The sequence below is a fragment of the Polynucleobacter aenigmaticus genome (assembly GCF_002206635.1).
In the GTDB taxonomy this organism is placed as follows: Bacteria; Pseudomonadota; Gammaproteobacteria; order Burkholderiales; family Burkholderiaceae; genus Polynucleobacter; species Polynucleobacter aenigmaticus.
On record NZ_NGUO01000002.1, the window covers coordinates 287,185 to 343,068 of the forward strand.

Sequence of the window (55,884 nt, forward strand, 5' to 3'; positions counted from 1 at the left end):
CTGGTAGCGATGCCAAGATCAAGAAATACGCTAAGCGCTTAAAAGTGCTCGAGGCGTTCCAGACTTCAGGTATTAAGCCTGACTGGATGATCATGGAAGTGTTGCCAGTATTGCCACCAGAGTTGCGCCCATTGGTGCCCTTGGATGGCGGGCGCTTTGCAACCTCCGATTTGAACGATCTCTATCGTCGTGTGATCAACCGTAACAACCGTTTGAAGCGTTTGTTAGAGTTGCGCGCACCAGAGATCATCGTTCGCAACGAAAAACGGATGTTGCAAGAAGCGGTTGACTCATTACTCGATAACGGTCGTCGCGGTAAGGCTATGACTGGCGCTAATAAGCGTCCCCTCAAGTCCTTAGCTGAGATGATTAAAGGTAAGAGCGGTCGTTTCCGTCAAAACTTGCTCGGTAAACGCGTTGACTACTCTGGTCGTTCAGTCATCGTGGTTGGTCCAACATTGAAATTGCATCAGTGCGGCTTGCCAAAATTGATGGCTTTGGAATTGTTCAAGCCATTTATTTTCAACAAGCTCGAAACTTTGGGAATTGCAACCACTATTAAGGCTGCGAAGAAAGAAGTTGAAAGTCAGACTCCAATCGTTTGGGATATTCTCGAAGAAGTGATTCGTGAACATCCAATCATGTTGAACCGTGCGCCTACATTGCACCGTCTTGGTATTCAGGCTTTCGAGCCAATGCTGATTGAAGGCAAGGCGATCCAATTGCACCCATTAGTCTGCGCGGCATTTAACGCCGACTTTGACGGTGACCAAATGGCGGTTCACGTTCCTTTGTCGCTCGAAGCGCAAATGGAAGCACGTACATTGATGTTGGCTTCGAACAACGTATTGTTCCCAGCTAACGGCGAGCCATCCATCGTGCCTTCACAGGACGTTGTGTTGGGTCTGTACTACGCTACTCGTGACAAGATCAACGGTAAAGGCGAGGGCATGGTCTTCGCAAATATCACTGAAGTAATTCGTGCACATGAGGCTGGCCAGGTTGAATTGGCTTCCCGCGTTGCTGTGCGGATCACTGAGCATGAAATCATCGACAAGAAAGCAGAGGGCGATGCCCGTTTTGCTGAAAGAACCGTGATTTATCAAACTTCAGTTGGTCGTGCAATCTTGTCAGAAATCTTACCTAAAGGTATGACTTTTGAGGAAATCAACAAGCCGCTGAAGAAAAAAGAAATCTCACGTTTGATCAATACTTCATTCCGTAAGTGTGGTCTTCGTGAAACCGTCATTTTTGCTGACCGCCTCTTGCAGTCTGGTTTCCGCTTGGCGACCAATGCTGGTATCTCGGTTGCGATCGACGATATGCTGATCCCAAGCTCTAAAGAGCGCATCATCACTGAGGCTTCTAACAAGGTTAAGGAGTATGACAAGCAATTCATGTCAGGCCTGGTAACCAATCAAGAGCGTTATAACAACGTGGTTGATATTTGGGGTGCCGCTGGTGACCAAGTTGGTAAGGCGATGATGGATGAGTTGTCACACGTTGACGTACTCGACCGTAACGGTAAAACTGTACGCCAAGAATCCTTTAACTCCATCTACATGATGGCGGATTCTGGTGCGCGTGGATCTGCAGCGCAGATTCGTCAGTTAGCTGGTATGCGTGGTTTGATGGCGAAGCCAGATGGCTCGATTATCGAAACTCCAATTACTGCGAACTTCCGTGAAGGTTTGAACGTGTTGCAGTACTTCATCTCAACTCACGGTGCTCGTAAAGGCCTAGCTGATACGGCGTTGAAGACAGCAAACTCAGGTTACTTGACACGTCGTTTGTGCGACGTTACTCAAGACCTCGTGGTGATCGAAGATGATTGCGGAGCAACTTCTGGCGTAACAATGAAGGCGCTTGTTGAGGGCGGCGAAATTATCGAAGCCTTGCGTGATCGTATTTTGGGTCGCGTATGTATCGGTGACGTCGTTCATCCAGACACACAAGAAATCATTGTTACTAACGACACATTGCTAGACGAAGATCATGTTGATGAAATCGTTTCTTTGGGCATTGATGAAGTTAAAGTTCGCACAGTGTTGTCTTGCTTAACTCGCTTCGGCTTGTGCGCTAAGTGCTACGGACGTGATTTGGGTCGCGGTGGTTTGGTCAACGTTGGTGAGGCAGTTGGTGTGATCGCTGCTCAGTCCATCGGTGAGCCAGGCACACAGTTGACTATGCGTACCTTCCACATCGGTGGTGCCGCGTCACGTGCATTGGTTGCAAGTAATATTGAAGCCAAGTCCAATGGTGCTTTGAAGTTCTCTGCAACGATGCGTGTTGTGAAGAATGCTAAGGGTGAGCAGATCGTGATTTCACGTTCAGGCGAAGCCTTGATCGTTGACGACAATGGTCGTGAGCGTGAGCGTCATAAGGTGCCTTACGGTGCAACCCTCTCGTTAAAAGAAGGTGCAGTAGTTAAGGCCGGCGCAAGTTTGGCGGCATGGGATCCACTAACACGTCCAATCATTTCTGAGTATGCTGGTATCGCTCGCTTCGACAACGTTGAAGAGGGTGTTACTGTTGCTAAGCAGGTTGACGAGGTAACTGGCCTTTCCACTTTGGTGGTGATTGACGGTAAGCGTCGTAGTGCTGCTAGCAAAGGCGTTCGTCCGATGATCAACTTAGTTGATGACAAGGGCGGAGAAGTAATGATTGCTGGTACAGATCATCCAGTAAACATTGGACTCCAAGTGGGTGCCTTGATTACCGTTAAGGATGGTCAAAAAGTTGAAGTTGGTGAAGTATTGGCGCGTATTCCAATCGAATCACAGAAGACTCGCGACATTACTGGTGGTCTGCCACGCGTTGCTGAATTGTTCGAAGCACGTTCACCAAAAGATGCTGCTGTATTGGCCAAAGTAACTGGAACAGTTTCCTTCGGCAAAGAAACCAAAGGTAAGCAACGTTTGGTTATTACCGATATGGACGGCGAAGCTAATGAATTCTTGATTCCTAAAGAGAAGCAAGTTCTCGTTCATGACGGTCAAGTTGTGAACAAGGGCGAGATGATTGTGGAAGGCCCTGCCGATCCACACGATATCTTGACACTCAGAGGTATTGAAGAGTTGGCGATCTACATCGTTGATGAAGTGCAAGACGTTTACCGTTTGCAGGGCGTTAAGATTAACGACAAGCACATTGAAGTAATCGTGCGTCAAATGTTGCGTCGTGTGCAAATTACTGATGGAGGCGATACTGCCTACATCACTGGTGAGCAAGTTGAGCGTTCGAAACTGTATGACGCTAACGATTTAGTGATTGCGGCAGGTAAGCGCCCAGCTCAGTTCGAGAACGTGTTGCTAGGTATTACTAAAGCATCCTTGTCGACAGACAGCTTCATTTCAGCGGCTTCTTTTCAAGAAACCACCCGTGTATTGACCGAAGCCGCGATTATGGGCAAGACCGATACACTCCGTGGCCTCAAGGAAAACGTCATTATTGGTCGATTGATCCCTGCGGGTACTGGCTTGGCTTATCGCCGTGCACGCAAGGTCAGAGAGCAATTTGATCGTGATCGCGCTCAAATGATTGCCGCCGAAGAAGAAGCAATGGCCGATATGCCTATAGAAATAGAGGCTGAAGTGATTGCTCCTGCTGCGGAGGCAGATCCAAGCTAATTTGGTATTTCTGGCCAGAAATGGCCAGTTTTTTCCCTTGAGGTTGACGGAAAGGGCTGGCCAGGCTAGAATGCTGAGTTCTACTGATTCAGAAGAGGGTCTTTTTGACCTAGGAATTATCTAAGTCATTGATTTTCTTGAAGAAAGCAACAAAGAAGTACTAACCGAGCTATTTTATGCCAACAATTAATCAATTATTACGCAAGCCAAGAAGTCGGCTGATCGTTAAAAGCAAGAGCCCTGCGCTGCAAAACAGCCCGCAGCGCCGTGGTGTATGTACACGTGTGTACACAACCACTCCTAAGAAGCCTAACTCTGCGCTGCGTAAAGTAGCTAAGGTTCGCTTAACCAATGGTTTTGAAGTGATTTCATACATTGGTGGTGAAGGCCATAACCTCCAGGAACACTCAGTAGTGTTAATCCGTGGTGGTCGTGTAAAGGATTTGCCAGGCGTTCGTTACCACATTGTTCGTGGCTCACTTGACTTGCAAGGTGTTAAAGACCGTAAGCAGTCACGTTCCAAGTACGGTGCAAAGCGCGCTAAGAAAGCTGCTTAATAGCAACTTAAAGTATTTGTAGTAAGTCTTCGTTTGTCAGACTTAAAAGACAAGTAAGTGGCCGTTCCGTCTAGCAATTGATGTATTTCGATCGCTAGATAGTAGGACGGCCGGAGCGGGTGAGCCATGTGGGCCGCCCCTAACTGAACTGAAGGAGTAGTTATGCCACGTCGTCGTGAAGTTCCCAAACGGGAAATCTTGCCTGATCCAAAATTCGGCAATGTAGAAGTAGCTAAATTCATGAACGTCCTGATGTTGGACGGAAAGAAATCGGTTGCAGAGCGTATCGTTTACGGTGCCTTTGATCACATCGAGAAAAAAGCAAACAAAGAGCCACTCGAAGTTTTCTCAACAGCTATGGGCAACGTTAAGCCAATGGTTGAAGTGAAAAGCCGTCGTGTTGGCGGCGCTAACTACCAGGTTCCTGTTGAAGTTCGCCCGTCACGCCGTTCTGCTTTGGCAATGCGCTGGGTGCGCGAAGCCGCTAAAAAGCGCGGTGAGAAATCGATGGCACAGCGTTTGGCCAATGAATTATTAGAAGCTGCAGAAGGTCGCGGCGGAGCAATGAAGAAGCGTGAAGAAGTTCACCGTATGGCAGAAGCTAACAAAGCTTTCTCACATTTCCGCTTCTAATCGCACAGCAAAGAAAAGGTACCAACAGTGGCACGTAAAACCCCTATCGACAGATACCGTAATATCGGCATCTCTGCGCATATTGACGCAGGTAAGACAACAACAACAGAACGCGTTTTGTTCTACACCGGTGTTAATCACAAAATTGGTGAAGTGCATGATGGCGCTGCAACCATGGACTGGATGGAGCAAGAGCAAGAGCGTGGTATCACGATTACTTCTGCTGCTACTACTACGTTCTGGAAGGGTATGGCTGGTAATTTTCAAGAGCACCGCATCAACATCATTGACACACCAGGCCACGTAGACTTTACTATTGAAGTTGAGCGTTCAATGCGCGTTCTCGATGGTGCTTGCATGGTTTACTGTGCTGTAGGTGGTGTGCAGCCACAATCTGAAACCGTTTGGCGTCAAGCGAATAAGTATCGAGTTCCCCGTTTAGCATTTGTAAACAAGATGGACCGTACAGGTGCAAACTTCTTCAAGGTCTACGACCAGATGAAGTTGCGTTTGAAGGCCAACCCCATCTTGATTCAAATTCCTATTGGCGCTGAAGAAAACTTTAAAGGCGTTGTGGATTTGGTAAAGATGAAGGCCATCTATTGGGATGAGGCTTCACAAGGTACTAAATTTACTTACGAAGATATTCCTGCAGAATTACAAGCCTCCGCTGAAGAGTGGCGTGAGAAGATGCTTGAAGCTGCTGCTGAAAGCTCAGAAGAGTTGATGGAAAAGTATCTCGGCGGCGAAGCGCTCACCGAAGAAGAAATTAAAGCAGCATTGCGTCAGCGCACTATCGCTAATGAAATCATTCCAATGATGTGCGGAACGGCTTTCAAAAACAAAGGTGTTCAGGCGATGTTGGATGCAGTAGTTGAACTGTTGCCTTCACCATTGGATGTTCCACCAGTTCCTTGTGAGCTGGAAGATGGAACCCCTACAACGCGTAAAGCATCCGATGATGAGAAGTTCTCTGCATTAGCATTTAAGATCATGACTGACCCATTTGTTGGCCAGCTCATTTTCTTCCGCGTTTACTCTGGAATGATGAAGTCTGGTGACACCATCTATAACCCAATTAAGGGCAAGAAAGAACGTGTTGGTCGTTTATTGCAAATGCATGCGAACCAACGTGAAGAAATTAAAGAAGTTTACGCAGGCGATATCGCTGCAGCGGTTGGCTTGAAAGATGCAACTACTGGTGAAACATTGTGTGATCCAGATAGCATCGTAATTTTGGAGCGCATGGTATTTCCAGAGCCAGTGATTTCTCAAGCAGTTGAGCCAAAAACAAAACCAGACCAAGAAAAAATGGGTCTTGCTTTGAATCGCTTGGCACAAGAAGATCCATCATTCCGCGTTAAAACAGACGAAGAGTCTGGCCAAACAATTATTTCTGGAATGGGCGAGCTCCATTTGGAAATTTTGGTTGACCGTATGCGTCGTGAGTTCGGTGTTGAAGCAACTGTTGGTAAGCCACAAGTGGCCTATCGCGAAACGATTCGCAAAGTTTGCGAAGAAGTTGAAGGTAAGTTTGTTAAGCAGTCCGGCGGTCGTGGTCAGTATGGTCACGTTGTATTAAAGCTGGAGCCACAAACTCCAGGTAAAGGTTTTGAATTCGTTGACGCTATTAAGGGCGGTGTAGTTCCTCGTGAATACATCCCTGCAGTAGAAAAAGGAATTCGTGAAACATTGAACTCGGGTATTTTGGCTGGTTATCCAGTTGTAGATATCAAGGCAACCTTGTTCTTCGGGTCATACCATGATGTCGATTCCAATGAAAACGCATTTAAGATGGCGGGCTCAATGGCATTCAAAGATGGTATGCGTAAAGCATCTCCTGTCTTGCTTGAACCAATGATGGCTGTTGAAGTAGAAACACCAGAAGATTTCATGGGTAACGTCATGGGCGACCTCTCATCACGTCGCGGTATTTTGCAAGGTATGGATGACATTCCAGGCGGCGGAAAAATTGTTCGCGCTGAAGTGCCGTTGGCAGAGATGTTTGGTTACTCAACTAGCTTGCGCTCGTTGACCCAAGGTCGCGCTACCTACACTATGGAGTTTAAGCATTACACCGAAGCACCTAAGAACGTTGCTGAAGCAGTCATGGCTGCTAAAGCGAAGTAATTTATCCACATTATTTTGATTATTGACTAGCTAAAGAAGGCAGACAAAAAATGGCAAAAGAAAAGTTTCAGCGGACAAAACCGCACGTAAACGTTGGCACCATTGGTCACGTTGACCACGGTAAAACCACATTGACAGCAGCAATCGCAACCGTGCTTTCAAAAGCATTTGGTGGCGAAGCTAAAGCATACGATCAGATCGATGCTGCTCCAGAAGAAAAAGCACGCGGTATTACGATTAATACTGCACACGTTGAGTATGAGACAGCGAATCGTCACTACGCACACGTGGATTGCCCAGGACATGCTGACTACGTTAAGAACATGATTACTGGTGCTGCCCAAATGGACGGCGCTATTTTGGTTTGCTCTGCAGCTGACGGCCCAATGCCACAAACTCGTGAGCACATCCTCTTGGCACGCCAAGTAGGTGTTCCATACATCATCGTATTTTTGAACAAATGCGATATGGTGGATGATGCTGAGTTGTTAGAACTCGTAGAAATGGAAGTTCGTGAGCTTCTTTCTAAGTACGACTTCCCAGGCGATGACACACCAATCATTCATGGTTCTGCTAAGTTAGCACTTGAAGGCGATGAAGGCCCAATGGGCTCACAGGCCATCATGAAATTGGCTGATGCTTTAGATACTTATATCCCAACTCCAGAGCGTGCTATTGACGGTGCGTTCTTGATGCCAGTAGAAGATGTGTTCTCTATCTCCGGTCGCGGTACTGTTGTAACAGGCCGTATCGAGCGCGGTATCGTTAAAGTAGGCGAAGAGATCGAAGTAATCGGTATCAAGCCAACAATCAAGACTACTTGTACTGGTGTTGAAATGTTCCGCAAATTGCTCGACCAAGGTCAAGCAGGCGATAACGTGGGCATCTTGTTACGCGGTACAAAACGTGAAGAAGTTGAGCGCGGCCAAGTATTGGCTAAGCCAGGTTCAATCACTCCACATACTCACTTTACTGCCGAGGTTTACATCTTGGGTAAAGACGAAGGTGGCCGTCATACTCCATTCTTTAACAACTATCGCCCACAGTTCTACTTCCGCACAACGGACGTGACTGGTTCAATCGAGTTGCCAAAAGACAAAGAAATGGTGATGCCTGGTGATAACGTCACAATTACCGTAAAACTCATCGCACCAATCGCGATGGAAGAAGGTTTACGTTTTGCGATCCGTGAAGGTGGCCGTACTGTTGGCGCCGGCGTGGTTGCAAAGATTTTGGCTTAAGTTTTAAGTATTAATTAGTAAAAAAATTTAGCGGTTTGCTAACCGGTGACGTCTGTGCTGCAGATGTCACCGTGCTCTTTAGAAACATAACGCGGCAGCACCGCAACGCTCTTTGGAATTAATATGCAAAACCAAAAAATTCGTATTCGTCTTAAAGCATTTGATTACCGTTTGATCGACCAGTCTGCAGCTGAAATCGTTGATACAGCTAAGCGTACTGGTGCAGTTGTTAAGGGTCCAGTACCTTTGCCAACGCGTATTGAGCGTTTTGACATCTTGCGTTCACCACACGTGAACAAGACATCACGCGATCAGTTAGAGATTCGTACTCATCTACGTTTGATGGACATCATTGATCCTACAGAGAAAACAGTAGATGCTTTGATGAAATTAGACCTTCCAGCAGGTGTGGACGTCGAAATTAAGTTGCAATAATTTGGTATTTCTAGTCTTAGCGCTTGCCAAGATTAGAGTTTCGGGATAGAATCTAAGGCTTCGCTCAATTATTTGGGTGAATACTCAGGTTTTATCAGCAATTAAAATGTTGTAAGTTATTGATTTAGAAGTACTTTTACTTGTAAATCACTTAAATTAATTTTGCCGACCAATCGAAGTCGGCGTGGAGCATGAATATGAGCTTAGGCTTAATCGGTCGCAAGATCGGCATGACCCGTCTTTTTACGGACGAAGGGGAAGCAATTCCTGTCACCGTAATTGACGTGAGCGACAACAGAATCGCTCAAATCAAGACCCAGGCAACTGATGGCTATGATGCTATCCAGTTAGCGCATGGCACACGTAGAGCTACACGCGTTACCAAAGCAATGGCTGGACACTTTGCCAAAGCAGGTGTGATGGCTGGTAACGGACTCAACGAATTCCAATTAGATGCTGCAAAAATCGCAGAAATGACAACAGGCCAAGTAATTCCTGCTGACACTGCATTTGCAGCGGGCCAAAAAGTGGATGTGCAAGGCGTAACGATTGGTAAGGGCTATGCCGGTACCATTAAACGTCACCACTTTAAATCTGGTCGCGCATCACACGGTAACTCACGTTCACATAACGTGCCAGGTTCTATCGGTATGGCGCAAGATCCAGGTCGTGTTTTCCCAGGTAAGCGCATGACAGGCCACCTTGGTGATGAGACACGCACTGTACAAAATTTAGTCATCGCACGCATTGATGCAGAACGTAATCTCATCATGGTTAAAGGCGCTATTCCAGGTGCCCCAGGCGGTAAAGTTATTGTTACTCCAGCGGTGAAGACACCGTTGAAGAAGAAATAAGGAGAGCGAATATGGAACTTAAGCTTCTCCAAGACAACGGAACTTTGGGCGCAGGCATTCAAGCCTCACCAGAAGTATTCGAACGTGAATATAACGAAGCATTGGTACACCAAGTTGTTGTGGCTTACCAAGCAAATGCACGTAGTGGTAACCGTGCACAAAAAGACCGTGAGCAAGTTAAGCACACAACCAAAAAACCTTGGCGTCAAAAAGGTACTGGTCGTGCACGTGCTGGTATGAGCTCTTCCCCGCTATGGCGTGGAGGTGGTCGTATATTCCCGAATTCACCTGAAGAAAATTTCAGCCAAAAAGTAAACAAGAAAATGTACCGCGCTGGTATGAGATCTATTTTGTCTCAGTTAGCTCGCGAAGGTCGTTTGAATGTTGTTGACCAATTTACTCTTGATGCTCCAAAGACTAAAGTTTTAGCTGACAAGGTTAAAGCAATGGGATTGGATTCAGTCTTGATCATTGTTGATCAGGTTAGTGAGAACTTGTACTTGGCATCACGTAACTTGCATAAGGTTGCTGTATGTGAGCCACAGCACGCTGATCCATTAGCTTTAGTTCAATACAAAAAAGTATTGGTAAGCAAAGCAGCGATCGCAAAAATTGAGGAGTTGCTGAAATGAGCCAAGTCCGTAAAAACGATCACAGCTTGATGAAGGTTCTGCTTGGACCAGTTATCTCTGAAAAAGCCACTATGGTTGCAGAGAAGAATGAACAAGTAGTATTTCAAGTGATACGCGACGCTAATAAAAGCGATGTGAAACAAGCAGTTGAATTGCTCTTCAAAGTGCAAGTTGACTCTGTTCAAATCGTGAATCAAAAAGGTAAGCCAAAGCGCTATGGCCGTTTTGAAGGTCGTCGTGACCACACTAAGAAGGCCTACGTAAGCTTGAAACCAGGCCAAGAAATTAACTTTGAAGCGGAGGCGAATTAATCATGCCTTTGATGAAGACAAAACCGACCTCACCAGGTCGTCGCTCAATGGTCAAGGTGGTAAATCCTGATCTGCATAAAGGTAAACCTTTTGCAGCATTGGTAGAGCCACAGTTCCAAAAAGCAGGTCGTAACAATAATGGTCACATCACTACTCGTCATAAAGGTGGTGGTCATAAGCATCACTATCGTGTTGTTGATTTCAAACGCAATGACAAAGATGGTATTCCAGCAAAAGTTGAACGCTTGGAATACGACCCAAACCGCAGTGCAAATATTGCATTGATCGTGTTTGCTGATGGTGAGCGTCGCTACATTCTTGCTGCAAAAGGTATGACTGTTGGTCAGCCCTTGATGAGCGGCTCAGAAGCCCCCATCAAGTCTGGTAACAACCTGCCAATTCGTAACATTCCAGTTGGTAGCACCATTCACTGTGTAGAAATGTTGCCAGGAAAAGGTGCGCAAATCGCACGTTCTGCTGGTGGCTCCGCAGTATTGTTGGCTCGTGAAGGTGTATACGCTCAGGTGCGCTTGCGCTCTGGTGAGGTACGCCGTATTTTGATCGAATGCCGTGCCACTATTGGTGAAGTTGGTAATGAAGAGCATAGCTTGCGCGTTATCGGCAAAGCTGGTGCAAATCGCTGGCGTGGTATTCGCCCAACCGTTCGCGGTGTGGCAATGAACCCAGTAGATCACCCGCACGGTGGTGGTGAAGGTAAGACTGGCGAAGGCCGCGTACCTGTATCTCCATGGGGCACACCAACTAAAGGTTATCGTACACGTCGTAACAAGCGTACAACATCGATGATCGTTCAACGCCGTCAGAAGCGCTAAACGAGAAAGCGATTAAGGAAAAGATATGACACGTTCAGCTAAAAAAGGCCCATTTTGCGAAGCCAGCTTAGTAAATAAAGTTGAAGTCGCACAAGCCAACAAAGACAAAAAGCCGATTAAAACTTGGTCACGCCGTTCAACAATTCTTCCAGACTTTATTGGTCTGACAATTGCTGTACACAACGGTCGTCAACACGTTCCGGTATATGTATCAGAAAACATGGTGGGTCATAAGTTAGGCGAATTTGCCTTGACCCGTACTTTCAAAGGTCACGCTGCTGACAAGAAAGTAACGAAGAAGTAAGGGGATGATGATGGAAGTTAAAGCTATTCACAAAGGCGCCCGCATTTCTGCGCAAAAGACACGTTTGGTCGCTGACCAGATTCGTGGTTTGCCGATTGCACGTGCCTTGAACATTTTGAATTTCAGCCCCAAGAAAGCTGCCTTCATTGTGAAAAAAGTTGTTGAGTCTGCAATGGCCAACGCTGAACACAATAAGGGTGCTGATATTGATGAACTCAAGGTTTCAACAATTCTTGTTGATAAAGGTACTTCCTTGAAGCGCTTCACAGCACGTGCTAAGGGTCGTGGCAATCAAATCGAAAAACAAACATGTCACATTACCGTGACCTTGAGTAACTAAGGAAAGATATGGGACAAAAGATAAACCCAACCGGATTCCGACTCTCGGTAACGAAGAACTGGACATCAAAGTGGTATGCAAACAATACTGATTTTGCAAAGATGCTCAAAGAGGACGTAGATGTCCGCATCTATCTTAAGAAGAAATTGAAGAATGCATCTGTAAGCAAGGTAATCATCGAGCGTCCTGCAAAGAATGCACGTATTACTATTTATAGCTCACGTCCAGGTGTTGTGATCGGCAAAAAAGGCGAAGATATTGAAGTTCTCCGTCGTGAACTACAGAAGCGTATGGGCGTTCCAGTCCATGTGAATATCGAAGAAATTCGTAAACCTGAAGTTGATGCTCAATTAATTGCTGATTCAATTACTCAGCAGCTTGAGAAGCGCATTATGTTCCGTCGTGCAATGAAGCGTGCAATGCAAAATGCAATGCGCCTTGGTGCACAAGGAATCAAGATCATGTCTTCTGGTCGTTTGAACGGTGCTGAAATTGCACGTCGCGAATGGTACCGTGAAGGTCGTGTTCCACTTCATACATTGAAGGCTGATATTGATTACGCAACTTCAGAAGCGGAAACAACATACGGCATCATCGGTGTAAAAGTTTGGGTATACAAAGGCGATACATTGGGTCGTGGTGCTGATGCTCCAGCAGTAACAGCAGAGCCAGCGGCTGATGAGAAGAAGCCACGTCGCGCACCCGCTAAAACAACCGCACGCAAACCAGCGGCTGACAGCAAGCCATTAGTTGCTGCTAAGCCAACAGTGAAGCGTGCACCGAAAGCTGTTGAAGCCGTTGAAGCCGTAAGTGCTGAAGCGCAGAAGTCAGGAGAGTAAGCATGCTACAACCAAAGCGTCGTAAGTATCGCAAGGAACAAAAGGGACGTAACACTGGCGTGGCAACACGCGGTAGCTCAGTAGCCTTTGGTGACTTTGGACTGAAAGCTATTGGCCGTGGTCGTTTGACTGCACGTCAGATTGAATCTGCACGTCGCGCAATGACCCGTCACATTAAGCGTGGTGGCCGTATCTGGATTCGCATTTTCCCAGACAAGCCAATTTCACAAAAGCCAGCTGAAGTACGTATGGGTAACGGTAAAGGTAATCCAGAGTACTACGTAGCAGAAATTCAACCAGGCAAGATTTTGTACGAGATGGATGGAGTGGATGAAACATTGGCGCGCGAAGCTTTTAAGCTTGCCGCTGCTAAGTTGCCATTGCAAACCACTTTCGTGATTCGCCACTTAGGTTGATCGGGATAGAGATTATGAAAAAGACAGAATTAGCATCCAAAGATCTGGTTGCCCTAAATGCAGAATTAACAGAGCTCTTGAAGACTAGCTTCAAACTCCGTATGCAAAAAGGCACTCAGCAACTCACAAATACCAGCCAATTGGGTAAGACTAAGCGTGAAATTGCTCGCGTAAAGACTTTTATTACCCAAAAAACTGCACAGAAATAAGGAAAAAGGGATATGACAGAATTATCTAAACCCTTGCGCCGCACCCTAGTGGGTCGTGTCGTTAGTGACAAAATGCAAAAAACTGTGACTGTGCTAGTTGAGCGCCAAGTAAAACATGCGCTTTATGGCAAATATGTTGGACAGTCCAAAAAATACCATGCTCATGACGAAGCTGGCCAATACAAGATGGGTGATACCGTTGAAATTGCCGAATCTAGGCCAATTTCTCGCACTAAATCTTGGGTTGTAACCCGTTTAGTTCAGGAATCAAAGGGTATTTAAAGAAATATTAAGAGATTTGGCAAAGTTTCTTGCCAAATCTCTAATTTACGTAGTATGATAGAAGGCTTCTCTGGTTTTATTGTGAGAAGCAGTGTTTTTTCATTAATTCCGGGTTTTAACTTTCGTTAAGGCCCCTAGACGGAACCAAGACTGTTTGCCTTTGGCTAACAAGTTGGGGATTAGAAAATGATTCAGACCGAAAGTAGATTACAGGTCGCCGATAATACAGGCGCCAGTGAAGTTTTGTGCATCAAGGTATTGGGCGGCTCTAAGCGTCGTTACGCCAGTATCGGTGATGTCATCAAAGTGACTGTAAAGTCCGCAGCTCCACGTGGCCGTGTAAAAAAAGGTGATATTTATAACGCCGTAGTAGTGAGAACTGCTAAGGGTGTACGCCGTCCAGATGGTTCATTGATTAAGTTCGATGGCAACGCTGCGGTATTGCTCAACGCGAAGTTAGAGCCAATTGGCACACGTATCTTTGGACCAGTCACACGCGAGTTGCGTACTGAAAAGTTCATGAAGATCGTTTCTCTCGCCCCCGAAGTTATTTAAGAGGCTGATATGAAAAAGATTCGTAAAGGTGATTCAGTAGTTCTGTTGACTGGCCGCGATAAGGGCAAGCAAGGAACAGTTATTGGCGTTCTCGAGAACAAATTAGTGATCGAAGGCGTAAATATTTATAAAAAGAGCGTTAAGCCAAATCCAGCAGCCGGTGTTACTGGCGGCATGATTGACAAGACGATGCCTGTTCACATTTCTAATGTGGCTGTAGTTGACGGTAACGGCAAACCATCACGTGTTGGTATCAAACTCGTAGATGGCAAAAAGCAGCGTTTCCTCAAAACTACTGGCGCAACTTTAAGCGCATAAGGGGCACGGAGAAATTATGAGCACACGTTTACAAGAACACTATCAAGATAAAGTCGTTGCAGATTTGATCGCCAAATTTGGTTACAAGTCAGTAATGCAAGTTCCACGTATCACCAAGGTGACCCTGAATATGGGCCTGGGCGATGCAGTGAACGACAAGAAGATTATCGAAAATGCAGTTGGTGATTTGACTAAAGTAGCAGGTCAGAAACCAGTTGTAACAAAAGCAAAAAAAGCGATTGCTGGTTTTAAAATTCGTCAAGGTTACCCAATCGGTGCCATGGTTACATTGCGCGGTCAGCGCATGTATGAATTTTTAGATCGCTTCGTAACTGTTGCTTTGCCACGCGTACGTGACTTCCGCGGAATTTCCGGTAAGGCATTTGACGGCCGTGGTAACTACAACATCGGCGTTAAAGAGCAAATCATTTTCCCTGAAATCGAATACGACAAAATTGATGCCCTTCGTGGTCTCAATATCAGTATTACGACGACCGCTAAGACTGACGAAGAAGCAAAAGCTTTGTTAGCAGCGTTCAAATTCCCTTTCCGCAATTAAGAGGCTAACGTGGCAAAACTATCCCTAATTGAGCGCGAGAATAAGCGCGCAAAAACTGTAGAGAAGTACGCTGTAAAGCGTGCTGAGCTCAAGGCAATCATTGCTGACCAATCACGCAGCGATGAAGAGCGATATGAAGCTCGCTTGAAGCTACAGGCACTTCCACGTAACGCAAGCCCGATTCGTCAAAGAAATCGTTGTTCATTAACCGGTCGTCCACGTGGCACATTCCGTAAGTTTGGTTTGGCCCGTAGCAAGATTCGTGAAATCGCCTTCCGTGGCGAAATCCCCGGTTTAACCAAGGCCAGCTGGTAAGCGGCGAAAGAATTAGGAGAACTCATGAGTATCAGCGATCCAATCGCCGACATGTTGACAAGGATTCGTAATGCGCAAGCAGTACAGAAGCCTTTAGTCATGATGCCGTCGTCAAAAGTTAAAGTAGCTATTGCAAAAGTCTTGCAGGATGAAGGTTATATCGATAGTTTTGAAATCAAAGGTGAAGCAGCTAAGCCAGTGCTACACATTGAACTCAAATACTATGCAGGCCGTCCTGTTATTGAGCGTATTGACCGTGTTTCAACACCAAGTCTACGTATCTATAAAGGCCGCCACGACATTCCTGAAGTCATGAATGGCTTGGGCATTGCAATTATTTCAACCCCACAAGGCGTAATGACAGACCGCAAAGCCCGTGCAAACGGCGTTGGTGGCGAAGTTATTTGCTACGTCGCGTAAGGAGAGAAATATGTCCCGCGTTGGTAAATCACCTATTCCAGTACCTAAGGGCGCTGAGATCAGCATCAACGGTGCAACTATTACTGTTAAAGGCCCATTAGGTACTTTGACACATAATTTGCACCCTTCTGTTGGTTTGAAACAAGAAGATGGCGTATTGACAGTTGTTTTAAATAACAACTCACCAGAAGCTGGTGCACAGTCAGGTACAGCTCGTGCTTTAGTAAACAATATGGTTGTTGGCGTTACTACAGGCTTTGAGCGCAAGCTCAGCTTGGTAGGCGTTGGTTACCGTGCTGCTGCTCAAGGCGAATCATTGAAGTTGCAGTTAGGTTTCTCGCACGACATTATTTACAACCTGCCAGTGGGTGTAAAGGCTGAGACTCCAACTCAAACTGAAATTATTATTAGAGGCTCCAACAAGCAGCAAGTTGGCCAGGTCGCAGCTGAAGTTCGCGCATACCGTTCACCAGAGCCATATAAAGGCAAAGGCGTTCGATACGTTGACGAAGTTGTGCATCTGAAAGAAACCAAGAAGAAGTAAGCGAGATTAAAAAATGAATAAAGACGAATCCAGACAAAGACGTGCTAGGCAGACTCGTATTCGCATTGCCGAAGCATTGGCAAATCGCTTAACAGTTATCCGTAGCAATTCACATATTTCTGCACAGGTATATAGCCCTTGTGGAACCAAAGTTGTAGCAGCTGCTTCAACAATGGAAAAAGATTTGCGCCAGGCAATCAAAAACGGCGGAAACGCTGATGCTGCTAAACAAATCGGCAAGTTAGTTGCTGAGCGTGCTGTTAAAGCAGGCATTGTTGATGTTGCATTTGATCGCTCCGGTCATCGTTATCACGGCCGTATTAAGGCCTTAGCTGAAGCTGCGCGTGAAGCCGGCCTGAAGTTCTAATAGGGTTTAGGAAAAAACATGGCAAAAATGCAAAACAAGATGCAAAACGAAGAGCGTGATGACGGTCTTCGCGAGAAGATGATTGCTGTTAATCGTGTAACTAAAGTCGTTAAGGGTGGTCGTATTCTCGGCTTCGCTGCACTGACAGTAGTTGGCGATGGCGATGGTCGTATCGGTATGGGCAAGGGCAAATCAAAAGAAGTTCCAGTTGCTGTTCAAAAGGCGATGGACGAAGCACGTCGCAAGATGATCAAAGTTACCTTACGTAAAGGTACTTTGCAACATACTGTTACTGGACAACATGGCGCATCACGCGTTTTGATTTCTCCAGCTAAAGACGGTACAGGCATTATTGCTGGTGGGCCAATGCGCGCAATTTTTGATGTAATGGGCGTAACTAACGTAGTTGCTAAGTCACTTGGTTCTACCAACCCTTACAACTTGGTTCGTGCAACGATTAATGGTTTGAGCAAGATGAGCACTCCTGCTGAGATTGCTGCTAAGCGCGGTAAGTCAGTTGAAGAGATTCTCGGCTAAGACCAAAAGATTAGGAATCTATAAATGACAACAACTAACTCTAAAGTCAAACTGCAATTAGTACGCAGCTTGATCGGCACACGCGAAAGCCACCGTGCAACTGTTCGCGGCCTGGGCCTGCGTCGTATCAATTCTGTATCAGAATTGGAAGATACGCCAGCTGTTCGCGGAATGATTAATAAAGTTTCTTATCTAGTTAAAGTCGTTGGCTAATAACTAGCAAGTAAATAGGCGAAGAATATGCAACTCAATACACTCAAACCCGCAGCGGGCTCCAATAAAAATCGTCGTCGCGTAGGTCGCGGCATCGGTTCCGGTCTTGGAAAAACAGCTGGTCGTGGTCACAAAGGTCAAAAGTCACGTTCAGGCGGATTCCACAAGGTTGGATTCGAGGGCGGTCAGATGCCTATGTATCGTCGTTTGCCAAAACGCGGTTTCGTGTCATTGACACGTCGTCACGTTGGTCAAATTACTTTGAACGATTTAGCAAAAATTAACTTGCCAGAAGTGGACTTGTTAGTTTTGAGAGCTCATGGTTTTGCTGGTGAGCAGATCAATTCAGTAAAAGTTATTAAAACTGGTGAGCTCAGCATTGCTGTAACCCTCAAGGGCATCACAGCTACTGCAGGTGCAAAAGCAGCGATTGAAGCAGCTGGTGGCAAATTGGTTGATTTGGTTTAATCGACTTTAAGTAAAAGATGGCACTCTCACCTAAAAACACAGCAAATATTGCTCAACCAGGAAACAAGTTTGGCGAATTACGCCAACGCTTGATATTCCTGGTATTGGCATTGCTCGTGTTCCGCTTAGGTGCGCATATTCCTGTGCCAGGTATTGACCCAGACCAATTAGCTCAACTGTTTTCAGGTCAAAAAGATGGTATTTTGGGAATGTTTAATTTGTTCTCAGGCGGCGCGTTATCCCGCTTTACCGTTTTTGCTTTAGGAATCATGCCGTACATTTCTGCATCGATCATCATGCAATTAATGACGATTGTTGTCCCTACATTGGAGTCTTTGAAAAAAGAAGGCCAAGCTGGACAGCGCAAGATTACTCAGTACACCCGTTACGGCACTGTTTTATTAGCAACATTCCAGGCATTGGGTATTTCCGTAGCTCTGCAAGCTCAACCAGGCTTGGTGATAAACCCAGGTTTGATGTTTGAATTGAATACTGTGGTAACTCTAGTAACCGGCACAATGTTCTTGATGTGGTTAGGCGAGCAAATTACTGAGCGTGGCCTAGGTAACGGTATCTCGATCATTATTTTCGGCGGCATTGTTTCTGGCCTGCCAACTGCAATCGGTAGTTTGCTCGAATTAGTGCGCACCGGTTCAATGAATATTCTCTCTGCATTGCTAATCGTAGTGATATGTATTGCTGTGACTTATTTTGTAGTGTTTGTAGAGCGTGGCCAACGCCGTATTTTGGTGAACTACGCTAAGCGTCAAGTTGGCAACAAGGTCTATGGCGGTCAATCTTCCTACTTCCCATTGAAGTTGAACATGGCTGGCGTGATTCCTCCAATTTTTGCGTCATCTATTATTTTGTTTCCTGCAACGATTGCTGGCTGGTTTACATCGGGTGAGCCAACAAACATGTTTAGCAGAATTATTAAGGACTTGGCAGCTACATTAGCTCCAGGCCAGCCGGTTTATACAATTTTGTATGCAGCTGCGATTATTTTCTTCTGCTTCTTCTATACAGCGTTAGTTTTCAATAGTCGTGAGACTGCGGATAACTTGAAAAAGAGCGGTGCCTTTGTTCCAGGCATTCGTCCTGGCGATCAGACAGGTCGTTATATCGACAAGATCTTGGTTCGATTGACATTGGCTGGTGCGGTTTATATGGTTTTAGTATGTTTGTTACCTGAATTCTTGGTGTTGAAGTACAACGTGCCATTCTATTTTGGCGGTACTTCCTTGTTGATTATTGTCGTTGTTGCAATGGATTTCATGGCGCAAGTTCAGTCATTCGTAATGCAGCAACAGTATGGTTCTTTGATGAAAAAAGCTAACTTTAAGATGGGCGCTTAACTGAATGTCTAAAGACGATGTAATTCAGATGGCGGGAGAAATTATTGAGAATTTGCCGAACGCAATGTTTCGCGTAAAGCTAGAAAACGGACATGTGGTTCTAGGGCACATTTCTGGAAAGATGAGGATGCATTACATCCGCATATTGCCAGGAGATAAGGTGACGGTGGAGTTGACTCCATACGACCTAACCCGTGCCAGAATCATATTCCGAGCGAAGTAAAGATTAAGTTGTACATATTTTTAAGAGGTGAGTTATGAAAGTTTTAGCATCCGTTAAGTGTATTTGCAGAAATTGCAAGATCATTAAGCGCAAACGTGTTGTTCGCGTGATCTGTTCTTCAGACGCACGTCATAAGCAGCGTCAAGGCTGATCTGGTTAATTAAGAGGAAATCTCATGGCACGTATCGCTGGGGTAAATATCCCAAATCATCAACACACTGTCATTGGTTTGACAGCAATTTTTGGCATTGGCACAACTCGTGCACGCAAAATTTGCCAGACCACAGGTGTTGCTATCGACAAAAAAGTTAAAGATCTTACTGACGGTGACTTGGAAAAGTTACGTGATGAAGTAGGTAAATTCATTACTGAAGGTGACCTTCGTCGTGAAGTAACGATGAGTATCAAGCGTTTGATGGACTTAGGCTGCTACCGCGGCGTACGTCATCGCAAAGGCTTGCCTGTACGTGGTCAACGCACCAAGACTAATGCGCGTACCCGTAAGGGCCCACGTAAGTCTGGCGTGCAACTTAAGAAATAATCAAGAAAGTTTATTGACATGGCAAAACAACAATCCGCTTCCGCAGCTTCACAGCGCGCACGCAAGAAGGTTAAAAAGAACGTTGCTGACGGTATTGCACACGTTCACGCTTCTTTTAATAACACCATTATTACGATCACTGATCGTCAAGGAAATGCGCTTTCATGGGCAACTTCTGGCGGCCAAGGTTTTAAAGGTTCACGTAAATCAACACCTTTTGCTGCTCAGGTAGCTGCAGAAGTAGCCGGTAAAGCTGCTGTTGAATGCGGAATCAAGAACTTGGAAGTTCAGATCAAGGGTCCAGGCCCAGGTCGTGAATCAGCAGTTCGTGCATTGAATTCATTGGGTATCAAGATCACTGAGATTCAAGACGTAACTCCAGTTCCGCATAATGGTTGCCGTCCTCCTAAGCGTCGTCGTATTTAAGCTGGGAAGTTGGTAGTACAAGTTTTAGTAGTTTTTTATTAAAGCCCACTGTTCACCTGATTTAAAAGGTGAACTCACCGTCAGTCGTGAGACTGCGGCAAAGAAAGGAAAGCATCGTGGCACGTTACTTAGGGCCTAAGGCCAAATTAGCCCGTCGGGAAGGTACCGACTTATTTTTAAAGAGCGCACGTCGCGCCCTGTCAGACAAGTGCAAGTTAGATACTAAGCCTGGTCAACATGGCCGTACATCTGGCTCAAGAACATCTGATTACGGTAATCAATTGCGTGAAAAGCAAAAGGTTAAGCGTATGTACGGAATTTTAGAGCGTCAGTTCCGTCGTTACTTCGCAGAAGCTGAGCGTCGTAAGGGCAATACTGGCTCAACATTGCTCCAGTTGTTGGAATCACGCCTTGATAACGTTGTTTATCGTATGGGCTTCGGTTCTACTCGTGCTGAAGCGCGTCAATTGGTTTCCCATTGTGCAATTTTGCTAAATGGTAGCCCAGTAAATATTCCATCTATTCAGGTTAAGCCTGGTGATGTAGTTGCGATTCGTGAAAAAGCGAAGAAGCAAACTCGTATTTCAGAATCACTCAATTTGGTTCAGCAGATGGCAGCAGTTGGCTGGGTATCAGTCGATGCAGCGAAGCTGGAGGGAACATTTAAGCAAGTGCCTGACCGTGAAGACATTAGCGGCGAAATTAATGAAAGTTTGATCGTTGAATTGTATTCACGCTAATTAGGCACTCTCAAGGAAAAAATATGCAAACAAATTTGCTCAAGCCAAAAATTATTTCTGTTGAAGCGCTTACCGCCAACCAAGCTAAGGTTGTTATGGAGCCGTTCGAGCGTGGCTATGGCCACACACTCGGCAACGCATTACGTCGTGTTTTGTTGTCCTCGATGGTTGGTTATGCACCAACTGAAGTTGCAATCGCAGGCGTTGTTCATGAGTACTCCACATTAGATGGCGTTCAAGAGGATGTAGTTAACCTCTTGTTGAACCTCAAAGGTATCGTATTCAAGTTGCAGTCACGTGATGAAGTAACTATCAATTTGCGTAAAGAAGGTCCAGGCGTTGTTACAGCAAAAGATATCGACTTGCCACATGACGTAGAAATCATTAACCCGGATCACGTTATCGCTCACTTGTCTGCTGGTGGCAAGTTGGATATGCAGATCAAGGTTGAAAAAGGCCGTGGCTATGTACCAGGCAATATGCGTCAATACCACGACGAAGCTACCAAGATTATTGGCCGCATCGTGTTGGATGCCTCATTTAGCCCAGTTAGCCGTGTTAGCTACGCTGTTGAGTCTGCTCGTGTAGAGCAACGTACCGATCTCGATCGTCTCGTAATGACCATCGAAACAAACGGTGTGTTGTCCCCAGAAGAAGCAATTCGTCAGGCAGCTACCATTTTGGTTGATCAGTTAGTTGTATTCGCAGCCCTCGAAAGCAGCGAAATTTCTGGTGATCTCGCACCAAGCCGCTCTTCAATGGTTGATCCAATGTTGATGCGTCCAGTTGATGATCTCGAACTCACAGTTCGCTCTGCTAACTGCTTGAAGGCTGAGAACATTTATTACATTGGTGACTTGATTCAACGTACAGAGAATGAATTGTTGAAGACGCCTAATTTAGGTCGCAAGTCTTTGAATGAAATCAAAGATGTATTGGCGGCTCGTGGCTTAAGTCTTGGTATGAAACTCGAAAGCTGGCCTCCAGCTAACCTCGAGAAATAATTAGAAAGGAAGCACCATGCGTCACGGAAACGGATTACGCAAACTAAACAGAACATCATCACATCGCCTAGCGATGCTGCGCAACATGTCCAATTCTCTTTTGGAGCACGAAGTGATTAAAACCACTTTGCCAAAAGCAAAAGAATTGCGCATGGTTGTTGAGCCCTTGATTACCTTAGGTAAAAAAGATTGCTTAGCAAATCGTCGCTTAGCATTCAATCGCACACGTGATCGCGATATCGTGACCAAACTCTTTACAGAGCTCGGCCCACGTTATGCAACTCGTCCGGGTGGCTACCTTCGTATTTTGAAGTTCGGCTTCCGTCATGGCGATAATGCGCCAATGGCTTTGGTTGAGTTGCTTGATCGTCCAGAAGTTGATGAAACAGTAATAGCTGAAGAGGCTTAAGCCCTTTAGCAAGATTAAAAGCCAGGCTTCGGTCTGGCTTTTTTCATTTTTACGGTTATAAATACAGAATGACTATGAATCCATCTTCTGAATTGCTCCTTGTGGTGACTAGCTTCCCCAAGCTAGAGGATGCTCAAGCCATGGCTCGCAAACTCGTTGAGAATCGCTTAGCAGCATGCGTGCAAATACAGGAAGGCATTCATTCCATTTATCACTGGGACGGTAAGGTATGCGAAGAGAAAGAGGTGCTGCTGTCTGCCAAGACGGTGGCAGATAAGTGGCTTGAAATATCTGATTTTATTAAAAGCCATCATCCTTACGATCTTCCAGAAGTTCTTGGATTTCATCCTGAAAAATACGAAGAGCAATATGGCAAATGGGTGCAAGCGGAGGTAAAGTGATTGCCATGAGATTCATCACAAAACTTCTTCCGCTAATTGCAGCATTTCTTCTTGTGCTTGGCAATGCTGTTGCCGCACCAGAATTTCTTCCGCCTGAAAAAGCTTTCCAAGCTGAGGCGACTTGGGCGCCAATTACCAATGATATCGAGCTAGAGATATCCCCAGCAAAGGGATATTACATTTATCAACAATCCCTACATTTGAAAATGGGCACGCAAGCCAATAAATTAGGGCTTGTGAAGACTTCACTACCGGCTGGCATTGAAAAGTTTGATGAGACTTTTCAAAAGAAGATGCAAATCTACAAGCAAGCATTTCTCATTACCCTAGATAAGAAGGCTGAACTCGGTAAGCCAGTGTATGTAGAGTTGGAGCTGCAAGGATGCGCTGAAGCTGGCATTTGTTATCCACCAATGACCCTAAAGTTTTTGCTTGCCGGACCTGGAGTAAAAGCAGGGCCTATTCCTGAGGTTTTGGATGGAGCCAACAATGCATCGCCAAAAGAACAATTTAGCTTGATGGATATATGGCGTGAACGTGATGATGTCAATGCTATTGGCCGATTCTTGGAGGGGACTCCAACGGGCTATTTATTTATAGCATTCTTTATTTTGGGTTTGGCTCTGGCTTTCACGCCTTGTGTACTGCCTATGCTTCCCATTCTGTCGAGCGTGGTCTTTGGAACTCAAGGCAATAAATCTATCAGCAAGGGCCGTGCAAGCCTCTTAGCGGTAGCTTATGTACTTGGTATGGCCTCTGTATACGCTCTTGCTGGGGTGTTGATGGCTGCGCTTGGTGGAAGTGTGCAAAGAGCCTTGCAGAGCCCCATAGCCCTTAGCGGATTTGCATTGCTGCTATTGGGTCTATCTGGAAGCCTGTTTGGCTTATATGATCTTCGATTGCCGCAGTCATGGCATCAGCAGATTGATCGACTTGCAGGACGCCATCAAGGCGGGAGCATTGCCGGTGCTTTTGCCTTAGGCGGTATATCCACTCTGGTTGCTAGTCCTTGCATTACAGCCCCATTAGCCGGGGTACTCGCATTTATTGCTCAAACAGGCTCAATGAGTTTAGGCGCAGGATTGTTGTTCGTCATGGCCTTAGGAATGGGCTTGCCTCTGCTGTTTATTGCCATCGAGGCACGCATCTTGATTCCTTCAACTGGTATCTGGATGGTTTGGTTGCAAAGAACACTAGGTGTTTTGTTGGTAGCAACAGCTGCGTGGATAGCTTCTCCATTGATTCAGGGTGGAAGTGGTGGATCTAGCAATATCGCTACTAATGGCCAAGGTCAGCACCAGATTGGCGATGCTCGGTTTTCTGTTATTGAGTCTAATGCGCAGTTAGACCAATTTTTAGCACAAGCAAAAGAACAGAAAAAATTAGTTTTGTTAGATTTTTATGCAGACTGGTGCATCTCTTGCAAGGAGATGGAGGTGAATACCTTTGCTAATTCTGAAGTGAATCGAGACTTACAGAATTTCGTTTTGTTGCAGGCGGATGTAACAAAAAACAGTGCTGATAATCAGGCCTTGCTCAAGCGCTTTGGTTTATTCGGGCCGCCTGGCATTCTGTTTTTTGATCTCAACTCAATTGAGCAAAAAGATCAGCGTGTGATTGGTTATATGCCACCACAACGTTTTTCTGAGCGCCTGAAAAAAGCCTTAGGCAACTAATTGCGGGTATCCGAGTTCTGTGATTGGCGGACTGTTATGCATCCAAGCTGCATCTTTAATAATCGGAGTAATTCTTGCAAAAACTAATTCAAGACGTACTCGCTGCCGAAGCCAAGGCGATTAGCTCCATCTCAGATCAAAACCCATTTCAGCAATGTACTGAACTCTTTTTGAGGGCTAAGGCTAATGGTGGAAAGCTTGTCATTAGTGGCGTAGGCAAAGCTGGTGAGGTTGGCAAAAAAATGGCTGTTACTTTTTGTTCGGTAGGTTTACCGAGTGTATTTTTGCATCCACTGGAGGCGCAACATGGTGATCTGGGGCTTCTTCACCAAAATGATGTACTGATGCTGATTTCAAACTCTGGTCAAACCCGTGAAATCTTGGAGCTAGAGACTTTAGCCAAGCGATTAATACCCTCCCTGCAAATTATTGCGATCACGGGCAAGCAAAACTCACCATTAGCCAATAAGTCTAATTACGTGCTTTGGACTGGAGATCCGACAGAGGCATGTCCTTTAGGCTTAACGCCAACAACTTCAACGACATGCATGTCTGTTATAGGTGATGTCCTAGCGGTTTTGGTGGTGCAAATGTCTGGATACGGGGCTAATGACTATGCTTTGCGCCATCATAGCGGTTACCTTGGTAGCAAGGCAAAGGGGTAGCGACATTTAGGCGGTTGACTTTTGTATCCAAATGGATACAATACATAAACGCTTTACATCATCCAGTAAACCGAGTCATTTGAAGCATGGCACGACTCCATTAAGGATCTACGTGCCAAAGTGGCTATCGCTCGACGTATTGATATAGGCGCTGGCTATCGGGTGTACTACACCATGCGAGAGAAGATCATGGTGATCTTATTGGCTGGTGGCACTAAGAGTTCGCAGCAGACGGATATTAAAAAAGCGATTGCATTGGCTAAGGAGTTTTAAATTATGAAAACAGCACAAAAACTAAAAGCATTCGATATTACTCGCTACCTTGATAGCGAAGAGGCTATTGCCGAGTACTTATCCCAGGTATTAGAGGGTGGCGACAATGATGAGCTTATTCGCTCATTGGGTCATATTGCCAAAGCTAAAGGTATGGCTGCCGTTGCCAAAGAATCGGGTTTAGGTCGCGAAAGCCTCTACAAAGCATTGACTGTGGGATCGCAACCCCGCTTTGACACTATTTCCAAAGTTATTCATGCGTTGGGCTTAAAGATTAGCGTTCACGCGTGACCGCTCCTCAGGCGGAACATATGTCTCTATTAACAACGAGTCGAATAAAGAAATTAATAATTTACGGGTTATCAATCAATAATGAAAATTATTGAACACATGATGATTTAAGCAATATTAATCATAGAAATCACCCTAATTACTGATTCGCTTTCAGGAGGCGTGCAGCCTCAAGTGCAAAGTAAGTCAGAATGCCATCGGCGCCAGCGCGCTTAAATGCAAGCAATGACTCCATCATCACGGCGTCATGATCAAGCCAACCATTTTGTGCTGCAGCTTTCAGCATGGCGTATTCACCGCTGACTTGATAGGCATAAGTAGGATAGTCAAACTCTTCTCTAACTCTGCGAACGATATCTAAATAAGGCATACCAGGTTTGACCATGACCATGTCAGCACCTTCACCAATATCTAGTGCAACTTCCCGCAAAGCCTCGTCAGTATTGGCGCAATCCATTTGGTAGGTTTTTTTATCAGCCTTACCTAAATTTGTTGCAGAGCCTACCGCATCACGAAATGGGCCATAAAAAGCAGAGGCATATTTAGCTGAGTAAGCCATGATGCGCGTATGAATCAAATTCTGTAGCTCGAGTGCCTCGCGGATTTTTCCAATGCGACCATCCATCATGTCGGATGGTGCAACGATATCTACCCCAGCTTGTGCTTGAGTAACTGCCTGTTGAACTAAGATTGCGGTGGTTTCGTCATTCAGAATACGACCTTGCTCATCTAAGACGCCGTCTTGGCCATGACTGGTGTAAGGATCAAGCGCTACATCCGTCATGATGCCTAAATTAGGGAAGCGCTTCTTGAGTTCACGCACCGCAGCCGGAATTAATCCATTGGGATTAAAAGCTTCTTTGCCATCAGGTGTTTTTAAGGCGGCATCGATGACTGGAAAGAGCGCCATGACTGGAATGCCTAGTGACACACATTCTTCTGCGACATTTAACAGTAGGTCAAGTGAAACGCGGTTCACGCCCGGCATTGAGGAAACGGCTTGAGATTGGTTTTTCCCTTCCAATAAAAAGACTGGATAAATGAGATCGCTTGCGCTGACCTGATTTTCTTGCATTAGGCGACGTGACCAATCATCACGACGCATGCGACGCGGACGATGGGCCGGAAAGTTCAACAAAGAGTTAGCTTGTGATTTCATCTTTTTGAGTCTCTGCTTCAAATAACCATTTAATAACAATATTGTTGGCCTCTTCAAGACCAATTCGCTTGGTGCTCGAAAATAATTGTGCCGTAAGTTGTTTGGAATCACCTGTGCCATCTGGAAGGGCTGGATCATATTGCTGTAACTGTTTCCGGACCGCTTCAATGGCATGCTTACATTCACTTTTATTGAGCTTGTCGCACTTACTCAGCAAAACATGGATCGGCTTACCGGTTGGCACAAACCATTGAATCATTTGTTCGTCCAGTTCGGTAATGCCGCGCCTAGAGTCCACAATGAGAATCATGCCTACTAACTGCTCTCGCTCCTGCAGGTAATCGCTTAGGAGGGCATTCCAGTGATATTTAATCTCGCGATTAACCGCTGCATAGCCATATCCCGGTAAATCGACTAAATAGGCTAAAAGGTCATCTTTTGCAAAAAGGCCAAAATAATTGATATGTTGGGTGCGGCCAGGCGTTTTACTAGCAAAAGCGAGCCTTTTTTGATTGCAAAGTACATTAATGGCGCTAGATTTACCCGCATTTGAGCGCCCGGCAAAGGCCACCTCACGGAGTGGAGTGGCAGGCAGGCAGTGGGTGTCATTGACTGTGGTCGAGAATCGGGCTTGAAAGAGTTTAGACATGTCCAGAAGCTATTGTAAAATCACGCAAAATCATGAAATATCTCATGGTGTTGGGTAAAAGGTTGTAAAAGTAGGGCCCAAACACTTTTAGGAATTTTTGCCAAGGTAAACATAATGCGTCAAACCCCTCAAATCTCCAAACTAACTAGCCTACGTGCTGGTTTTGCAGTTCTTTCTATTTTCGCTCTAAGTGGCATTGCGACTCAAGCTTTTGCGGCAGATCCTGCGCCAATGGCTCCAGCGGCAGAAGCTAAGGCGGCGGTTCCAGGTAAGCCAAAGGCTGATGCGGCTGCTGGTGAAGCCCTTTACTCTAACGGCGACGCTAGCCGTGGCGTTACTGCTTGCCTTACTTGCCACGGCCCTAAAGGCCAGAGTGCAACAGCTACTTGGCCTAAGTTGTCAGCCCAGCATGCAGCGTATACAAACAAGCAGTTAAAGAACTTTAAAGACGGCACGCGTGCTAATCCGGTCATGATGGGTATGGTTGCCACCTTAACTGATCAAGATATGCAAAATATTGCTGCGTACTTAGTTAAGCAGCCAGCTTCATTAGGCGTTGCTCAGAATAAGGACACTATTGAGCTTGGCCAAAGCATCTACCGTGGTGGTATTGCCGCCAAAGGTGTTCCAGCATGTGCAGCATGTCATAGCCCAACTGGTGCTGGTATCCCATCACAATACCCACGTATGGGTGGTCAATGGGCTGAATACAATGCAGCACAGTTGATGGCTTTCCGTGAAGGCACTCGTAAAAATAGTACTCAGATGACAACGATTGCTACCAAGCTTTCGGATCAAGAAATGAAGGCAGTTTCTGATTACATGGCAGGCTTGCATTAATAGTTACGCTGAGTTAAAAAACAAAACCCCGCTACATTAGCAAGCCGTTAACAAATTAAGTTGAAATGCAAATAAAGACGCATCATGCGTCTTTATTTGCATACTTTAAAGTCAAAGAAGACTAGCTTTTATCAAAAAATGACCGAGGCTTCTTTTTATCTTCTTTTTTATTTAATGAGGCTGGTATAAATCCGTTTCGCTCTAAAACATACATAACCCCGCGTAGCAGGTAATTATTGGCAAATCCTATCGTATAGACCCTTCCATTTCCCTTCAATGCAAATAACATTTTCTTGTCTTTTAGTTTTTTGATTATCCTGGACCGTTGAACTGAAGACTCGTTACCGATAACATCTTCAAGGTCCGCTGATTTTATGCTCATGGTTGGACTCTTCACAACGGCGAGCAATATTAGATACTCCCTTTTGGTGATGTGCTCTCTTTCAAGCGCGTATTCCAATACTGGAATCAAAATATTTGCTGTCATGTAGGATAAGTCCAAAAGCCTATCGATTTTTTCAATCTCTTGCCTAAGCCCATCCAAAACATACAAACACCAATCCAGAACCTTATCTTTTTGACCGGAGTCCGCAAGGGCTAGTTTTTCATAATATCTATCTCGGTCAATACAAAAAATTGCTGTTGGATTTAGTATCCGCCCACTTTTGACCTGAAACCCTTGTTTAATGAGCATCGCATAAGTGAACATTCTAATAAGTCGCCCATTACCGTTGTCAAATGGGTGGATCCATGCCATTCGATGATGAGCAATAGCCGTAACCAATAAATGGTTTTGACTGATGGCGTCATCGTTGACGAAGTCCATTAACGCATCAAAATACTCGGGTACCTTTATTTGGTCTGGAGGTGTATGACTAGAGCCAGAAATTGATACATTTACCGGACGCAAAACACCAGAATATCGAGAACCCTCACCGCTAGGTGGGGGGCTGAGCCCCTCAACTAAAATTTGGTGTACTTGGGAAATAAGCGCCCTATTAAAGATGGTATTTTTATCAATATTGGCCTCAATAAAGGCAATGGCCTTCTCAATGTTTTTAATTTCACGTAAGCCATCATCCGACTTATCCTTGCTGGGGCTGAGAATTACACTCTCAACAAATTCTGAAAGCGTGGTTTGATTGCCCTCTATGCGCGCTGAACCGAGACTTTCAAATATATGGAAAATGTCTTTTAATTGAAAAAATATATAAGGTGGCACAGGACCGCCAAGCTCTTTTACCCTAAGCTTTTCAAGTTCGATAATTGCCGTTACCAGTGGAGACCCCCATGCTGGCTCGAAAAACTCTACCAGCACTCCCGACCCTAATGATGGAACTTGATTCATCTCTACCCTTATTTGCACTGATGTTATTAGTTAATTAACATTGTAGCAATAAAATCCTTTAAATACAGTGAGATACAAGTTTCTGTAATTTTAGTTAATTAACAATCATCCATTGCCTATTTACACTTTAGAAAAATGTAATATTTATAAGCAATCTAATCCGGGAAATCAGTTAGCTTCTGATTTGGGCCAAACAAAAATGCAGCTCTTTTAGACCATCCTTACCAGGCGGATAGTTTTCAACTTATATTGTTAACGGCTTGCTACATTAGCGGGATTTTTTATTGCTTGCGATTTTTAAAGCATCGCAATTTATTATTGTGACTAGCTTAGCTCGGCAATACTGTTTCAGTAGCAAAGAGATCTGCAATATTTTCACGAGCACGAATGACATAAGCATTTTTTCCGTCAACCATAATCTCCGCAGGCTTTGGTCTGGTGTTGTAGTTCGATGCCATCACAAAACCATAAGCACCTGCAGACAGAATACCGAGTAGATCGCCTTCTTCAACTGCGAGCGTGCGATCTCTTCCCAACCAGTCACCTGATTCGCAGACCGGTCCAACGATGTCATAGGTTACGCTTTTAACTGTTTTAGTTTGAACGGCCACAATGCCGTGATAGGCCTCATATAGCGCTGGGCGCATCAACTCGGTCATTGCAGCATCCACAATGCAAAAGTTTTTCTCAGCGCCAGGCTTAAGGTATTCCACCTGAGTTAGTAGCACGCCAGCATTGCCCACCAAGGATCTGCCGGGCTCCAAGACGACATCGAGATGCCCAAAGCCTCGCTCAGCAACTCTATTAAGCAAGGTGTTGGTGAACTCAGTAATGTCCGGAGGGTTGTCATCACCATAAGAGATGCCTAGGCCACCACCTAAATCTAGATGATGGATATCAATACCTTCTTTTTTCAATTGAGCGACTAACTCAAGCACTTTATCGAGCGCATCTAAATAAGGGGCGGTGTTCGTAATCTGAGAGCCAATATGGCAGTCAATACCCACAACATCAATTTGTGAAAGTAATGCAGCTTCACGATAGGTTTTTAGGACCTCGTGATAAGCGATACCAAATTTGTTGCCTTTTAATCCAGTAGAAATATAAGGATGGGTTTGAGCATCGACGTCAGGATTGACGCGTAAGGAAATGGGTGCGCGGCAATTAAGCTTGGTGGCAACGCGATTGATTTGGTGAAGCTCGGCAATCGATTCCACATTGATACATTTAACTCCAGCCTGCAATGCTTGGGCAATTTCAGGGGCAGATTTACCAACCCCTGCAAATACCAAACTCTTTGGATCTGCACCCACTGCTAAAGCACGAGCTAATTCTCCGCCACTGACTAAGTCAAAGCCAGCGCCTAATTTTTTAAAGCAATCAATTACTGCTAAGTTGCTGTTGGCTTTCATGGCGTAGTGAACGCGTGCACGCCTCTTGCCGGTGGAATCTACGCAGGCTTTGTCATAGGCTTGATAAGCCTGGGTCAATGCTTTCTTGCTATAAACGTATAAGGGGGTGCCAAACTCTTTTGCTAGATCTGCTAAAGGAATTTCTTCCGCATACCAACTGCCATTATGTTCTGTGAATCCAGCTAAATCTGGGAGGGGAATTGCTTTACTTGTCATTGCTTGGCCGATGTTGGGTTAGTCGCAGCAGGGCTTTGAGGTGGGTAGAGCTTGCCTTTAGGCTCTGACTCGCTAGGTGGCAGGGGGGCAGGCGGCACATTTGGCAAATATAGCGGTCCTCTAACCCCACATCCTACAAGGGATATTAGAAGGCTAATGCCGAGAGTTCTTTTAAGAATCGCTATCATGAATGTCTCTAAAACGAATGATTGAATATAGCATGCAGGACTCTAATATGAAGCCAAACAATCTAGCTGTTGCAAGCATTGATGACAAGCAATTTCATCAGTTAGGAAGCAATTTGATGGAGTCGATTGAAGTAGCCCTGGAGGCGGCTGATGACGCATTGGATTTAGATCTTGATGTGGAGCGCCAAGGTGGAAATGTCATCAATATTCGATTTAAGGACCGTAGCATCATTGTGGTTAATACCCAGGCCCCTTTACATGAAATCTGGGTTGCAGCCAAATCTGGTGGTTATCACTATCGTTGGGCTGGCACCTTGACTGCGCCCCTCTGGCTGGATACTAAGACTGGACAGGAATTACTAAGTGACCTTTCTGCATTTGCTAGTGCTCAAGCAGGCCAGGCAGTCACTATTAGCCTTATTCAGAAATAAGACCCCTGCAGCAATTACACGGCGCCAGTTGCAGCTAAAGTTTCTATGACCTGGGCATCTGGCACGCTCTTAATTTGAGCCTTGCCAATCTTCTCAAGAACGACGTAACGAATCTGGCCGCCCTCAGTCTTTTTATCTACTTGCATTAATTCCATATAACGCTGCGCACCAAACTTCGGTGGATCAGTAGGTAGATTCATAGATTGAATAATCTTAGTTAAACGATCTACTTCATCTTGGGTGATGAAATTCAGGCGCCTTGATAGGTCTGCACCCATTACCATGCCACAACCAACAGCTTCACCATGCAGCCATGAGCCATAGCCCATGCCCGCTTCAATGGCATGACCAAAGGTATGTCCAAAGTTAAGCGTGGCCCGAATGCCGCCTTCTCTTTCATCGGCAGACACTACTGCGGATTTAATTTCGCAAGAGCGCAGAACGGCATGTGCCATTGCTGATGTTTCGCACGCCAACAAAGATTTTGCATTTGCTTCAATCCAATTCAAGAACTCAGTATCCGCAATAGCGCCGTGCTTAACCACTTCAGCAAGGCCGGCTGAGAGTTCACGTGCAGGCAAAGTTTTGAGGGTATTTAGATCTGCGATGACTGCTACAGGTTGATGAAATGCCCCAATCATATTTTTACCGAGCGGGTGGTTGATGCCCGTTTTGCCGCCAACCGAAGAGTCGACTTGAGCTAACAAGGTTGTTGGCACTTGAATAAAACGAATGCCGCGCATGAAGCTTGCTGCAGCAAAGCCCGTCATATCCCCAATGACTCCGCCTCCTAAGGCTACAAGCATGGTTTGGCGATCTGCACCAAACTTAAGGAGGTCATCAAAAATCAGCTGGAGATTTTTCCAGTCTTTATAGGACTCCCCATCAGGCAAGACAATCGTTCTGACAGGCTTGCCAAGTTGTCCTAAAGTCTTTGTGAGGCGCTCTGCGTACAAAGGGGCAACAGTCGTATTGGTAACAATATAAATCGATGTCGCTTTCTCGCAAGCGCTAAATAGTTCTGGCTGATCTATTAAATCGCTACCAATATGGATGGGGTAACTACGATTGCCTAGATCAACTTCTAATGTTTTCATGGATAAATTCAAGCGGAAAGTTCGAGCTGCATGATTAAAGTATTGACCAATTGATTAACGCTGGGTTTCCCAGTTTCAATGACATGATCAGCGATTTCGCGATAAAGAGGGTCTCGGATGGCGTATAGATTTTCTAGAATCTTTTTTGCATCACCGTTTCTGAGAAGCGGTCTGCCTTCGCCACCTTTAGTGCGATGCCATAGTTCCATCGGATTGGCGTGGAGATAAATCACTGTTCCTCTTTCACTGAGGAATTGACGGTTCTCAGGAAGTAAGATGGCACCACCACCAGTTGCCAAAATAACGTCTTGCTCTGCGGTAATGTCTTTGATGGCCTGAGCCTCGCGCTTACGGAACCCATCTTCGCCTTCCATTTCAAAGATGATGGGAATCTTGACGCCGCAACGATCTTCAATGACATGGTCGGCATCCAGAAAGCGTCGACCTAATTTCTTAGCCAGCAATTTACCGACGGTCGACTTTCCAGCGCCCATGAGGCCAATCAGAAAGATATTGTTGGATGAAGAGTTCACCCTTTGATTTTATTAGTGTTTCTCTAAGACGGTGGGTGTTAAGAAGACTAATAGTTCGGTTTTATTGGCTAATTTGGATTTATGACTATACAAATCCCCAATCAGCGGGTTGACGCTTAAAAGTAGAACCATTAGGTTGAGATTATTTGATGCCAGATTTAGATCTTCCAGGGGTTAATAACCTCCAACCCTGGAAATTGAAAATCGCCGGCATTGCGAGTGACTAGCTTTAATCCATAGTGGATTGCAGTTGCTGCCAGCAGGCGATTAATCGCTGGTGTAGGACGTCCTGCCTGCGCAATTAGACGCCCCCATTGATTTGCAACGCTGACATCTACCGTCAACATGCGGCCCGCTAATTCGGTTCTTATTAAAGACTTCTTTAATGAAGAGTCAAGTTATTAAAGAGAGATTGCATGCCCTTGCAGCAATGAAGGGCTCTTTTGCCATGGTAATCAGTGGCTACTATGCACAATTACGACCGGTTCTTTTGACTGTAATGTGCATCTAATTTGGTTGACTTCAATGTGATGGATTTGCCTTTGGGGTAGGTCAAGATAGCCGCCTCTCATTGGCGACCATCAGCATGGTCTGCCGGTATGAAAAGCCTGTTTAACTACACATGTTTGAAGGAGCCCTAAATATCTCCGGCGACGTAGTTCAGCCTAATATGGGGTGGGTGACGGATTACTTTGTGGCGCGGATATTGGAGGCCTTAACTTCTAGAGTGAATACTTACTTCTATTTTATCTAATGCAGTGTATCAATCATCTTGTTCTGAAAACCAGCTACTTAGAGATAAAGCAAGTTCATTCTTTAGGTTAGATGTTTGACTCTGCAAGGCATGTCGTTCCTGCCCAGAGCTGGCTTGTGGGATTCCAGAAGAAAAAATACAGCCCCGATGGTGAGGGCAAGGAACGTAACAATAATCAAAATAGGGGTAGTTTTTAGCCTATCAAAGTGAGGCTCGGAAACCGAAAATGACGAAGATTTTGGCTTGGCTTAGCCCCCTGGTTGGGGTCTTAAGGGTGCTGAGGATTTGCGAATTCCATGGGTCCGGAATGGCAGAATCGTCTTCCAACTTACTAAGGATGTGATCAAAAGACTGGGGGGAGATATGGCGTGGTGGCATGCCGCATTGTTTGCCCTAAGGATAGGAAAAACGATCAGGCAAGGCAGAATTGCAGGTCAGAAAAATCTACCTCAAACTTCTTTAAACAAGGGTTTTGGAGCTTTCAGGAAAATTCACCAAGCACCCTATAATTTGATTCTATGGCTCTACCTCCAAAAGACAGGCCGCCTTTAAACGGGCGGTTTAACCGACAGCCTGATAGACGTCCTGGTCAGCATAGAGCGGAGCGTTCCCCATCCAACAAATCAGGGGGCAATCCCCTTGTCAAAGCCTTGTTGATCATCTGCATGGTTTTTGCTGTGGTGTTTACCTTGCTCCTGGGCTACGCCTTTTTAATAGCAAAACCCAATTTGCCGAAGATTTCAGCATTGGTGGACTACAACCCAAAAACACCTCTACGAATTTATACGGCCGATAAAGTCCTGATTGGCGAGTTTGGTGAGGAGCGCCGCAAGGTCATTCCCTTAAATGAAATCCCAGTGACTATGCGTAATGCAGTCTTGGCAATCGAAGATGATCGTTTTTACTCCCATGGTGGTGTGGACTACGTGGGCATCTTAAGGGCTGCTCTTACTAACTTGCGGGGCAATCTTTCACAAGGCGCCTCAACGATCACGATGCAGGTGGCTCGTAATTTCTTTTTAAGTAATGAGAAAACCTTCAGCCGCAAGATTTATGAGGTGCTGCTCTCTTGGGAAATCGAGTCTCAGTTAAGTAAAGACAAGATTCTTGAGATTTATATGAATCAGATCTTCTTGGGTCAAAGGGCGTACGGCTTTTCTAGTGCAGCCCAGATCTATTTTGGTAAAGAATTAAAAGACATCACTATTGCTGAATCTGCCATGTTGGCAGGATTGCCAAAAGCCCCATCGGCCTATAACCCGGTAAGCAACTTCCGTCGCGCCAAAATTCGCCAAGAATATATCTTGCAGCGGATGCGAGATTTGTCTTACATCACTCCCGAGCAGTACCAGATTGCAATGGCAGAAGAATTGCATATTCGTGGTCTTGGTAATGAATTTAGTATCCGTGCAGATTTTGCATCAGAGATGGTGCGTCAGTTACTGTTTACGCAATATGGCGAAGCAATTTATTCTCAAGGAATAGATGTATACACCACGATCTTGAAGGCGGATCAAGATGCGGCATATAAGGCAGTGCGACGCGGTATTTTTGAATATGATCTGCGTCATGCCTATCGCGGCCCCGAGGGGTTCATTGATCTGCCGGAAGATCATGTCAAGCGTCAACGCGCAATTGATGAAGCTTTATTGGCTTACCCGCAGCTAGATGATTTGCAATCGGGTGTGGTGCTCGATATCAAACCAAAAGAAATGCAGGTCATGATTTCAACGGGCGATACGATCACCCTAAAAGGTGAGGGTATGAAGCTTGCAACTGCCTCTTTAACCGATAGTACTCAACCTAAAAAACGCTTACGTCCTGGCGCCATCGTCAGGCTGCTGTCAGATGGTGGGGTTTGGAAGCTGGCGCAATTGCCACAAGTAGAAGCGGCCTTTGTTTCCATGAATGCAGAGACGGGCGCGATTCTTTCATTGGTAGGCGGTTTTGATTTCCGCCGCAATCAATTTAATCACGTCACTCAGGCTCAGCGCCAACCTGGATCCTCGTTTAAGCCATTCATCTACGCTGCTGCAATTGAAAAAGGTTTTTCTCCGAGCACCATGGTGAACGATGCGCCACTTTCAATTGGCAGCATGGAAACTGGTAGCCAAGCTTGGGAGCCTAAGAACTACGATGGCAAGTACGAGGGCATGATGCGTTTACGTACTGCCTTGGCTAAATCCAAGAACTTGGTTTCCGTTCGGATCATTCGTGCCATTGGCCCTTCTTATGCGCAAGAATATATTCAACGCTTTGGTTTTGAGGCGGAGAAGCATCCCCCTTATTTAACGATGGCCTTAGGCGCCGGCTCTGTAACACCTTTGCAAATGGCATCTGCCTATAGTGTCTTTGCTAACGGCGGCTATCGCGTTGATCCGTTTTTGATTAATAAGATGATGGATTCAAAAGGTACGGTTTTGTTTGAGGCAAAACCAACCCAAGCGAAAGTGGATGCAACTCGCGTGTTAGATGCCCGCACTGCCTTTGTGATGGATAGCATGTTGCAGGAAGTAACTAAGACAGGAACTGCGGGTAGTGCGAGAGCCAAGCTAGGCCGCAATGACATTGCGGGTAAAACGGGTACAACCAACGATTCTCACGATGCTTGGTTTGCGGGATATAGCCCTAAAGTAGTGGCAATCGCTTGGATTGGATTCGATAAGCCTGCCAGTTTGGGTGATCGTGAAACTGGTGGAGGTCTTGCTTTGCCAATGTGGATCTCTTATATGAGCACTGCTTTGAGGGATGAGCCACAACAAGGGCGCGAAGTGCCTGCGGGAGTGACTCAGGTAGATGGGGATTGGTTTATTCCGGAGTTTTCAAATAATGGTGGCGTTCGCGAACTGCAGTAGTTCGTTTCAGTAATGGCACGGCAAGCACGCACCATCATTCCTGGCCAAGCAATGCATGTGATGGTTCGTGGCAATAACAGAGAAACCTTGTTTTTTAGTGATGCTGATCGCCGAGTCTATTTAGACTGGCTGCGTGAAGCTGCCAAACAATTTGGCGCTGCAGTACATGCATTTGCATTGATGCCAAACCATGTGCATCTCTTGATTACTCCACAAAACGCTGATGCACTAGCTAAAACGATGCAATCTTTGGGTAGGCGCTACGCCCAGTATTTCAATCAACAACACCATCGCTCAGGAACAATTTGGGAGGGGCGCTACCGCTCTTCCTTGATAGATCCTGATTATTTCTTGCGCTGTCAGCGCTACATAGAACTAAATCCAGTTAGGGCCGGCTTTGAATCTAGCCCCCAAGATTCGGCCTGGACAAGCTTTGCTTCTCATATCGGAGGCAATGCAGAGCCGTGGTTGGTAGACCATCAACACTTTTGGAAGTTGGGTAATACCCCTTTTGAGCGGCAAATGACATGGGCCGGCTTTGTAAAAGAGGGTGCGCCTCACTGGGAAGATCGGCAAATTACTGAAGCACTTGTTCGCTCTAAGCCCTGGGTAAGCGATATTTACGCTAAAAAACTCTTTAAAGAGAATCCTGAGCAGGCAATTATCCGATATCGTGGCCGGCCAAAGAAATTAATTTCAATCAATTCAGTGACTTAGAACCCGCTCTATGGTTCAGATGTGCTAGAGGGTACTCATCAATTGTTGACTCTGTCCCTTTATTTTTAATTCATTGTGGTGCTTCCCATTAATAAATGGGACAGAGTTATTTTATTTTTATTGCATCAGCATGGGTATTCACCTATATTTGATCCTCCAAAAGTGATCAGGCCTTAATGGCAAACGGAAATATTATGACTACACATATGAATACAGATCTTCGTCCAATCGCACAAGGTCTTTACGACCCTCGAAATGAGCATGATGCTTGCGGCGTAGGATTCGTTGCCCATATCAAAGGGAAAAAATCGCACGAGATCGTTGCTCAGGGATTGAAAATTCTTGAGAACTTAGATCACCGCGGAGCCGTTGGTGCCGATCCGTTAATGGGTGATGGTGCGGGTATCTTGATTCAGGTTCCTGATACTTTATATCGCGAAGAAATGGCCAAGCAAGCTATCGAGCTGCCACCGTATGGTGAGTACGGCGTTGGCATGATTTTCTTGCCGAAAGAGCATGCTTCCCGTTTGGCTTGCGAGCAAGAGTTAGAGCGCACTGTACGTTTGGAAGATCAAGTGGTTTTAGGCTGGAGAGATGTGCCTATCGATGTGAAATTGCCCATGTCCCCAACAGTGCAAATGACTGAGCCATTTATTCGTCAGATCTTCATTGGTCGTGGGCGCGACATCATGACAACCGATGCCCTAGAGCGCAAGTTGTATGTAATCCGTAAAACAGCAAGTCACGCCATTCAAGATTTGCATTTAAAGCACGGTAAAGAATATTTTGTAGCATCTATGTCTGCGCGCACCATTGTTTATAAGGGTCTGCTCTTGGCAAACCAAGTGGGTGCGTACTACAAAGATTTACTGGATCCACGCACAATTTCAGCATTAGCTTTGGTTCATCAACGCTTTTCAACCAACACATTCCCTGCGTGGGAATTGGCACACCCGTATCGCATGATTGCGCACAACGGTGAGATCAATACAGTCAAAGGCAATGTCAATTGGGTGAATGCCCGAGAAGGTGCAATCAGTTCTCCAGTGCTCGGCGATGATCTGAAGAAATTATGGCCATTGATTTATCCAGGCCAATCAGACACCGCATGTTTTGATAACTGCTTAGAGCTGTTGGTCATGGCGGGTTACCCTCTGGCACAAGCCATGATGATGATGATCCCAGAGGCTTGGGAACAACATACTTTGATGGACGACAACCGCCGCGCTTTTTATGAGTACCACGCAGCGATGATGGAACCATGGGATGGCCCAGCCGCAATGGCCTTTACAGATGGCCGTCAGATTGGCGCCACCCTGGACCGTAACGGTTTGCGTCCAGCGCGTTATTACGTGACTGATGATGACTTGGTCATCATGGGCTCTGAGGCTGGCGTATTACCTATTCCAGAAAGCAAAATTGTCCAAAAATGGCGCTTGCAACCAGGCAAGATGTTCATGATTGACATGGAGCAGGGTCGCATTATTGATGACATCGAATTAAAAGATGCCGTCTCAAAAGCCAAGCCATATAAGAGCTGGATTGATGCTGTTCGCGTTAAGCTCGATGAAGTCGATGCTAGCAAAGCAGATTTGGTGGATGAAAAAACGACTATTCGTCCAGCAGCAAAATTATTAGATCGCCAACAAGCTTTTGGTTACACCCAAGAGGATATTAAGTACCTCATGGCACCAATGGCTATGAATGGTGAAGAGGCGATTGGATCCATGGGTAACGATAGCCCATTGGCAGTACTCTCCAGCAAGAATAAGCCGCTCTATAACTACTTCAAGCAACTATTTGCGCAGGTTACCAATCCTCCGATTGACTCCATTCGCGAAAACATGGTGATGTCTTTGGTGTCTTTTATTGGGCCTAAGCCTAATTTGTTAGATACCAACAATATCAACCCACCAATGCGTTTGGAAGTAAGTCAGCCTATTTTGGATTTTGACGATATGACGAAGATTCGTCATATTGACCACTACACCAATGGTAAATTCCGTTCATACGAGCTGGATATTTGTTACCCAGCATCTTGGGGCAAAGCCGGTATCGAGGCGCGCTTAGCATCTTTATGTGCTGAAGCGGCTGATGCTGTTCGCTCTGGTTACAACATCCTGATTGTGAGCGATCGCCAGGTTGGTGAGGAACACGTAGCTATTCCTGCGCTCTTGGCTACTTCAGCGATTCATCAGCATTTGGTTGAAAAAGGTTTGCGCACTAGTGTTGGTCTGGTTGTTGAGACTGGTAGCGCGCGTGAAACACATCACTTCGCGCTCTTGGCGGGTTATGGTGCTGAAGCAGTTCATCCCTACTTGGCAATGGAAACTTTAGCTGAAATGGCTAAAGGTTTATCCGGCGATTTGTCAGCAGAAAAAGCCGTCAAGAATTTTGTTAAAGCAGTAGGTAAAGGCTTACAAAAAGTGATGTCCAAAATGGGTATCTCTACTTATATGTCTTATACCGGCTCACAGATTTTTGAAGCTATTGGTTTAAATGAAGAGGTGATTGATCATTATTTCAAAGGCACACCTTCAAACGTAGGCGGTATCGGCGTATTTGAAGTGGCTGAAGAAGCTTTGCGTATGCACCAATCTGCCTTTGGTAATGACCCAGTTTTAACTAATATGCTCGAAGCGGGTGGCGAGTATGCTTTCCGCATCCGCGGTGAAGACCACATGTGGACTCCCGATACGATTGCGAAGTTGCAGCACTCCACACGTATTGGAGCTGAAAAGGGTTATCAGACCTATAAAGAGTACGCAAATATCATCAATGACCAAACTAAGCGTCAGATGACATTGCGTGGTTTGTTTGAATTTAAGCTTGATCCAGCTAAAGCGATTCCATTGGATGAAGTTGAGTCCGCAAAAGAAATCGTCAAACGTTTTGCAACGGGCGCGATGTCTTTAGGTTCCATCTCCACTGAAGCGCATGCTACTTTGGCAATTGCCATGAACCGGATTGGCGGTAAGTCCAATACTGGCGAAGGTGGTGAAGATCCAAATCGTTATGTGAACGAGCTCAAAGGCATTCCAATCAAGAAGGGTGAAACCTTAGCGAGTATCTTGGGAGATGATGTTGTTGAGGCAAATATTCCTTTGCTCGATGGCGATTCATTGCGCTCCAAAATTAAGCAGGTTGCTTCTGGGCGCTTCGGAGTCACTACGGAATACTTACGCTCTGCTGATCAGATTCAGATCAAGATGGCTCAAGGTGCTAAGCCTGGCGAAGGCGGCCAATTACCTGGCGGTAAAGTTTCCGACTACATTGGTAAATTGCGCTTCTCAGTTCCAGGTGTTGGCTTGATTTCTCCTCCTCCACACCATGATATTTATTCGATTGAAGATATTGCGCAATTGATCCACGATTTAAAGAATGTGAATCCGGCTGCCGATATATCTGTGAAACTGGTTTCTGAAGTAGGTGTTGGCACGATTGCTGCTGGTGTTGCTAAGGCCAAGGCAGATCACGTCGTGATCGCTGGTCATGATGGTGGTACTGGTGCATCTCCACTGTCGTCTATTAAGCATGCTGGTTCCCCATGGGAATTAGGCTTGGCCGAAACTCAACAAACATTGGTGCTCAATGGCTTGCGTAGTCGTATCCGCGTTCAAGCTGACGGCCAAATGAAAACTGGTCGTGACGTAGTGATTGGCGCTTTGTTAGGCGCGGATGAGTTTGGTTTTGCTACTGCCCCATTGGTCGTTGAAGGTTGCATCATGATGCGTAAGTGTCATTTGAATACCTGCCCAGTTGGTGTTGCAACACAGGATCCAGCGTTGCGTAAAAAGTTCTCTGGTAAGCCAGAGCATGTTGTGAACTTCTTCTTCTTTATTGCAGAAGAAGTGCGCGAGATCATGGCTCAACTGGGTATTCGTAAATTTGATGATTTGATTGGTCGTGTTGACCTCTTGGATACCCGCAAAGGTATTGATAATTGGAAAGTTCATGGCTTGGATTTCAGCAAGATTTTTGCTGAGCCAGCAGTAGCTAAAGATGTTCCACGTTACCAAATTCTGACTCAAGAACATGGCTTAGGTAGTGCGCTGGATAACATTCTGATTGAGAAGAGTGAGCCTGCGCTGCAACGTGGTGAAAAAGTCTCTTTCATTGTTCCGGTGAAGAACGTAAACCGTACGGTTGGCGCAATGCTCTCTGGAGAAATCGCTCAGCGTTATGGCCATGCTGGTTTGCCTGATGACACTATTCATATTCAATTGAACGGCACCGCTGGTCAAAGCTTCGCAGCTTTCTTGGCACGTGGCGTCACCCTAGATTTGGTGGGCGATGGTAACGACTACGTTGGTAAAGGATTGTCTGGTGGACGTGTAATTGTGCGTGCTCCTCATGAGTTCCGCGGCGACACAGCAAAGAACATCATTGTCGGCAATACCGTTCTTTACGGTGCAATCGGCGGCGAAGCATTCTTCAATGGTGTTGCTGGTGAGCGTTTTGCAGTTCGTAACTCTGGTGCTACAACAGTCGTTGAAGGCACCGGCGATCACGGTTGTGAATATATGACTGGTGGAACCGTCGTGGTCTTGGGCGCAACTGGCCGTAACTTTGCTGCAGGTATGAGTGGTGGTATTGCCTACGTGTATGACGAAGATGGCCTCTTCGAGAAGCGCTGCAATACCAGCATGGCAACTTTAGAAAAAGTATTGCCTTCTGCTGAGCAGATTGCCAAGATGCCTCAGTCTGGATGGCATGCCCCTGTTGATGTGAAGGATGGTGGCGAGCGTATGACTGATGAGCAAATTCTCAAGGGCTTGATTGAGCAGCATTTCCGTCATACCGGCTCAGAGCGTGCAAAAGCACTCTTGGCTGATTGGGAAAATGCTCGTGGTCGTTTTGTGAAGGTGCTTCCTACTGAGTACAAACGTGCTTTAGGCGAGCTGTGGGAAAAAGCGCAAAACAAAACTGTAACTGCGTAATTTGCTAATAAGTTGCTTAATTAATAAAGATATTAAGAAAAGATACTGAGGATTCGATATGGGTAAGGTCACTGGATTTATGGAGTTTGAGCGCGTAGATGAAACTTACGAAGCTCCCGTTAAGCGCCTCCATCATTACAAAGAGTTCGTTGCGGCATTGACGGATGATGAGGCAAAAGTGCAGGGTGCACGCTGCATGGACTGTGGCATACCGTTTTGTAATAACGGTTGTCCAGTTAACAACATCATTCCCGATTTCAATGACTTGGTATTTCATAATGACTGGAAGAATGCATTAGATGTTTTGCAATCAACCAATAACTTTCCTGAGTTCACGGGTCGTATTTGCCCAGCACCTTGCGAAGCTGCCTGCACCCTAGGAATCAATAGCGAGGCTGTTGGCATTAAGTCTATCGAGCACGCCATCATTGACAAGGGCTGGGAAAATGGTTGGGTTAAGCCACAACCATCCAAGACTAAGACTGGTAAAAAAGTAGCCGTTGTTGGCGGTGGACCTGCAGGCATGGCAACTGCGCAGCAATTAGCGCGTGTCGGCCATGACGTCACCGTGTTTGAAAAAAATGATCGTGTTGGCGGATTATTGCGCTACGGCATCCCTGATTTCAAAATGGAAAAATGGCTGATCGACCGCCGCGTTGAGCAAATGCAGGCTGAGGGTGTGAAGTTTGAGACTGGCGTATTTGTTGGTAAAGAGGCAGTTGGTGCCGAAGTCAAAAATTACTCCACAAAAACCGTTTCACCTGATCAGTTGATGAAAGATTTTGATGCCGTTGTGATTAGCGGTGGATCTGAGCAGCCACGTGACTTGCCAGTTCCCGGCCGTGAGTTGAAGGGCGTTCACTATGCTTTGGAATTCTTGATTCCCCAGAACAAAGAAAACGCAGGCGATTTGAAAAATGAAATTTCCGCAGCGGGTAAGAATGTAGTGGTAATTGGTGGTGGCGATACTGGATCTGATTGCGTTGGAACCTCCAATCGACACGGTGCTACCAAGATCACTCAGTTTGAATTGATGTCACAGCCACCAGAAGTGGAGAACAAGCCTTTGGTATGGCCATATTGGCCAACTAAGTTGCGTACCTCGTCTTCTCATGAAGAAGGTTGCGATCGTGACTGGTCTGTTGCGACTAAGCGTTTTGAAGGCAAAGACGGCAAACTTGAGAAATTAATCTGTGTGCGTTTGGAGTGGAAAGACGGCAAGATGACAGAAATGCCGAATTCTGAATTTGAAATTAAGGCTGATTTAGTGTTTCTAGCGATGGGCTTTGTGTCCCCCGCAGCTCAAGTTCTCAATGCCTTTGGCGTTGAAAAAGATGCTCGCGGTAATGCAAAAGCTACTGTAGATGGCCAAAATGCCTATCAAACCAACGTTCCTAAGGTATTTGCTGCGGGCGATATGCGTCGTGGTCAATCTTTGGTGGTGTGGGCGATTCGTGAAGGTCGTCAGGCCGCTCAGGCGGTAGATGAGTATTTGATGGGCTCATCGGTCCTTCCCCGATAATATTGAGGATATGAATAGTAGCCACTCTAATTCGGTAGAAGTGACGGGGATATCCTCTAGCGGTGGCAAGGGCGAAGTTGTCGTTGCAGTTCAGGACGTCAACTTTTCATACGCCCCGGGCGAGCGGCAAATTCTGTCTGGACTCAATATGGAGTTTCGCCGCGGCCAAGTGGTTGCGGTCATGGGCGGTTCTGGTTGTGGCAAGACCACCATTCTGAGACTCATTGGCGGTCAGTTCACAGCACAGTCAGGCCAAGTCTTATTTGAAGGCCGTGATATTGGCAAGATGTCTTCTGCTGAGCTGATGGTTGCGCGTCGTCGCATGGGCATGCTCTTTCAGTTTGGTGCCCTCTTTACCGACCTGAGCGTTTTTGAAAATGTCGCCTTTCCTTTGCGTGAGCACACGAATTTAAGTGAAGAACTACTGCGCTCACTTGTTCTGATGAAACTCCATGCAGTTGGCTTGCGTGGCGCACGCGATTTGATGCCTGCACAAATTTCTGGCGGTATGGCAAGGCGCGTTGCACTTGCAAGAGCGATTGCACTTGATCCCCCTCTGATCATGTATGACGAGCCTTTTGCAGGCTTGGATCCAATTTCCCTAGGCATTACAGCGCGTTTGATTCGGGATTTAAATAAGGCCTTGGGTGCAACTAGTCTGTTGGTCACTCATGATGTTGAGGAAACCTTTGAGATTGCAGATTACGTTTATTTCATTGCCAATGGCCGTATTGGTGCAGAAGGCACCCCGGAAGAATTGAGCCGCTCAACAGATCCTTTTGTGCGCCAGTTTTTAGATGCATCGCCTGATGGTCCAGTGCCGTTTCACTATCCAGGGCAAAGCCTTGAAGAAGATTTTGGGGTGAGCCTTAAATGAGCATGCTTGATAAAACTGTCGATCTCTTCGGGGATCTTGGATTTTTTGTTCGTCGCAACTTAACCAGTCTTGGGCTTGCTGCGCGGATGTTTGCCGCAGTTATTTGGCGTTCAGGCTTCTTATTAAAGAGACCCCGTTTAGTTTCTGATCAAATTTTATTTGTGGGTAATCACTCTTTTGTGATCATTGCAGTCTCGGGTTTATTTGTTGGCTTCGTCTTGGGTCTGCAGGGTTATTACACTCTCAACCGTTATGGCTCAGAGCAGGCGCTGGGTTTGTTGGTTGCGCTGTCGCTGACACGTGAGTTGGGCCCAGTCATTACGGCTTTGTTATTCGCTGGTCGTGCTGGCACTTCACTGACGGCGGAGATTGGCTTGATGAAGGCCGGCGAGCAATTGAGTGCCATGGAGATGATGGCGGTAGATCCATTGAGCCGCGTGATTGCACCGCGTCTCTGGGCGGGCATTATTGCGATGCCAATTTTGGCGACGATCTTTACTGCTGTAGGTGTCATGGGTGGTTACTTTGTTGGCGTACCCTTGATTGGCGTGGACTCTGGCGCCTTTTGGTCACAGATGCAGGGCGGGGTAGACCTCTTTTCAGATATTGGCAATGGACTGATTAAAAGCTTGGTGTTTGGTGTGGCGGTGACTTTTATAGCGCTGTATCAGGGTTACGAGGCTAAACCCACACCAGAGGGTGTGTCACAAGCAACTACCCGTACGGTGGTGATCTCTTCTTTATCGGTTTTGGCATTGGATTTTTTGCTAACCGCAATGATGTTCTCGAATTAGAAAGATTGACATCCTCCTCCCCCTAAATGGAGAGAATTCCTCCCGCGAGACGCTCATGCCCGAGCGCGAGAATATTCTTGGCCGCATTGAGGTCGCGGTCATTAACCGAACCACAATCTGAACAAGTCCACTCTCTTATTCGCAAACCTGCTCTACCTTTCGGACTGCTGGGTGATGCGTTGCCACAGCACGAGCAAGTTTGGGTTGTGTACGCCTCATTCACTTCCTCAAAGACCACGCCAGCGCAATCGCTTTTGTATTCCAACATCGTTTTGAGTAATGACCAGCCTGCATCAAGTGTAGACTTGGCCATCTTTGTTTGAATAAAGTCTTTACTGCTGATGTTTCCTATAAAGATTGCGCCATATTCTTGCGTTAATTTTGTAGAAAACTTATGCAATTCATCTTTGCGGCGATTTTTGATCTTCGCATGAATATTTTTCACTCTTAATTTTTTATTAGCGCGTTGTGCAATACCTAATTTGGCTTCTAGCTTGCGGTAGTTTCGCCCAGTGAGGCGTTGCCCGTCCGAAGCAACAGCGCATTCCTTTAAGCCAAGATCGATGCCCACCGAGGTGATAGCGGTATTTTGATCATTTTGAGTCTTGACGGTAGTATTAAAATACCAACGACCACGAGCATCTTCGGAAAAAGAGCCAGAGCCCAGCTCGTAATCCGCTAGGCCGTATGAATCCCACAGATTAATTATTTGGCCTTGATAATGAAGTTGGCCATTCCGATAACGAATGACCGATTTTTTAATTGGAATCCAACCAAGCGAACGGCGTACGCCACTACTTTTACGCCATGATAGGCGTAGTTTACGAAACTGAATGCGGCGAGTAACAAACTCCTCGTTAATTGCTTGCACGGTTTGGCTATGTAGGCTTAAACCCTCCTTGCTGCTTCCGGTGGTGTATTTATTCAAATCATATGCTGAGAAAAATTTGCCCGTACGTCTTGTGTGCTTTTCAGATAACTCGTTAATGAAGTTCCAAACTAAGTTCACTTCACGAGCTTGGGCACAAAGGGTTTTTGCGTGTTTATCCTTTACGCGTAAGCATAGCGTTTTGATTGTTTTTAGCGCTGTCTCTGACATACTGTAATTATATACAGTAATGCCGTAAAATCATATCTAATCTATCTGCCTCAATTTCACAAATAACTTTACTTTATAGAGTCTAAGTAACTAGTCAGACTGATAAACTCAAACACTTATGAGAAAAAATTCAATTGATGTTTGGGTCGGAATCTTCGTAGCCATTGGTTTATTGGCTGCTTTATTCCTGGCATTAAAGGTTGGCAATATGAATGCCGTTTCTTTTGCGCCTACTTATAAAATTTCCGCCCGTTTTGACAATATCGGCGGATTGAAACCACGTGCACCGGTTAAAAGTGCGGGTGTGGTGGTTGGGCGCATTGCCAATATTTCTTTTGACGATAAGACCTATCAGGCAACTGTCACTATGACCATTGAAGATACCTATAAGTTCCCTAAAGATTCTTCGGCAAAGATTTTGACTTCGGGTTTATTGGGTGAGCAATATATTGGTCTCGAAGCGGGTGGCTCAGACGACATGTTAGCCGCAGGCGACAAGATTACACAGACTCAGTCTGCAGTCATTCTAGAGAGCCTCATTAGCCAGTTTTTATACAACAAGGCTGCTGATAGTGGCAAAGACAAGGGCGCTGAAAAGTAATGCAGTGGCTAGTTAAGCTTAGACACTTTTTGCTGCTGGGTTTAGTGGCAACCATGGTGGGCTGCGCATCGATTCCTGCTGGGGTGGAACCTTCTCCAAATGATCCGTGGGAACCATTCAACCGCTCTGTTTTTGAATTTAATGAAGGTTTAGATGCATACGTGCTTAAGCCGGTAGTCACTGGCTACCGTTTTGTCTTGCCAGAATTTGTGCGGGACGGCATCTATAACTTTTTTAGCAACTACAGTGATATCTATACGGCCTTGCAGAATTTGTTACAAGGCAAGCCTGACTATGCCTTTAGCGACTTGATGCGGGTTGTAGTCAACACTACCTTTGGTTTGGGCGGTTTGATTGATATGGCCACACCAGGTGGCTTGCCTAAGCACAAGGAAGATTGGGGTCAAACCTTTGGCGTTTGGGGCCTTCCAGCTGGTCCTTATGTGGTTTTGCCATTCTTTGGACCAAGCAGTGTGCGCGATACCTTTGGTACCGTAGCTGATTTAGAGTCTGATTATCTATTTAGGCTGTTGCCAGATGTAGCTTTGCGAAACAGTCTTACTGGTCTTCGGGTCGTGAATTCCCGCAATACCTATTACGAGGCTGGCGACTTATTAGATGGTGCGGCACTCGATAAATACAGTTTTATGCGCGATGCCTACATTCAGAGGCGGGAATACCAAATCAATGAGGGTCGTGAAGACGAGGAGGTATTAATGCCTCCATATCAGAACCCCTACGAATAAAGGCGCGTAAGCCCGTTTAGATTTCCTTAAGGGGCTAAAATGAGCCTCAATGACCAGCAACGATCGAGCACACATGAAAAGCCATAAAACCATTCAGAAATACTTCGCGGTATTGTTATCAAGCTTATTTATAGCTGTTGGTGGAGTAAGTGCTCAAGTCGTAGATCAATCCACACCAGATGGTCTGATTAAGAATGTGGTCTCTGATGTGATGGCTTCCGTCAAGTCTGATCCCGAGATTCAGAAGGGCAATATTCCGCGCATCGTCGATTTAGTCGAGAAGAAGATTGTTCCCTACACTGATATGCGTCGCACTACTGAAATGGCGATGGGCCCTAATTGGAAAAAAGCGACTCCCGAGCAACAAGCGCAATTGGTGAGCGAGTTCAAGAATTTACTGATCCGCACTTACTCCGGCGCATTAAGTCAGCTTCGCGATCAAACCGTTCAATTTAAACCTTTGCGTGCAGCACCTGATGATAAAGAGGTGGTTGTAAAGACGGTAGTGATTGGCCGTGGCGATCCCGTGCCGCTCGACTATCGACTCGAGAAAACAGCTAACGGCTGGAGAGTCTACGACATGAACATCATGGGCGTTTGGCTGGTAGAGGCCTATCGCAATCAGTTTGCCAATCAAATTAGTCAAAACGGCGTTGAGGGTCTTGTGAAGTTCTTGCAGGATCGCAATAAGCAGCTTGCTGCTGCGAAGCCAACAAATTAAAGATCACATCAAGATCAAGTAAAGATAAATAACAAGATGCCATTTTTATTGCCTGTTTCAGTGACGCAAGACAATGTCGTGCAATTAGAAAAGGATGGCCTGTTAAACCTGGCCACCTTAAGAACGATCGATTGTGGAGGTCTGAAGGATTTTGACTCTACAGTATTAACCGTTTTGTTGGCATGGCAGAAAAAATTACAGGCTGATGGTCAGCAGATGACTGTTCTCAATGCGCCTGAAAAATTAACCGTATTGGCTGGCGTCTATGGTGTTTCTCAATTGTTAGGCATGTCATAGCATGCACGCTGCAATATCGATTAAAAATATATCAAAAAATTATGGGGTACTACAGGCTCTCGATGATGTTTCCTTGTCGATTGAGCAGGGCGAGTTTTTTGGTTTGCTGGGTCCCAATGGCGCAGGCAAGACAACCCTGATTTCTATTTTGGCGGGTTTAGCCACCGCAGATAGTGGGCATGCTGCAATCATGGGTGCCGATGTTCAAAGTCAATTTCGTGAGGCGCGCAGGATGTTGGGAGTGGTGCCACAGGAGTTAGTGTTCGACCCCTTCTTTACTGTTCGCGAAACCCTGCAATTTCAGTCGGGTTATTTTGGTATTCGAAATAACAATGCTTGGATCGATGAGATCATGGCCAATCTAGATCTTACCGGTAAAGCCGATAGCAATATGCGCTCCTTATCTGGCGGAATGAAGCGCCGAGTATTGGTGGCGCAGGCTTTGGTCCATAGACCGCCAGTCATTATTTTGGATGAACCTACTGCGGGTGTTGATGTGGAGTTGCGTCAATCGCTCTGGCAATTTATTAGCCGTCTTAATCAAGATGGTCATACGATTGTTTTGACAACGCATTACCTAGAAGAGGCTGAGGCACTCTGCCAACGCATCGCTATGCTCAAGCAAGGAAAGATCGTTGCCTTGGATACCACTGCTAATTTATTGAGTCAGTATGGCTCAGTCAAAAAAGATGGTGAAGGTAAGACGGATCTTGAAGATGTTTTTGTCAACATCATGTCGGGGAGTGCTCGATGAAGCCTATTCTCAATCAGCCCTTGATATCTTATGGCAGTGGCTTCCCAACCTTACTCCGTAAAGAAATTAAGCGCTTTTATAAGGTGGGGTTTCAGACGGTTGCTGCGCCAGTGCTTACCGCCGTCTTATATTTAATGATTTTTGGCCACGTGTTAGAGGGCAAAGAAGTCTATGGTCGTCTGAACTACACCGCCTTCTTGATCCCGGGCTTGGTAATGATGAGTATTTTGCAAAATGCTTTTGCCAATACCTCCTCCTCACTCATTCAATCTAAGGTAACCGGTAACTTGGTATTTGTCTTGCTGGCACCGTTTAGTCACTTAGAGCTCTACGCTGCGTATGTATTGGCTGCAGTGTTCCGCGGTGTAGTCGTAGGTGCGGGCGTACTGGCGATTACCGCATGGTTCGCTATGCCAGCATTTGAATATCCTTTGTGGATCATGGCATTTGCACTTTTAGGCGCCGCTATTCTGGGTAGCATGGGTTTAATTGCGGGCATCTGGGCTGATAAGTACGATCAATTGGCTGCCTTCCAAAACTTCATCATCATGCCGGCAACGATGTTATCGGGCGTGTTTTATTCCATTCACTCCTTGCCGGCTGCTTGGCAAGTCGTGTCGCATTTCAATCCGTTCTTCTACATGATTGATGGATTTCGTTACGGCTTTTTTGGTGTGTCAGATATTTCCCCTTGGAATAGTCTGGCAATTGTTGCGTGCTTCTTTGTCCTGGTTTCAGTAGTTGCTTTGGGTTTACTGCAAAAAGGCTATAAGTTAAGAAACTAGTTGACGATTTAGTCGCATCAAATTATTGAACAGAAATTATTAGTTATTAGGAATTAGGAGATCGTGATGTTGCCAACCACAGAACAAATTGAGGGCTATATCCAGCAAGGTATTGCTTGTACCCATATCAAGGTTGAGGGCGATGGCCAACATTTCTTTGCCACGATAGTGAGTCCAGAGTTTGAAGGCAAGCGCCTGATACAGCGCCATCAATTGGTCTATGGTGCAATGGGCGATCGTATGAAAGCGGAAGTGCACGCTCTATCAATTAAAGCCTTTACGCCTGAAGAGTTCGCGCAAAACGCCGCAACTTAAATTACTGCATTAGCTTTTTACTGGAATAGATTCATGGACAAATTACGAATGGTTGGCGGCACTCCGCTCAAGGGCGAAGTAGTCATTGCTGGTGCTAAGAATGCTGCATTGCCTATCCTCTGTGCTTGCTTACTGTGTGACGAACCGATTACCTTGCGTAATGTTCCTGATTTGCAAGATGTCAGAACCATGCTCAAACTTTTGCAAGAAATTGGTGTGACGGTATTTTTTCCAGACGTGAATAACCGCAATCATGTAGTGCTCAACGCTGCCAACATTAAGAGCTCTGAAGCAACCTATGAGATGGTGAAAACCATGCGCGCTTCTATTTTGGTACTAGGCCCCTTGCTCGCCAGAATGCATAGTGCGAAGGTCTCATTGCCCGGCGGCTGCGCAATCGGAGCACGTCCAGTGGACCAACATATCAAAGGCTTAAAAGCGATGGGGGCCACTATCAAGATTGAGAGTGGCTACATTCAGGCGGAAACTAAGTCTTCCACCGGTCGTTTGCAGGGCGCTTCGATTTTGACTGACATGATTACGGTGACTGGCACAGAAAACTTGATGATGGCTGCCACCCTAGCAACCGGCACGACTATTTTAGAAAATGCTGCCCGGGAGCCTGAGGTGGGTGACTTGGCTGAGCTGCTTGTCAAAATGGGTGCAAAGATCACCGGTATTGGCAGTGATCGCTTAGTCATTGAAGGTGTTCAAAAACTCCATAGCGCGGAGCACGCGGTGATTGCTGATCGCATTGAGGCGGGTACGTTCTTATGCGCAGTTGCGGCGACTGGTGGAGAGGTGCTGGTAAAGCACTGCCGCCCCGACACATTAGATGCGGTGATCGTCAAACTCAAAGAGGCTGGCTTGGAAATGGAAGTGGGTCCTGACTGGATCAAGGCTTCCATGAAGGGTCGCCCTAAAGCAGTTAACTTCCGTACTTCTGAATATCCCGCTTTTCCAACTGATATGCAGGCCCAGTTAATGGCTGTCAATGCCATTGCTGAGGGGAATGCCACAATTACTGAAACCATCTTTGAAAACCGCTTTATGCACGTTCAGGAGATGAATCGCTTGGGCGCCGATATTGCCATTGAGGGTAATACTGCTATTGCTCGGGGGGTGGAGAAGCTTTCCGGGGCAATTGTGATGGCGACGGATTTGCGTGCATCCGCTAGTTTGGTGATCGCAGGTTTGGCTGCTCAAGGCGAAACCCAGGTTGACCGGATTTATCACCTAGATCGGGGATATGACCGCATGGAGCAAAAGTTGACCCTTTTGGGGGCCAACATTCAGCGAGTGAAGTAAGCCTGATGGATAATTAGTCCATGAAGTTAACTTTAGCCCTTTCGAAGGGACGCATCTTCGAAGAAACCGCTGAGATCTTATCTAAGATCGGCATTCGTCCGCTGGAAGATCCTGAGAAGTCACGCAAACTGATTATTGAGACCTCTAATCCGGATGTGCGCTTGATTATTGTGCGTGCTTCGGATGTGCCTACTTATGTTCAGTTTGGCGGTGCAGATTTTGGAGTTGCCGGTTTGGACGTATTGATGGAAAACGGCACAGATGGTTTGTATGTCCCTTTCGATCTCAATATCGCTAAATGCCGTATGTCGGTTGCCGTGAAAGAGGGATTTGATTACGCTGCTGCCGTAAAGCAAGGCTCTCGTTTAAAAGTGGCAACTAAGTATGTCAATTGTGCACGCGAACACTTTGCGAATAAAGGCGTGCATATCGATACGATTCATTTGTATGGCTCAATGGAGTTGGCTCCATTAGTTGGTCTGGCTGATGCAATTGTAGATCTGGTATCTACGGGTAATACGTTGCGTGCCAATGGCTTGGTTGAAGTTGAGCCAATTGCGGATATCAGTGCGCGCTTAGTGGTCAATCAAGCTTCGTATAAGCGTAAGCGTACTCAGTTACAGCCTTTCTTTGAATTGCTAAAGTAACCAAGAAAACTCCCATGTCTGCAGAAGTCAAAGTCAAACGCCTTAATAGCAAAGATGCAGGTTTCAAAGAAACCCTGTTATCCAGCCTGTCATTACCGATGGCTGATGATGAGGCGATTGATGCGGTTGTGGTGAAAGTCTTGGCACAAGTCAAGACTAATGGTGATGCTGCAGTACTAGCTTTCACAAAGCAATTTGATCGATTAGATATTCCAAGTGTGGCTGAGCTAGAGATTTCTCGCGAAGAGTTAGAGGGCGCCTATCAAGGTTTATCGGTAGAACAAAAAAATGCCTTGGATATTGCTGCGCAAAGAGTGCGGGCGTATCACGAGAAACAAAAGATTGAAGCGGGTTGCCACTCTTGGGAGTATGAAGAGGCTGATGGCACACGCTTAGGTCAAAAAGTGACTGCATTAGATCGTGTGGGCATCTATGTACCTGGTGGTAAGGCGGCATACCCATCTTCCGTCTTGATGAATGCCATTCCTGCAAAGGTTGCTGGCGTACAAGAAGTCATTATGGTGGTGCCCACTCCTGATGGAGCACGTAATCCTTTGGTTCTAGCTGCAGCTTGGCTGTCCGGTGTTGACCGTGTCTTTACGATTGGTGGCGCACAAGCCGTTGGTGCTTTGGCTTATGGCACCAAAACTATTCCTTCGGTCGATAAGATTGTTGGCCCAGGTAATGCTTATGTCGCAGCTGCCAAGCGTAGAGTTTTTGGGACTGTTGGCATCGACATGATTGCCGGCCCATCAGAAATCTTGGTTCTGTGCGATGGCACTAGCAATCCCGATTGGATTGCGATGGACCTATTTTCTCAGGCGGAGCATGATGAGCTGGCGCAGTCAATCTTGCTTTGTCCAGACGAACAATTTATCGATCAGGTGCAAGAGAGTATTAATAAGCTATTACCTGAGATGCCTAGAAAAAAGGTGATTGAGGCATCGCTTGCCAATCGCGCTTTGTTGATTCAGGTAAAAGATATGGCTGAAGCTTGCGAGATTGCCAACGACATTGCTGCAGAGCATTTGGAAATTTGCGCTGCCGAGCCACGAAAGTGGGCTGAATTGATTCGTCATGCGGGCGCGATCTTTATGGGTAACTACACCAGCGAGTCCCTTGGTGATTATTGCGCTGGCCCAAATCACGTTTTACCAACAGCACGCACTGCGCGCTTCTCTTCACCGTTGGGTGTTTATGACTTTATCAAGCGCTCCAGCATGATCGAAGTCAGTGAAGCGGGAGCACAAACCTTAGGTGCCGTTGCAAGTACGCTCGCACACGGTGAGGGCTTGACGGCTCATGCTCGCGCTGCCGAGATGCGCCTGAAGAAGTAAACGCGGAAATAAACTCAATCTAAGTTTAGGCGCTAGCCAGAATTTCTTTTAGAGTCGCAATTAATGCATTGCTTTGCTCATCTGTACCGATAGTGATTCGCAGAAACTCTTCAATACGGGGTGACTTAAAGTGGCGCACGATAATGCCGCGATCCCGTAAGGCTTGATATAGACTCCCACCAGCATGATTTGGATGGCGTGTAAAAATAAAATTGGCTGTTGACGGCAAAGTGTCAAATCCCATTGAGGCCAGCTCTTTTACAAGACGCTCACGAGTTTGAATTACTTTTCCGGCAGTCCTTTCTAGATGCGCTTGATCTTCTATTGCGGCGATGGCCCCAGCTTGCGCTAAGCGGCCCAGGGGGTAGGAGTTAAAACTGTTCTTTACACGTTCTAGCCCCTCAATTAAAGCGGGGTGGCCCACGGCAAATCCAACTCGCAATCCTGCTAGGGCGCGTGATTTGGACAAGGTATGAACAACTAAGAGGTTTTCTGGGCAAGAAGGCCCACGTAAAAGTGGAATGCAAGACTCGGTTCCGTAATCCACATAGGCCTCATCAATCACCACTACCGAATTAGTATTTCTGCTTAACAGTGCCTCAATATCAGCTCGAGGAATAGCTCGCCCAGTTGGTGCATTGGGGTTGGGGAAGATCACTCCACCATTAGGGGTTGTGAAATCCTCAACCTGGACCTCAAAATGTGATCCAAGGGGAATAGTCTGATACTCAATGCCAAATAGCTTGCAATAGACCGGGTAGAAGCTATAAGTAATATCCGGGAATTGGACGGGTTTGGCTTGTTTTAGGAGGCCTAAAAACACGTGGGCTAGGACTTCATCAGAGCCATTGCCTAAAAACACCTGTTTTGGGTCTAAGTCATGTAAATCAGCAATGGCTTTTTTAAGGGCTGCTCCTTCAGGGTCTGGATAGAGCCTCAGATCGTCGGTTGTTTGCTGATTAATGGCTACTAGTGCTTTGGGCGATGGGCCGTACGG

At 46.0% G+C, this 55,884-nt stretch carries 67 protein-coding genes (2 of these 67 cut by a window edge); 57 read left to right on the forward strand and 10 right to left on the reverse strand.

Annotation, left to right across the window (positions count from 1 at the left end; translation table 11 throughout):
• From rpoC to CBI30_RS02295, 39 genes are all read left to right on the forward strand, one after another.
• Positions 1–3,629, forward strand: partial view of a DNA-directed RNA polymerase subunit beta' gene (rpoC, locus tag CBI30_RS02105; protein ID WP_088526670.1) — the 3' portion only. Its footprint begins 634 nt before the window's first position; the window shows 3,629 of its 4,263 coding nt (coding positions 635–4,263); its start codon lies beyond the left edge, outside the window; the stop codon is at positions 3,627–3,629.
• Between the two features lie 176 nt (positions 3,630–3,805).
• Positions 3,806–4,186, forward strand: coding sequence for a 30S ribosomal protein S12 (rpsL, locus tag CBI30_RS02110; protein ID WP_076024542.1), 381 nt, complete (start codon positions 3,806–3,808; stop codon positions 4,184–4,186).
• 162 nt (positions 4,187–4,348) lie between these two features.
• Entirely contained in the window at positions 4,349–4,819 is a 471-nt protein-coding gene (gene rpsG, locus CBI30_RS02115; protein WP_015420229.1) for a 30S ribosomal protein S7, read from the forward strand.
• Between the two features lie 27 nt (positions 4,820–4,846).
• The gene (gene fusA / locus CBI30_RS02120) at positions 4,847–6,949 is read left to right on the forward strand and encodes an elongation factor G (protein ID WP_088526671.1); all 2,103 of its coding nucleotides are present in this window, start codon (positions 4,847–4,849) and stop codon (positions 6,947–6,949) included.
• Positions 6,950–6,999: 50 nt separating this feature from the next.
• Entirely contained in the window at positions 7,000–8,190 is a 1,191-nt protein-coding gene (tuf, locus tag CBI30_RS02125; RefSeq protein WP_088526662.1) for an elongation factor Tu, read from the forward strand.
• Between the two features lie 123 nt (positions 8,191–8,313).
• Positions 8,314–8,625, forward strand: coding sequence for a 30S ribosomal protein S10 (gene rpsJ / locus CBI30_RS02130; protein WP_088526672.1), 312 nt, complete (start codon positions 8,314–8,316; stop codon positions 8,623–8,625).
• 197 nt (positions 8,626–8,822) lie between these two features.
• The gene (gene rplC, locus CBI30_RS02135) at positions 8,823–9,479 is read left to right on the forward strand and encodes a 50S ribosomal protein L3 (protein ID WP_088526775.1); all 657 of its coding nucleotides are present in this window, start codon (positions 8,823–8,825) and stop codon (positions 9,477–9,479) included.
• An 11-nt stretch (positions 9,480–9,490) separates the two neighbouring features.
• Positions 9,491–10,111, forward strand: coding sequence for a 50S ribosomal protein L4 (gene rplD, locus CBI30_RS02140; protein WP_046329377.1), 621 nt, complete (start codon positions 9,491–9,493; stop codon positions 10,109–10,111).
• Positions 10,108–10,422: a 50S ribosomal protein L23 gene (gene rplW, locus CBI30_RS02145; RefSeq protein ID WP_088526673.1), complete on the forward strand. Its 315-nt coding sequence runs from the start codon at positions 10,108–10,110 to the stop codon at positions 10,420–10,422. The genes rplD and rplW overlap by 4 nt, the downstream gene beginning before the upstream one ends.
• A 2-nt stretch (positions 10,423–10,424) precedes the next feature.
• On the forward strand, positions 10,425–11,255 hold the full coding sequence (gene rplB / locus CBI30_RS02150; protein ID WP_088526674.1) for a 50S ribosomal protein L2: 831 nt from the start codon (positions 10,425–10,427) through the stop codon (positions 11,253–11,255).
• A 25-nt stretch (positions 11,256–11,280) separates the two neighbouring features.
• On the forward strand, positions 11,281–11,559 hold the full coding sequence (gene rpsS, locus CBI30_RS02155) for a 30S ribosomal protein S19 (protein WP_046329379.1): 279 nt from the start codon (positions 11,281–11,283) through the stop codon (positions 11,557–11,559).
• Positions 11,560–11,566: 7 nt separating this feature from the next.
• Positions 11,567–11,899, forward strand: a complete 333-nt coding sequence (rplV, locus tag CBI30_RS02160) for a 50S ribosomal protein L22 (RefSeq protein WP_206075536.1) — start codon at positions 11,567–11,569, stop codon at positions 11,897–11,899.
• An 8-nt stretch (positions 11,900–11,907) separates the two neighbouring features.
• Positions 11,908–12,738, forward strand: coding sequence for a 30S ribosomal protein S3 (gene rpsC, locus CBI30_RS02165; RefSeq protein WP_088526676.1), 831 nt, complete (start codon positions 11,908–11,910; stop codon positions 12,736–12,738).
• 2 nt (positions 12,739–12,740) lie between these two features.
• Positions 12,741–13,154: a 50S ribosomal protein L16 gene (gene rplP, locus CBI30_RS02170; protein ID WP_088526677.1), complete on the forward strand. Its 414-nt coding sequence runs from the start codon at positions 12,741–12,743 to the stop codon at positions 13,152–13,154.
• Positions 13,155–13,168: 14 nt separating this feature from the next.
• Positions 13,169–13,363 (forward strand): 50S ribosomal protein L29, encoded by a 195-nt coding sequence (gene rpmC, locus CBI30_RS02175; RefSeq protein ID WP_015420239.1) that lies wholly within the window; start codon positions 13,169–13,171, stop codon positions 13,361–13,363.
• A gap of 12 nt (positions 13,364–13,375) precedes the next feature.
• The gene (gene rpsQ / locus CBI30_RS02180; protein ID WP_046329381.1) at positions 13,376–13,645 is read left to right on the forward strand and encodes a 30S ribosomal protein S17; all 270 of its coding nucleotides are present in this window, start codon (positions 13,376–13,378) and stop codon (positions 13,643–13,645) included.
• 186 nt (positions 13,646–13,831) lie between these two features.
• A complete protein-coding gene (gene rplN / locus CBI30_RS02185; RefSeq protein WP_015420241.1) occupies positions 13,832–14,200 on the forward strand; it encodes a 50S ribosomal protein L14 in 369 nt (122 codons plus the stop codon).
• 9 nt (positions 14,201–14,209) lie between these two features.
• Positions 14,210–14,518: a 50S ribosomal protein L24 gene (rplX, locus tag CBI30_RS02190; protein ID WP_088526678.1), complete on the forward strand. Its 309-nt coding sequence runs from the start codon at positions 14,210–14,212 to the stop codon at positions 14,516–14,518.
• A 16-nt stretch (positions 14,519–14,534) separates the two neighbouring features.
• The gene (rplE, locus tag CBI30_RS02195) at positions 14,535–15,077 is read left to right on the forward strand and encodes a 50S ribosomal protein L5 (protein WP_088526679.1); all 543 of its coding nucleotides are present in this window, start codon (positions 14,535–14,537) and stop codon (positions 15,075–15,077) included.
• A 9-nt stretch (positions 15,078–15,086) separates the two neighbouring features.
• Positions 15,087–15,392 carry a 30S ribosomal protein S14 gene (gene rpsN, locus CBI30_RS02200; protein ID WP_011901913.1) on the forward strand — a complete coding sequence of 102 codons (306 nt, stop codon included), beginning with the start codon at positions 15,087–15,089 and terminating at the stop codon, positions 15,390–15,392.
• 24 nt (positions 15,393–15,416) lie between these two features.
• On the forward strand, positions 15,417–15,812 hold the full coding sequence (gene rpsH / locus CBI30_RS02205; RefSeq protein WP_088526680.1) for a 30S ribosomal protein S8: 396 nt from the start codon (positions 15,417–15,419) through the stop codon (positions 15,810–15,812).
• A gap of 10 nt (positions 15,813–15,822) precedes the next feature.
• Positions 15,823–16,356 carry a 50S ribosomal protein L6 gene (rplF, locus tag CBI30_RS02210; RefSeq protein WP_088526681.1) on the forward strand — a complete coding sequence of 178 codons (534 nt, stop codon included), beginning with the start codon at positions 15,823–15,825 and terminating at the stop codon, positions 16,354–16,356.
• Between the two features lie 13 nt (positions 16,357–16,369).
• Positions 16,370–16,723 carry a 50S ribosomal protein L18 gene (gene rplR, locus CBI30_RS02215; protein ID WP_015420247.1) on the forward strand — a complete coding sequence of 118 codons (354 nt, stop codon included), beginning with the start codon at positions 16,370–16,372 and terminating at the stop codon, positions 16,721–16,723.
• Between the two features lie 18 nt (positions 16,724–16,741).
• Positions 16,742–17,260, forward strand: coding sequence for a 30S ribosomal protein S5 (rpsE, locus tag CBI30_RS02220; protein ID WP_088526682.1), 519 nt, complete (start codon positions 16,742–16,744; stop codon positions 17,258–17,260).
• Between the two features lie 24 nt (positions 17,261–17,284).
• The gene (rpmD, locus tag CBI30_RS02225; RefSeq protein ID WP_046329387.1) at positions 17,285–17,473 is read left to right on the forward strand and encodes a 50S ribosomal protein L30; all 189 of its coding nucleotides are present in this window, start codon (positions 17,285–17,287) and stop codon (positions 17,471–17,473) included.
• A 27-nt stretch (positions 17,474–17,500) separates the two neighbouring features.
• Entirely contained in the window at positions 17,501–17,941 is a 441-nt protein-coding gene (gene rplO, locus CBI30_RS02230; protein ID WP_046329388.1) for a 50S ribosomal protein L15, read from the forward strand.
• 17 nt (positions 17,942–17,958) lie between these two features.
• Positions 17,959–19,296: a preprotein translocase subunit SecY gene (secY, locus tag CBI30_RS02235; RefSeq protein ID WP_088526683.1), complete on the forward strand. Its 1,338-nt coding sequence runs from the start codon at positions 17,959–17,961 to the stop codon at positions 19,294–19,296.
• Between the two features lie 4 nt (positions 19,297–19,300).
• Complete coding sequence (gene infA / locus CBI30_RS02240) at positions 19,301–19,519, forward strand: translation initiation factor IF-1 (protein ID WP_088526684.1); 219 nt, start codon at positions 19,301–19,303, stop codon at positions 19,517–19,519.
• 34 nt (positions 19,520–19,553) lie between these two features.
• The gene (gene rpmJ / locus CBI30_RS02245; protein ID WP_012357167.1) at positions 19,554–19,670 is read left to right on the forward strand and encodes a 50S ribosomal protein L36; all 117 of its coding nucleotides are present in this window, start codon (positions 19,554–19,556) and stop codon (positions 19,668–19,670) included.
• A 24-nt stretch (positions 19,671–19,694) separates the two neighbouring features.
• Entirely contained in the window at positions 19,695–20,060 is a 366-nt protein-coding gene (rpsM, locus tag CBI30_RS02250; RefSeq protein WP_088526685.1) for a 30S ribosomal protein S13, read from the forward strand.
• 18 nt (positions 20,061–20,078) lie between these two features.
• Positions 20,079–20,486: a 30S ribosomal protein S11 gene (rpsK, locus tag CBI30_RS02255; protein WP_011901923.1), complete on the forward strand. Its 408-nt coding sequence runs from the start codon at positions 20,079–20,081 to the stop codon at positions 20,484–20,486.
• A 116-nt stretch (positions 20,487–20,602) separates the two neighbouring features.
• Positions 20,603–21,226 carry a 30S ribosomal protein S4 gene (gene rpsD / locus CBI30_RS02260; RefSeq protein ID WP_088526686.1) on the forward strand — a complete coding sequence of 208 codons (624 nt, stop codon included), beginning with the start codon at positions 20,603–20,605 and terminating at the stop codon, positions 21,224–21,226.
• 23 nt (positions 21,227–21,249) lie between these two features.
• A complete protein-coding gene (locus CBI30_RS02265; RefSeq protein ID WP_088526687.1) occupies positions 21,250–22,230 on the forward strand; it encodes a DNA-directed RNA polymerase subunit alpha in 981 nt (326 codons plus the stop codon).
• Between the two features lie 16 nt (positions 22,231–22,246).
• On the forward strand, positions 22,247–22,639 hold the full coding sequence (gene rplQ, locus CBI30_RS02270) for a 50S ribosomal protein L17 (protein ID WP_088526688.1): 393 nt from the start codon (positions 22,247–22,249) through the stop codon (positions 22,637–22,639).
• Positions 22,640–22,707: 68 nt separating this feature from the next.
• Entirely contained in the window at positions 22,708–23,040 is a 333-nt protein-coding gene (gene cutA, locus CBI30_RS02275) for a divalent-cation tolerance protein CutA (RefSeq protein ID WP_088526689.1), read from the forward strand.
• A gap of 5 nt (positions 23,041–23,045) precedes the next feature.
• Positions 23,046–24,716 (forward strand): protein-disulfide reductase DsbD, encoded by a 1,671-nt coding sequence (dsbD, locus tag CBI30_RS02280; protein ID WP_088526776.1) that lies wholly within the window; start codon positions 23,046–23,048, stop codon positions 24,714–24,716.
• Between the two features lie 74 nt (positions 24,717–24,790).
• Positions 24,791–25,381, forward strand: coding sequence for a KpsF/GutQ family sugar-phosphate isomerase (locus tag CBI30_RS02285; RefSeq protein ID WP_088526690.1), 591 nt, complete (start codon positions 24,791–24,793; stop codon positions 25,379–25,381).
• Between the two features lie 120 nt (positions 25,382–25,501).
• Complete coding sequence (locus CBI30_RS02290; RefSeq protein WP_206075521.1) at positions 25,502–25,654, forward strand: type II toxin-antitoxin system RelE/ParE family toxin; 153 nt, start codon at positions 25,502–25,504, stop codon at positions 25,652–25,654.
• A 3-nt stretch (positions 25,655–25,657) separates the two neighbouring features.
• A complete protein-coding gene (locus tag CBI30_RS02295) occupies positions 25,658–25,945 on the forward strand; it encodes an addiction module antidote protein (protein WP_088526692.1) in 288 nt (95 codons plus the stop codon).
• A gap of 139 nt (positions 25,946–26,084) precedes the next feature.
• Here the strand turns inward: CBI30_RS02295 and hemB are convergent, their stop codons facing one another.
• Both hemB and yihA read right to left on the reverse strand, forming a co-directional pair.
• On the reverse strand, positions 26,085–27,104 hold the full coding sequence (gene hemB, locus CBI30_RS02300; RefSeq protein ID WP_088526693.1) for a porphobilinogen synthase: 1,020 nt from the start codon (positions 27,102–27,104) through the stop codon (positions 26,085–26,087).
• The gene (gene yihA, locus CBI30_RS02305; RefSeq protein WP_088526694.1) at positions 27,088–27,753 is read right to left on the reverse strand and encodes a ribosome biogenesis GTP-binding protein YihA/YsxC; all 666 of its coding nucleotides are present in this window, start codon (positions 27,751–27,753) and stop codon (positions 27,088–27,090) included. Before yihA ends, hemB begins: the two co-directional genes overlap by 17 nt.
• 114 nt (positions 27,754–27,867) lie before the next feature.
• On the opposite strand from yihA, the gene CBI30_RS02310 reads away from it, so the two are divergent.
• On the forward strand, positions 27,868–28,593 hold the full coding sequence (locus tag CBI30_RS02310) for a c-type cytochrome (RefSeq protein ID WP_088526695.1): 726 nt from the start codon (positions 27,868–27,870) through the stop codon (positions 28,591–28,593).
• 121 nt (positions 28,594–28,714) lie between these two features.
• Here CBI30_RS02310 and CBI30_RS02315 read toward each other — a convergent pair whose 3' ends face one another.
• From CBI30_RS02315 to lptM, 3 genes are all read right to left on the reverse strand, one after another.
• The gene (locus CBI30_RS02315) at positions 28,715–29,941 is read right to left on the reverse strand and encodes a Fic family protein (protein ID WP_088526696.1); all 1,227 of its coding nucleotides are present in this window, start codon (positions 29,939–29,941) and stop codon (positions 28,715–28,717) included.
• A gap of 329 nt (positions 29,942–30,270) precedes the next feature.
• Positions 30,271–31,569 carry a diaminopimelate decarboxylase gene (gene lysA / locus CBI30_RS02320; protein WP_088526697.1) on the reverse strand — a complete coding sequence of 433 codons (1,299 nt, stop codon included), beginning with the start codon at positions 31,567–31,569 and terminating at the stop codon, positions 30,271–30,273.
• The gene (lptM, locus tag CBI30_RS11410; protein ID WP_088526698.1) at positions 31,566–31,757 is read right to left on the reverse strand and encodes an LPS translocon maturation chaperone LptM; all 192 of its coding nucleotides are present in this window, start codon (positions 31,755–31,757) and stop codon (positions 31,566–31,568) included. The genes lysA and lptM overlap by 4 nt, the downstream gene beginning before the upstream one ends.
• Before the next feature lie 17 nt (positions 31,758–31,774).
• On the opposite strand from lptM, the gene cyaY reads away from it, so the two are divergent.
• Positions 31,775–32,188, forward strand: a complete 414-nt coding sequence (gene cyaY / locus CBI30_RS02330) for an iron donor protein CyaY (protein ID WP_240553466.1) — start codon at positions 31,775–31,777, stop codon at positions 32,186–32,188.
• 14 nt (positions 32,189–32,202) lie between these two features.
• Here the strand turns inward: cyaY and aroB are convergent, their stop codons facing one another.
• The 3 genes from aroB to CBI30_RS02345 all read right to left on the reverse strand — a co-directional run bounded on the left by aroB (position 32,203) and on the right by CBI30_RS02345 (position 34,165).
• Complete coding sequence (gene aroB, locus CBI30_RS02335; RefSeq protein WP_088526700.1) at positions 32,203–33,285, reverse strand: 3-dehydroquinate synthase; 1,083 nt, start codon at positions 33,283–33,285, stop codon at positions 32,203–32,205.
• 8 nt (positions 33,286–33,293) lie between these two features.
• Positions 33,294–33,818: a shikimate kinase gene (locus CBI30_RS02340; protein ID WP_088526701.1), complete on the reverse strand. Its 525-nt coding sequence runs from the start codon at positions 33,816–33,818 to the stop codon at positions 33,294–33,296.
• Between the two features lie 158 nt (positions 33,819–33,976).
• Positions 33,977–34,165, reverse strand: a complete 189-nt coding sequence (locus CBI30_RS02345) for a PIN domain-containing protein (protein ID WP_088526702.1) — start codon at positions 34,163–34,165, stop codon at positions 33,977–33,979.
• 925 nt (positions 34,166–35,090) lie between these two features.
• Here CBI30_RS02345 and CBI30_RS02355 point away from each other — a divergent pair.
• From CBI30_RS02355 to mlaE, 6 genes are all read left to right on the forward strand, one after another.
• Positions 35,091–37,427 (forward strand): penicillin-binding protein 1A, encoded by a 2,337-nt coding sequence (locus tag CBI30_RS02355; protein WP_088526704.1) that lies wholly within the window; start codon positions 35,091–35,093, stop codon positions 37,425–37,427.
• Between the two features lie 12 nt (positions 37,428–37,439).
• On the forward strand, positions 37,440–38,144 hold the full coding sequence (locus tag CBI30_RS02360) for a transposase (protein WP_088526705.1): 705 nt from the start codon (positions 37,440–37,442) through the stop codon (positions 38,142–38,144).
• A gap of 194 nt (positions 38,145–38,338) precedes the next feature.
• Positions 38,339–43,084, forward strand: coding sequence for a glutamate synthase-related protein (locus tag CBI30_RS02365; protein ID WP_088526706.1), 4,746 nt, complete (start codon positions 38,339–38,341; stop codon positions 43,082–43,084).
• Between the two features lie 58 nt (positions 43,085–43,142).
• The gene (locus CBI30_RS02370; protein WP_088526707.1) at positions 43,143–44,606 is read left to right on the forward strand and encodes a glutamate synthase subunit beta; all 1,464 of its coding nucleotides are present in this window, start codon (positions 43,143–43,145) and stop codon (positions 44,604–44,606) included.
• Positions 44,607–44,616: 10 nt separating this feature from the next.
• On the forward strand, positions 44,617–45,483 hold the full coding sequence (locus CBI30_RS02375) for an ABC transporter ATP-binding protein (RefSeq protein WP_169711234.1): 867 nt from the start codon (positions 44,617–44,619) through the stop codon (positions 45,481–45,483).
• A 2-nt stretch (positions 45,484–45,485) separates the two neighbouring features.
• Positions 45,486–46,277 carry a lipid asymmetry maintenance ABC transporter permease subunit MlaE gene (gene mlaE / locus CBI30_RS02380; RefSeq protein WP_420812032.1) on the forward strand — a complete coding sequence of 264 codons (792 nt, stop codon included), beginning with the start codon at positions 45,486–45,488 and terminating at the stop codon, positions 46,275–46,277.
• Positions 46,278–46,299: 22 nt separating this feature from the next.
• Here the strand turns inward: mlaE and CBI30_RS02385 are convergent, their stop codons facing one another.
• Entirely contained in the window at positions 46,300–47,376 is a 1,077-nt protein-coding gene (locus CBI30_RS02385; protein WP_206075522.1) for an RNA-guided endonuclease InsQ/TnpB family protein, read from the reverse strand.
• A gap of 118 nt (positions 47,377–47,494) precedes the next feature.
• Here CBI30_RS02385 and mlaD point away from each other — a divergent pair, with 118 nt between their 5' ends.
• The 10 genes from mlaD (at position 47,495) to hisD (ending at position 54,887) form a co-directional block, all read left to right on the forward strand.
• The gene (mlaD, locus tag CBI30_RS02390; RefSeq protein ID WP_088526709.1) at positions 47,495–47,977 is read left to right on the forward strand and encodes an outer membrane lipid asymmetry maintenance protein MlaD; all 483 of its coding nucleotides are present in this window, start codon (positions 47,495–47,497) and stop codon (positions 47,975–47,977) included.
• Positions 47,977–48,723 (forward strand): MlaA family lipoprotein, encoded by a 747-nt coding sequence (locus tag CBI30_RS02395; RefSeq protein ID WP_088526710.1) that lies wholly within the window; start codon positions 47,977–47,979, stop codon positions 48,721–48,723. The genes mlaD and CBI30_RS02395 overlap by 1 nt, the downstream gene beginning before the upstream one ends.
• Positions 48,724–48,796: 73 nt before the next feature.
• On the forward strand, positions 48,797–49,444 hold the full coding sequence (locus CBI30_RS02400) for an MlaC/ttg2D family ABC transporter substrate-binding protein (protein ID WP_240553467.1): 648 nt from the start codon (positions 48,797–48,799) through the stop codon (positions 49,442–49,444).
• A gap of 36 nt (positions 49,445–49,480) precedes the next feature.
• Positions 49,481–49,741 carry an STAS domain-containing protein gene (locus tag CBI30_RS02405; RefSeq protein WP_088526711.1) on the forward strand — a complete coding sequence of 87 codons (261 nt, stop codon included), beginning with the start codon at positions 49,481–49,483 and terminating at the stop codon, positions 49,739–49,741.
• Position 49,742: 1 nt separating this feature from the next.
• Positions 49,743–50,495 (forward strand): ABC transporter ATP-binding protein, encoded by a 753-nt coding sequence (locus tag CBI30_RS02410; protein WP_088526712.1) that lies wholly within the window; start codon positions 49,743–49,745, stop codon positions 50,493–50,495.
• Positions 50,492–51,280, forward strand: coding sequence for an ABC transporter permease (locus CBI30_RS02415; RefSeq protein ID WP_088526713.1), 789 nt, complete (start codon positions 50,492–50,494; stop codon positions 51,278–51,280). Before CBI30_RS02410 ends, CBI30_RS02415 begins: the two co-directional genes overlap by 4 nt.
• Positions 51,281–51,346: 66 nt before the next feature.
• Entirely contained in the window at positions 51,347–51,595 is a 249-nt protein-coding gene (locus CBI30_RS02420) for a BolA family protein (RefSeq protein ID WP_088526714.1), read from the forward strand.
• Between the two features lie 33 nt (positions 51,596–51,628).
• Positions 51,629–52,903: a UDP-N-acetylglucosamine 1-carboxyvinyltransferase gene (gene murA / locus CBI30_RS02425; protein WP_088526715.1), complete on the forward strand. Its 1,275-nt coding sequence runs from the start codon at positions 51,629–51,631 to the stop codon at positions 52,901–52,903.
• 20 nt (positions 52,904–52,923) lie between these two features.
• On the forward strand, positions 52,924–53,550 hold the full coding sequence (gene hisG / locus CBI30_RS02430; RefSeq protein WP_088526716.1) for an ATP phosphoribosyltransferase: 627 nt from the start codon (positions 52,924–52,926) through the stop codon (positions 53,548–53,550).
• 14 nt (positions 53,551–53,564) lie between these two features.
• Positions 53,565–54,887 (forward strand): histidinol dehydrogenase, encoded by a 1,323-nt coding sequence (gene hisD, locus CBI30_RS02435; RefSeq protein WP_088526717.1) that lies wholly within the window; start codon positions 53,565–53,567, stop codon positions 54,885–54,887.
• 25 nt (positions 54,888–54,912) lie between these two features.
• Here hisD and hisC read toward each other — a convergent pair whose 3' ends face one another.
• Positions 54,913–55,884, reverse strand: the 3' portion of a protein-coding gene (gene hisC / locus CBI30_RS02440; RefSeq protein ID WP_088526718.1) for a histidinol-phosphate transaminase. Its footprint extends 102 nt past the window's final position; only the last 972 of its 1,074 coding nucleotides appear in the window; its start codon lies off the right edge, out of view; the stop codon is at positions 54,913–54,915.

Bases quoted from the DNA above. Each gene is read 5' to 3' on its own strand.
- rpsQ (WP_046329381.1), top strand. From the start codon at position 13,376: ATGACAGAATTATCTAAACCCTTGCGCCGCACCCTAGTGGGTCGTGTC.
- rplN (WP_015420241.1), top strand. From the start codon at position 13,832: ATGATTCAGACCGAAAGTAGATTACAGGTCGCCGATAATACAGGCGCC.
- hisD (WP_088526717.1), top strand. From the start codon at position 53,565: ATGTCTGCAGAAGTCAAAGTCAAACGCCTTAATAGCAAAGATGCAGGT.
- rplR (WP_015420247.1), top strand. From the start codon at position 16,370: ATGAATAAAGACGAATCCAGACAAAGACGTGCTAGGCAGACTCGTATT.
- rpsC (WP_088526676.1), top strand. From the start codon at position 11,908: ATGGGACAAAAGATAAACCCAACCGGATTCCGACTCTCGGTAACGAAG.
- rplB (WP_088526674.1), top strand. From the start codon at position 10,425: ATGCCTTTGATGAAGACAAAACCGACCTCACCAGGTCGTCGCTCAATG.
- rpmC (WP_015420239.1), top strand. From the start codon at position 13,169: ATGAAAAAGACAGAATTAGCATCCAAAGATCTGGTTGCCCTAAATGCA.
- hisG (WP_088526716.1), top strand. From the start codon at position 52,924: ATGAAGTTAACTTTAGCCCTTTCGAAGGGACGCATCTTCGAAGAAACC.
- rplV (WP_206075536.1), top strand. From the start codon at position 11,567: ATGATGGAAGTTAAAGCTATTCACAAAGGCGCCCGCATTTCTGCGCAA.
- rpsH (WP_088526680.1), top strand. From the start codon at position 15,417: ATGAGTATCAGCGATCCAATCGCCGACATGTTGACAAGGATTCGTAAT.
- rpsE (WP_088526682.1), top strand. From the start codon at position 16,742: ATGGCAAAAATGCAAAACAAGATGCAAAACGAAGAGCGTGATGACGGT.
- rpmJ (WP_012357167.1), top strand. From the start codon at position 19,554: ATGAAAGTTTTAGCATCCGTTAAGTGTATTTGCAGAAATTGCAAGATC.
- CBI30_RS02365 (WP_088526706.1), top strand. From the start codon at position 38,339: ATGACTACACATATGAATACAGATCTTCGTCCAATCGCACAAGGTCTT.
- CBI30_RS02295 (WP_088526692.1), top strand. From the start codon at position 25,658: ATGAAAACAGCACAAAAACTAAAAGCATTCGATATTACTCGCTACCTT.
- rplC (WP_088526775.1), top strand. From the start codon at position 8,823: ATGAGCTTAGGCTTAATCGGTCGCAAGATCGGCATGACCCGTCTTTTT.
- rplX (WP_088526678.1), top strand. From the start codon at position 14,210: ATGAAAAAGATTCGTAAAGGTGATTCAGTAGTTCTGTTGACTGGCCGC.
- aroB (WP_088526700.1), bottom strand. From the start codon at position 33,285: ATGAAAACATTAGAAGTTGATCTAGGCAATCGTAGTTACCCCATCCAT.
- CBI30_RS02395 (WP_088526710.1), top strand. From the start codon at position 47,977: ATGCAGTGGCTAGTTAAGCTTAGACACTTTTTGCTGCTGGGTTTAGTG.
- yihA (WP_088526694.1), bottom strand. From the start codon at position 27,753: ATGTCTAAACTCTTTCAAGCCCGATTCTCGACCACAGTCAATGACACC.
- secY (WP_088526683.1), top strand. From the start codon at position 17,959: ATGGCACTCTCACCTAAAAACACAGCAAATATTGCTCAACCAGGAAAC.
- rpsM (WP_088526685.1), top strand. From the start codon at position 19,695: ATGGCACGTATCGCTGGGGTAAATATCCCAAATCATCAACACACTGTC.
- rplF (WP_088526681.1), top strand. From the start codon at position 15,823: ATGTCCCGCGTTGGTAAATCACCTATTCCAGTACCTAAGGGCGCTGAG.
- cutA (WP_088526689.1), top strand. From the start codon at position 22,708: ATGACTATGAATCCATCTTCTGAATTGCTCCTTGTGGTGACTAGCTTC.
- rpsL (WP_076024542.1), top strand. From the start codon at position 3,806: ATGCCAACAATTAATCAATTATTACGCAAGCCAAGAAGTCGGCTGATC.
- rplW (WP_088526673.1), top strand. From the start codon at position 10,108: ATGAGCCAAGTCCGTAAAAACGATCACAGCTTGATGAAGGTTCTGCTT.
- CBI30_RS02310 (WP_088526695.1), top strand. From the start codon at position 27,868: ATGCGTCAAACCCCTCAAATCTCCAAACTAACTAGCCTACGTGCTGGT.
- lysA (WP_088526697.1), bottom strand. From the start codon at position 31,569: ATGACAAGTAAAGCAATTCCCCTCCCAGATTTAGCTGGATTCACAGAA.
- hemB (WP_088526693.1), bottom strand. From the start codon at position 27,104: ATGAAATCACAAGCTAACTCTTTGTTGAACTTTCCGGCCCATCGTCCG.
- lptM (WP_088526698.1), bottom strand. From the start codon at position 31,757: ATGATAGCGATTCTTAAAAGAACTCTCGGCATTAGCCTTCTAATATCC.
- rpmD (WP_046329387.1), top strand. From the start codon at position 17,285: ATGACAACAACTAACTCTAAAGTCAAACTGCAATTAGTACGCAGCTTG.
- CBI30_RS02400 (WP_240553467.1), top strand. From the start codon at position 48,797: ATGAAAAGCCATAAAACCATTCAGAAATACTTCGCGGTATTGTTATCA.
- mlaE (WP_420812032.1), top strand. From the start codon at position 45,486: ATGCTTGATAAAACTGTCGATCTCTTCGGGGATCTTGGATTTTTTGTT.
- CBI30_RS02355 (WP_088526704.1), top strand. From the start codon at position 35,091: ATGGCTCTACCTCCAAAAGACAGGCCGCCTTTAAACGGGCGGTTTAAC.
- CBI30_RS02315 (WP_088526696.1), bottom strand. From the start codon at position 29,941: ATGAATCAAGTTCCATCATTAGGGTCGGGAGTGCTGGTAGAGTTTTTC.
- CBI30_RS02345 (WP_088526702.1), bottom strand. From the start codon at position 34,165: ATGTTGACGGTAGATGTCAGCGTTGCAAATCAATGGGGGCGTCTAATT.
- rplD (WP_046329377.1), top strand. From the start codon at position 9,491: ATGGAACTTAAGCTTCTCCAAGACAACGGAACTTTGGGCGCAGGCATT.
- tuf (WP_088526662.1), top strand. From the start codon at position 7,000: ATGGCAAAAGAAAAGTTTCAGCGGACAAAACCGCACGTAAACGTTGGC.
- rplO (WP_046329388.1), top strand. From the start codon at position 17,501: ATGCAACTCAATACACTCAAACCCGCAGCGGGCTCCAATAAAAATCGT.
- rpsS (WP_046329379.1), top strand. From the start codon at position 11,281: ATGACACGTTCAGCTAAAAAAGGCCCATTTTGCGAAGCCAGCTTAGTA.
- CBI30_RS02265 (WP_088526687.1), top strand. From the start codon at position 21,250: ATGCAAACAAATTTGCTCAAGCCAAAAATTATTTCTGTTGAAGCGCTT.
- dsbD (WP_088526776.1), top strand. From the start codon at position 23,046: ATGAGATTCATCACAAAACTTCTTCCGCTAATTGCAGCATTTCTTCTT.
- CBI30_RS02410 (WP_088526712.1), top strand. From the start codon at position 49,743: ATGCACGCTGCAATATCGATTAAAAATATATCAAAAAATTATGGGGTA.
- cyaY (WP_240553466.1), top strand. From the start codon at position 31,775: ATGATTGAATATAGCATGCAGGACTCTAATATGAAGCCAAACAATCTA.
- CBI30_RS02385 (WP_206075522.1), bottom strand. From the start codon at position 47,376: ATGTCAGAGACAGCGCTAAAAACAATCAAAACGCTATGCTTACGCGTA.
- CBI30_RS02360 (WP_088526705.1), top strand. From the start codon at position 37,440: ATGGCACGGCAAGCACGCACCATCATTCCTGGCCAAGCAATGCATGTG.
- rplP (WP_088526677.1), top strand. From the start codon at position 12,741: ATGCTACAACCAAAGCGTCGTAAGTATCGCAAGGAACAAAAGGGACGT.
- CBI30_RS02420 (WP_088526714.1), top strand. From the start codon at position 51,347: ATGTTGCCAACCACAGAACAAATTGAGGGCTATATCCAGCAAGGTATT.
- rpsJ (WP_088526672.1), top strand. From the start codon at position 8,314: ATGCAAAACCAAAAAATTCGTATTCGTCTTAAAGCATTTGATTACCGT.
- rpsK (WP_011901923.1), top strand. From the start codon at position 20,079: ATGGCAAAACAACAATCCGCTTCCGCAGCTTCACAGCGCGCACGCAAG.
- CBI30_RS02415 (WP_088526713.1), top strand. From the start codon at position 50,492: ATGAAGCCTATTCTCAATCAGCCCTTGATATCTTATGGCAGTGGCTTC.
- rplQ (WP_088526688.1), top strand. From the start codon at position 22,247: ATGCGTCACGGAAACGGATTACGCAAACTAAACAGAACATCATCACAT.
- CBI30_RS02370 (WP_088526707.1), top strand. From the start codon at position 43,143: ATGGGTAAGGTCACTGGATTTATGGAGTTTGAGCGCGTAGATGAAACT.
- mlaD (WP_088526709.1), top strand. From the start codon at position 47,495: ATGAGAAAAAATTCAATTGATGTTTGGGTCGGAATCTTCGTAGCCATT.
- rplE (WP_088526679.1), top strand. From the start codon at position 14,535: ATGAGCACACGTTTACAAGAACACTATCAAGATAAAGTCGTTGCAGAT.
- rpsG (WP_015420229.1), top strand. From the start codon at position 4,349: ATGCCACGTCGTCGTGAAGTTCCCAAACGGGAAATCTTGCCTGATCCA.
- CBI30_RS02405 (WP_088526711.1), top strand. From the start codon at position 49,481: ATGCCATTTTTATTGCCTGTTTCAGTGACGCAAGACAATGTCGTGCAA.
- infA (WP_088526684.1), top strand. From the start codon at position 19,301: ATGTCTAAAGACGATGTAATTCAGATGGCGGGAGAAATTATTGAGAAT.
- CBI30_RS02375 (WP_169711234.1), top strand. From the start codon at position 44,617: ATGAATAGTAGCCACTCTAATTCGGTAGAAGTGACGGGGATATCCTCT.
- murA (WP_088526715.1), top strand. From the start codon at position 51,629: ATGGACAAATTACGAATGGTTGGCGGCACTCCGCTCAAGGGCGAAGTA.